Source organism: Mycolicibacterium chubuense (assembly GCF_001044255.1).
Taxonomy (GTDB): domain Bacteria; phylum Actinomycetota; class Actinomycetes; order Mycobacteriales; family Mycobacteriaceae; genus Mycobacterium; species Mycobacterium chubuense.
In genome coordinates this window covers 1-53,534 of sequence record NZ_JYNX01000088.1, presented here as the reverse complement: position 1 = coordinate 53,534, position 53,534 = coordinate 1, and the positions used below count along the sequence as shown (strand labels likewise).

The following is a 53,534-nucleotide window of genomic DNA, read 5'->3' as shown; positions in this document are numbered from 1 at the left end:
CCTCGCCAGGGCATTGCACGCCGGCCGCGGCAGCGGGGTGGCCGAGGTCGTCGACGGCCGATTCCCGGGACCTGCCGGCGACCTGGCGTACCGCCTGTACCGGCCGGAGACCCCCGGCCCCCACCCCGTCGTTCTGTACTTCCACGGTGGCGGTTGGGTGCTCGGGGACTCGACGTCCGACGACGCGCTGTGCCGGGACCTCTGCGGCCGCACCGGTGCGATCGTGGTGTCGGCCGACTACCGGCACGCGCCCGAGAACCGGTTCCCGGCCGCGGTCGACGACGCCGTCGCCGCGCTGGCCTGGGTCGCCGAGAACGCCACCGCCTTGGGTGGGGATCCGAACCGGCTCGTGGTGAGCGGGTGGAGTGCGGGCGCCGGCCTCGCGGCCGTGGTGTGCCTCGCCGCCCGGACCGCTGGCGTCCCCGCCATCGCCGGGCAGGCGCTTCTCGCGCCGGTCACCGACACGGACACCGCGCGTACGTCCTACGCCGAGAACGGGTCGGGATACGACCTGGACGCCTCGCTGATGCAGTGGTTCTTCGACCAGTACTGCGATCCGCCGGACCGGCGTGACCCGCGCATCGCTCCGCTGCGGGCCGACGACCTCCGTGCCCTCCCGCCCGCCGTCGTCGTCACCAACGAGTTCGACGTCCTGCGCGACGACGGCGAGGCCTACGCGTCGGCACTGCGCGCAGCCGGCGTACCCGTCGAACACATCCGGGCCCGCGGCCACACCCACTGCTCGCTGACCATGGTCGGACTCGTCGTGTCCGGCGCCCCGGTGCGCGAGCAGTTCGCCGCGGCAGTGCGCCGGTTTTTCTGCGGCTAGGCCTTGGTGAGCTCGAACAGCGGGATGGCCCGCGTCGTGTTCGCCTGGTATTCGGCGAACACCGGCGCGACTTCCACGATTCTCGGGTAGGTGGCGGCGCGTTCGCCCTCGGACAGTTCCCGGGCCGTCACCTCGTAATCATCGGCGCCCACCTCGATCCGAGCCCGCGGGTTGGCCCTCAGGTTGTGCACCCAGGCGGGGTGTTTGGGCGCACCCGCGTAGGAGCCGACGATGAGCATCTTGTCGTCGACGGTCAGGTACGCCAGCGGGGACAGCCGCGGCTGGCCCGATTTGGCGCCCACGGTGTGCAGCAGCAGCAGCGTGGCGCCCTCGAAGGGACCGCCGACCTTGCCACCGTTGGCGCGGAACTCATCGACGATGGCGCGGTTGAAGTCGTCGAGGGCGGCGGTGTCGGAGTAGAGCTTCTTCTTGTCGATCTCGGTCATGGCCGAACGATATCCGGCTGCGAGTCGACCGCATCGTCAATATCATCAAGACATTCGCTCGTAAAGGGGGGCGCGATGCAGTGACTGTTCCGTTGCTGGATATCGACGGTCTCGTGGTCGGCAGGCATCGCGAGCTTGCTGAATTGCGCGCCGCCGTCGAGGCCGCCGAACGGACCGGCGGTTCCTGCGTGCTGCTCGGCGGTGTCCCCGGGGTCGGTAAGTCGACTCTGATCCAGAAGTTCGGCGCAGAAATCGGCTCCCGCAACTGTGTCTTCGCCTACGGCCGGTGCCGCGAGGGCGCGCCGGCGCCCTACTCCGCGATCGGCGAGGCGCTGCGGACCCTGGTCGCGGCGATGGACACCACCGGACCGGCCGAGCGGGATCGCTGGCGTACCACACTGACCAACGCGTCGTCCTCGTTGCCCGGCGTGCTGGCCGAACTGGTGCCTGAGCTGACGGATCTCCTCGGCTCCACCGCTCCGGTGCCCGATGTGGCCGCCGCCGACGCGCGGCATCGACTGCACCGCGCCGTCATCCAGTTGGTGTCTGCCACCGCGCAGTACCGCACCGTCGTGCTGGCCGTCGACGATCTGCACTGGGCCGACCGGGATTCGCTGCTGTTGCTGTCCGAGATGCTGGCGGTGGCACCGCGCAACGTGCTCGTCGTCGGTACCTACCGAAGCGGCGAATTCGACGCCGCAGCAGCCGGATTCGTGGCGTCAGAAACACTCGAGCTGCTCCCCATGCCGAGAGCAGACATAGAAGCCCTGCTCGCAGGCGTGGCCGGGACGGGCGACGAATTGAACACGGTAGCCGTGGAATTCGAACGCCGCACCGGCGGGAATCCCCTGCAGATCCGCCAGCTCCTACACCGCGCCCAACGTGACGGCGCGCTGATCCCGCTGAACGAAACGCACAGTGCAGGTTGGGACCTGCGGGTGCTCGCGTCCATCGAGGTGTCGGCGACTGAGGCCGAGTTCCTCACCAACCACCTCGGGCTGCTCCGGCCGATCGACAGGACGGTGCTCGGCGCCCTGGCCTGTATCGGAGGTGAGTTCGACCTCGCCGACGCGGCCGCCGCGGCGGGTCAACCCATCGAAGTCGCGACACGGGCGCTGTGGTCGGGCATGGAGCTACACCTGGTCGAGGTACTCGACCAGGACGGCCGACGGATCGCCAACACGATACGTCGGGATGCCCGTTACCGCTTCAGCCACGACCGGGTCGCCGAGACCGCCCGCCTCGGGCTGACTGCGGCAGATCGTGACGCAGCGCATCTGCGCCTCGGTCGCCACCTGGTGGCGCAGGGAGAGCCCCGGTTGTTCGAGGCGGCCCGCCACGTCGGCATCGGCGGTCGATGCCTGGCCGAGGACGACGGCGAGCGGATAGGGTTCGCCGACGTGCTTTGGCAGGCGGCGGCCCGCGCGCGCGCTCAGGCGTCGTTCCCGCTGGCATTGACCTACTGTCGCGACGGGCTGGACCTGCTCGGGGCCGATCGATGGAGAGTCGATCGGGAACGGACCCGTGAGCTGTACCTCGGGGCCGCCGACGCCGCCCTGCTCGTGGGCGACTTCCCGCTGCTGCACAGGCTGCTCGACGAGGCGGCACCGCACGTCGACGAGCCGGCGGACCAGCTCCGGCTGGCCTATCTCGGGGTCAAGGGGCTGTTCGCAGCCGACCGTCCGCAGGAGGCGATGGACGCCGGCTTGCAGGCGCTCGCCGACCACGGCGAGCCGATACCCACCGATGCCGGCAAGCCGCGGATGGCGAACGCCGTACTCCGCATGCGTTGGGCGATGAGCCGTTGGACCACAGCGAAACTCCTCGCCCTGCCCGCCTGCGACGACCCCTTGGTCGTGCAGAAGCAACGCCTGGCCGTCGCGCTGTCCCACGAGTCCTACAACGTGAGACCGAACCTTTTCCCGCTGCTGGTCCGCAAGCAACTGGACTTGATGCTGGCCCACGGCCACACGCGGCCCTCACCCCGGGTGCTGACCAATTACGGCCTGCTGCTGGTGATCCTGGGTGACCTGAGCGGTGCACAGCGATTCGGCGAAGCCGGGATGGAGCTCGCCCAGCGGCCGGGGTACCAGGACACCCGGCCCGAAACCACCTTCTACTTCCACAATTTCATCCGACACTGGCGCCACCCCGTGCGCAGCGGCCTCGCTGAATTACGGGGCGCCGTGGTCACCGCGTTGAACCAGGGCGATCGGGAAAGTGCAGGCTTTCTCGCCGCGACGTTGCTGTCCCAGACGTTCTGGGTGGGTACGCCGCTCGCGGACATCGACATGCTCGCCAGGTCCCTCATCCCCGACGTGCGATCCATGCCCGTTCCCAACCGGCTCTGCCAGGCCATGCAGCAGATGGCCCTCAACCTGATGGGCCGCTGCGACGACGTCTACCTGCTGGCCGGGGAGAGTGGGTACGACGAGCGGGAGGTGCTTCCGGCGGCCAGGCGCGAGGGTGAGGAGGTGATCCTCAGCCAGGCCGCGATCATGAAGCAGGGCCTGCACTTCTGGTCGGGCGATCTTGCCGGTGCGCACGCGGCGACAGACGAGGCCATGAGCCACGACTTCGGCATGGTCGGCACGGCCATCGCCCCGCTGGTGCACATGATCGGCGCGCTGAGCATGATTGCCCAGGCTCCCCGCGATCGGGCGACCGCCCACTTCGTGCGCAAGACCCTCGACATGCACCGCAAGGCCGCCGAGGGTTCACCCGAGAACTACTCGGCCGCGCTCGCTCTGATCGAGGGCGCCTGGGCACGAGTCCGCGGCAAGCACGACACGGCGGAACGCCACCTGCATCGGGCCATCCAGCTTGCCGAGGACAACCACCTGCCGATGATGAGTGCCCGCGCACACGAGGAGGCGGCGGCCGTCTACGCCGAAACGGGCCGAACTGCTTTCCGTGACCACATGCTGCACTCGGCCTACCAGACCTGGCTGAGACTCGGGGTGACGGTGCGCACCGATTGGTTGGCGCGAAATCATCCCTGGCTTCTCGGCCGAGAGCTGGTGCATTCGGGTGCGGGCGGCGTCGACCGGGGTGAGCTGTTCGACGACGTCAGCCTCGGCGGCGTCGGGCAGCGGGTCGCGGTCGGGTGTCGTCATCACGGGTTGCCTCCGAGAGTCGGGGGGGCGGTCCCTTCACGATAGTTCGCCGGGTCATCGCCGTCNACACCCTTCGCGGCCGGGTCGACGCGTTCCTCGCGGACAAGGACATCGACCTGGGCGGCGATCGGCGCGTTCGTGGTCTTCACCCGTCCGGCGACCGCGGCCGAGAGCGTGGTGCGCGGCTCGAACCGAGGACGATCTCAATCGAATCGTTCTGCAGTCGGTCGTCGAAACGACAGGCGCGCGCCGGGCGCTGCTGCTCACCGGCCCCGCCGAGACACTCTCGGTGCGCGCGATTCATCGCGATGGCCGGGTCTTCGGCGTCGACACCGCCGTCAACGACGCCCCGTATGACTCTGTGCTGGTCGCTCGCGCCGCCCGCAGCGGAGACACGCAGGTTGCCGACGCACACGATCGTGCTCTCGCGGTGCCGATCCGGTTGCAGGACAGGCTGATCGGTGTCGTCTATGCCGAGCATCAGGGTTCCGGTCGGCATTTCACGGCGGATCAGCGAGAAGCTCTGGTGTTCCTGTGCGCGCAGGCCGCTGCCCCGCTGTGGAACGTCGCGCTGGAAGCCCAGCTGAAGGCCGCCGACGAATACCGCCAGTCGCTCCTCGACGCCCAGTCCCGATTCGTCCCGAACGAGGTCCTGCGCATCCTCGACATCGACGACCTGCGCCGGGTGCGCGCCGGTCATCGTGTGGAACGAGAGATGACGGTGCTCATCAGCGACATTCGCGGCTACACCACGATGCTCGAGGACATGGACCTCGCCGAGGCGGGCAACTTGGCGATGGGCTTCCTGCGCGCGGTGGAACTGCCCATCGTCAGCTGCAACGGTCTGGTGCAGGACGTCCGCGGGGACGAGATCCTCGCGATCTTCGAGTCGGCGGTCGACGCCGTGCGGGCGGGTGTGGCCATGCTGCGCTCGCTGGGTGAACACAACGAGGAACGGCGGACTCTGGGATCTCAGGAGCTGCGGGTGGGGATCGGTATCAACACCGGCACAGTCGGCGTCGGGCTGGTCGGTGGAGTCAACCGGATGGTGCTGACCGTGATCGGTGACGCGGTGAACCTGGCGGCACGCATCGAGAGCATCAACAAGCGCTACGGATCCACGTTGCTGATCTCGGACGCAACCCGCGCAGCGCTGGGCGACGAAACCCCCTTCGACGTCCGCCGGATGGAGCGGGTGATGGTGGTCAACCGGCGCGGTCCGGTGACGATCCACGAAGTGTACGAGAATGATCCGGACGACACACGAGCCGCCAAGCGCGCGGCGCAACCATGTTTCGACGAGGCCTTCGCACTGTTCGATGCGGGCGAGGTGGACGCGGCCCGCCCAGCGTTCCAGCGCTGCCAGGAGTTGCTGCCCGACGACCCCGTCGCGCCGCTGCATCTCGCACACTGCGACGCGATCGCCCGCGGCGAGATGGTGCCCGGACAGGACGTGGTGCTGCATCAGAAGTGAGTACTACCCAGGGTTGATCTTGAGTGTCATGATGACACCCGAGGGGGTCCGAAATGTATTTGACTGCGCAACATTTGGCCTTGGCCAATCAGGCTGTCCTCGAGACGTTCGAGAACTGCAGCGTCGCGTGGCAGGCCATACCGCACTGGGACACCGGCGATCCCGCGCAGACGCAGGTGCGCGAGGACAACGTCAGTCCGCCCGCTGCGATCATGAACATCAAACCGCTCAAAGAGGACATCGACGTCACGCTCGCTCTCGCTCTGTCCGCGGATCCGGCCCCGCTGATCAATGTCGTGAATGCCGCCACCGTCACACTGACGGCAGCGTTCGACGCGGCCGTGGTCACCGCACTGCACACGAGCAACGCGAGCAAGCAGTCACTCCCCTTCGCCGGCGCGAACCAGGTTCTCCCGAGTCTCATCAAAACGCGAGCGGTGTTGGAGAACAAAGGGTTCCGCTCGCCGACGTGTCTGATAGCGAACGACGATGCGTTTCTCGAGATGAACAAGCTGACCGGCGGAGTCTCCAGCCTTCAGGCGATCCTGACCGGAGCGAACGTCAACTCCCTTCATCGCGTGGATCAGATCGAGGCCCCGCCGGCGGGCAAGGCACGCGTGTTGTTACTCGGCCGCCGTCAATTGATTCCTCACGGCGGCGCCGCGGAAGCCTCAGCAGGTGAAGAGCCTGTCGATCTCGCCGTCAGCGTCGCACCGAGCCTCGAGGTGGTCGGCGAGAACGGGACGAACGAGATCAGGCTTGCGGTCCGGATCGCGTACGCACTGCGCATGAAGGACCCCAACGGCGTGGCCACCGTCACCGCCAGCTGATCCACGATGACGTCGATCCTGCCGGGCTCGCCACCGGATGTTGCGCCCACTCCCCTCGACGACTATCTCGCCCTGTGCAAGGAGGCCTGCGACGGTGAGATCGCCCGGCTCTATGGGGACGGCGATCAGGCAGGCGGCCTGCGGGATCTGATCCTCGACTATCCGCGCCGCGGTGGGAAGGCGCTGCGGCCGGCGCTCGGTATCGCCGTGTGCCTCGGACTGGGCGGCCATCTCGACGCCATCCTCCCCACCGCCGCGACACTGGAGCTGTATCACAACGCCTTCCTGATCCACGACGACATCGAGGACGAATCCTGGTGGCGCCGCGGGAAACCGACGCTGCACATCGATCACGGTGTTCCCATCGCCGTCAACGTCGGCGACGCGATGCTGTCGTTGTCGCTGCAGCCGTTGCTCGACAACGTCGAGCGCATCGGTCTGGGCCCCGCCCTGCGCATCCTGCGCGCGGTGTCGCACATGACCCGCAGGACCGTCGAGGGTCAGGCGATCGAGCTCGACTGGGTCCGGTCGAACACGTGGACGCTGACCGATGCGGACTACCTGACGATGGTCGAACTCAAGACCAGCTGGTACTCCTTCATCACCCCCCTGCAGGTCGGCGCGATCGCCGCCGGTGAGGACCCCGACAGGCTGGCGCCGCTGGAGGCCCTCGGGCGCCACCTCGGTGCGGCGTTCCAGATCACCGACGACCTGCTCAACCTGCGCGCCGACCCCGACGAGTACGGCAAGGAGATCGGCGGCGACCTGTGGGAGGGCAAGCGCACCCTGATGCTGTTGCACGCCATGCGCTGCGCCGCGCCGGCCGACCGGCAACGTGCGACGCACATCCTGGCCAAGCGGCGCCCCACCGCGGATGGTGCGATCAGCCTGGTCGAGCTGCTCGCCACCTTGACTCGGCGCGGCGAATTGTCGGTGAGTGGCCGCGCGTCGATCCACAGTTTCCTGATGGCACAGCACGTCTCGGAACCCAAGACGTTCGACGACATCAGGTGGCTCTACGGGCTCATGCACGACATCGGGTCGCTCGCACACGCCAGGAAGGTGGCATCCCGACACGCCCGCGAAGCCGCGACAGTCCTGGCCGATCTCGACTGGCTGCCCGCCAGCCAGCACCGCGACACTCTCGCCGGGCTGGTCGACTACGTGCACGGACGGACCCGATGAGACCCGAGGAGCTGGTCGCCACTCTCGCCGAACTGGAGCGGATCCGCGCCGCGATCCTCGATCTGGTCGAGCAGCAGGCTCCCCGACTGCTCCCGGAACCTCCCGACGATGCCGGCGCCGACCGGACGACGTACGACGTGCTCCTCGGTCTCCGCCGTGCCGTGCTCGGCAACCCTGCCGCGGCCCGCGGGCTGCACGACGTGCTCGTGGCACAGGGGCGTCGCTACGCCGAAACCCCGGACGGCGCCCGGTTGCGCGACGCACTCGCGTCGTCGCAGGCCGTCGAGAATCTCCGACTGGTGTGGGAGACGGTCAGCCTGAACGTCTTGGACGGCCCCGCCGCACCGGGACGCGCCCCCGATGCCTGGGCAGCACTGTTCGCCGACACCGTGGTCGCGCAGGGCCTCGACGACGCCATACTGTCCCGATTCCGGCCGGAGGGCTTCGCATGACGCTGCTCGATCCTCGGCCCGCACTCGCCGAGCACAGTTCACTCATCGGCTACCTCATGGGTGTCGCGGCGGTTGCGCAGGCGATCGACGAGCTCGCGCTCGACCCGAATCGCAGAACGAGCGGCGCGGCAGATGATTTCGTGCACATGCTGGTGGGGGTGGCGAGTCTGGGCGGGGCGATCGAGGACCTCGCGGGTCCCGTCGCTGTCGCTGCGGCGCATCCCTCACCGAACACACCGCAGCGGTGGTTGCGGTGACCGCCGTACTCGCGCAGAGCGACTTCGTCCGCGCGCCACTGCTCGCCGACACCGATGACTTCAAGGAGTGGCATCACTTCGTCATCCACGGACCCGGCACCCATGTCCTCGTCAACTTCAGTCTCGCCGGCCATCAGTCGGCACGGGTCATCGTCGTCGTGCACGACGGGCGGTGGACCGGAGTCGTCGAGCGGTGCGACCCGAGTCAGGTGGCGGTGTCCCACGATCTCGGTGAGCTGAGCATCGCCGCCAGCACCATGCGGGTGAGGCCGGACGGCTACCGGGTTCGGATCGACCTCCCCCGCCGCGGCATTCGTGGCGAGATGGAGTTCACGTCGGTGAGCCGGCCCTTCGTGGTCAACAATCAGCCCGTCGGCGAGGGACGGATGAGCTGGCTGTTCGTGCCGAGACTGCGCACCACCGGGTGGCTGCGCCTCGACGACCGCGACATGGTGTTCGACGACCATCTCGCCTACCACGACCACAACTGGGGGCGTTTCCGGTGGGGCGGCGACTTCGGGTGGACCTGGGGCACCGTCGTGCCGAAGGAGCGGGCCAACCCGTGGTCGATGGTGTTCCTGCAGATGACCGATCGACGGCGGCTGCGCTTCACCTCGCAGGCCGTCTATGTCTGGCACCGCGATGAACCTGCGGCGATGCTGTTGCGCTCCGCAGTCGATACCCGGCTACACGGCACGCTCGCCGGTGCCGACTGCACGCTTCCGGCTCCGATGGGCCTCATCGTGGACGGCACGGTGCCCGGCGTGCCCCAACGCCTGGAGATCCGCGCCCAGCGGCTCGACGACAGCGTGCGGGCCGAGTTCCGCCCCAGTTCTTATGCGCGGCTAGCTCATCCGAGCGAGGTCGACCTCGACCGGTGCACCGTACTCTGCGAGGCCGCAGGCACCGCCCGCGTCACCGGAACCGTCCGGGGCGAGCAGATGGATTTCGACGGTGCGGCAGTCTTCGAGTTCCTCCATGGCTGAGCACATTTCGTCGCTGCTGCGGCGATCGGTCGATCACCTCGCCGACGAGGTGCCCGACAGCTACCGGCTGACGCTGGAGTCCCTCGGTTCCCTGGTGGTCGGCCTCGACGTGGACGGCGAACAGTTCTCGCTGCGCGGCGAGGATCGGCTGGTGGTCACCGACGGCCAACCGGCGTCCGCAGATGTCCGGATCACGACCAGCCGGGCCGCGATCGTCAACGTACTCGACGCCGTAGTCACGTTGCCGGGGGCGATCGACGCGGGTGCGGTGACCGTTGTGGGATCGATGGACGACGTCGTGTGCGTGCACGACACGTTGCGCGCATACGTCCACGCCGCAGTACGCGCGCCGGCTCAGGACGAATTGCTCGACACCCTGCGGGCGGTAACCGCATGACCGTCACGACGCCCGCTTCCTGCAATCCCCGCCCCACCGTCGCCGTTCTCGGAGCCGGCATCGCGGGCCTGACGGCAGCGCACGAACTCGCCGAGCGAGGCTTCGACGTGACCGTGTACGAATACCGCGAGGACGAGCGCAACGGGCTCGGTGCCGCACCGCCGGGCAACTATCCGCCCGTCAAGCTCGGAGGCCTCGCCGCGTCCCAGTACTCGACGGTCGGCACCCGCGACGGCAGTCCCGCCGAACTGCGGCCGTTCCCGGGTCGGCGTGGGACACCGACGCCGCCGCAGTGCGCGGTGGCCGGTGAGCACGGCTTCCGTTTCTTCCCGGCCTACTACCTCCACATCTGGGACCTCTTCCAACGGATTCCCGTCTACGAGTGCCGAGACGGAGCCGCCGGACACAGGCGTTGGCAGCCCACCTCGCGCACCGTCATGGACAATGTGCGTCGAGTGGTGACCCAGGGCATGACGGTGGCCGGCAAGCCGTCACAGGTCTTCCCGCGCGAACGCCCGCGCAGCCTCGCCGAGTTGCTGAGTGTGGTCCATCAGCTCTCGGAGCTGGGTCTGCCCGCCCACGACATCGCCTACTTCCAGAGCCGCCTGCTGCGCTTCCTGGTCACCAGCCCACTGCGCCGCGCCCGCGAGATCGCCTACGAGTCGTCCTATGACTTCTTCGTCGGGCGAGACCGCGGCGGCAACGCGCAGCACACCTACTCGCCGAGCTTCGACCGCCTCCTGCGCGAAATGCCCAGGGTACTGGTTGCTTTCGATCCGAACTGGGGCGACGCCCGCACCAACATCGTCAGCTATCTGCAACTGTTCCTCAACATGGACCGCCGCGACGACAAGGCCGACGGTGTGCTCAACGGGCCCACCACGGAGGCGTGGCTCGACCACTGGTATCGCCACCTCGTCGCCTTGGGTGTGCGGTTCGTCCACGCGGCCGCCGAGAGCCTCGACCCACCACCGGCGGAGCCGGCCGTGCCGCCGCATCTGCGGTCGCGGGTGCGGATCACGCTCACCGACGGCACCCGGCTGGCTCCGGATTACACCGTCGTCGCCGTCGACGCGCCCGCGGCGGAATGGGTCACCACGGCGTTGCGTGCGGCAGGCACCGGCGGCACCGTCGCGGGGCTCGACGGTTTCACCACCTCGGTGCCGCCGCCGCACGAGCCGCTGCAAGCACAGGCGACGCGCCCGCAGACGCGACGCAACCCGTACGTCGTCGACGAGGTTGGGCGGGTGCCGTGGGATCGGTTCCAGACCATGACGGGAATCCAGTTCTACTTCGACACCGAATTCCAACTCCTGCGCGGACACATGTACTACGCGGGTGCCGAGTGGGGATTGTCATCGATCAATCAGCACGGGCTGTGGGAGAACCGCCCTCAGTTGCCGCGCGACGGCCACGTCGCCGTGCTCTCGGTCGACATCGCCGACTTCAACACACCGTCCAGTCATCTGGTCGACGAACTGGGACGGGGAAAGACGGCCCGGGACTGCACGCCGGACGAGATCGCCGCGGAGGTGTGGCGCCAGATCGTCACCGCCCTGACCAACGATGCCGACAACGTCGCCGAAGCCATGCTGCCGTGGCCCGTGTGGTACGCGCTGGATCGCGGTCTGGGTATGGCGCACGGGCCCGGACAGGGCTCCGGACGAATCGTTCGCAACGAAACGCCCTATCTGATACCGATCGTCGGAGATTGGGACAACCGGCCCGGCGGTGATCCCTGGAATCCGCACGACAGTTCGTGGACGTTCACCCCATCCGACGAGGACTGGCTCGTCGATCTGGAGGAGCGGGGCGTGTGGCAGGCCCGCCATGGCGGGTATCAGGTACACCACAACTCGGTGGTGTTCGCCGGCACCTGGAACCGCACGTTCACGCGGCTGACCTCGATGGAGGCAGCGTGTGAGTCAGCGCGGCACGCCGTCAACGCGATTCTCGACCACTACGTCTGGGTCGGCACGAACGGCGTCGACCGCCGCGAGTACACCACGCTGCCCTGGCGATTCCCGTACGGCTTTCTCGACCAGGGCTTCTCGAGCCCGGTCCGGATGCCGACACCGGCCGGCGACTACTGCTACGTCTTCGACGTCGAGAACCGCGAACCCGCCGACACCCGAGCACTGCGCATCCTCGATTCGCAGTACTGCCTGCAGTCGCTGCCTCATCCGCTCGACACACTCACCGCACCCGCTGGAGGTTCACCATGACGACGCCGGCCGATTACAACCAGCAGTTGCAGGCCTACCTACAGGCCTGGCGGCAGCTGCTGGAGTCTGCGGCCGCCCTGGCCGCCGCGATCCCGCTGCCGGGGATGGTGCCCGGCCTGCCGACCATGCCGCCGACGACGGCGACGGCCCCCGCGTTCCCGGCGCCGGCCGACCACACCCAGCAGCTCTTCGGCTATTTGCAGGCGTGGCGGCAGTACCTCGAGCAGACGGTGGGGGCGGCCAACGCGTCGTCGGGCGGCCCGAGGGACGAGACCACGACCGCGCACGCGGATCGCCCGCCCCGGCCCACCGAACCCGTCCCGCCGAAGGATCCCGGCGTCAGCAGGGCCGGGTCGGGCGAATCGTCCGGATCCACCGGACCGAAGCTCCCACCGCGACGCCAGGATCGGGCCCCCCGCAACCCCTTTGGTGGTCAAGTGCCCACCGAGGGCGCCCTGCGCGCGCCGATCGACCGACGGCCTGTCGCTCCCGGCAACGAGGATCACAGCGTCGAAGTGCCGTCGATCCACGACCGGCAGGCTGCGGCCATGGCTCGCGGACAACAGATTCCTCGGCCGCCGGCTCTGGAATTCGGTCAACAGATCACGCCGCTGCGTGGCCGTGTGGATCCGGGCTCGACCCCGTTGCCCGCGAAAACATTCGGCGGATTGTTCAAAGGGTTGACCGAACGCACACCCGGTATCGAGTGAGCGCTACTTCGGCTCCGGCTTGGCGTCGATGCCCGACTCCTTGCGCTGCTGCGCGGTGATCGGCGCCGGCGCGTCGGTCAGCGGGTCGACGCCGCCGCCGGACTTCGGGAACGCGATCACCTCGCGGATCGAGTCCACACCGGCCAGCAGCGCGGTGATGCGGTCCCAGCCGAAGGCGATGCCGCCGTGCGGGGGCGCCCCGAAGGTGAACGCGTCCAACAGGAATCCGAACTTGTCGGTCGCTTCGTCGTGGTCGATACCCATCATCGCGAACACCCGCTCCTGGACGTCGCGACGGTGGATACGGATGGAGCCGCCACCGATCTCGTTGCCGTTGCAGACGATGTCGTAGGCGTCGGCCAGCGCGGTCCCCGGATCGGTGTCGAACGTTGCCTCGGACTCCGGCTTGGGCGCGGTGAACGCATGGTGCACCGCGGTCCACGCTCCGGACCCGACAGCGACATCGCCGGATGCGGTGGCCTCGTCGGCCGGTTCGAACAGCGGCCAGTCCACCACCCAGGTGAACGCCCACGCGGTCGGGTCGATCATGTCGAGCCGCTTGGCGATCTCGATGCGGGTGGCTCCCAGCAGCGCGCGGGCGCCCTTCGGGGTGCCGGCGGCGAAGAACACGCAGTCACCCGGATTGGCTCCGACATGGGCGGCCAGTCCGGCACGTTCGGCGTCGGAGAGGTTCTTGGCCACCGGGCCCGACAATTCGCCGTCGTCCCCGACGAGCACGTACGCCAGGCCCCTGTGGCCGCGCTGCTTGGCGAACTCCTGCCACCCGTCGAGCGTGCGCCGCGGCTGCGACGCCCCGCCCGGCATCACGACGGCGCCTACGTACGGCGCCTGGAACACCCGGAACGGGGTGTCGGCGAAGTAGTCGGTGCACTCCACCAGCTCAACCCCGAACCGCAGGTCTGGTTTGTCGGTGCCGAAGCGCCGCATCGCCTCGGAGTAACTGATGCGTGGCAGCGGGGTCGGCAGGTCGTAGCCGATGAGCGCCCACAGCGCCCGCAGCACCTCCTCGGACACCGCGATGACGTCGTCGGCGTCGACGAAGCTCATCTCCATGTCCAGCTGGGTGAACTCGGGCTGGCGGTCGGCGCGGAAGTCCTCGTCTCGGTAGCACCGCGCGATCTGGTAGTAGCGCTCCATGCCCGCGACCATCAGCAGCTGCTTGAACAGCTGGGGGCTCTGCGGCAGCGCGTAGAACGTGCCGGGCTGAAGCCGTGCGGGGACCAGGAAGTCGCGTGCGCCCTCGGGGGTGGAGCGGGTCAGGGTGGGGGTCTCGACCTCGACGAAGTCGTGGGCGGCCAGGACGCTGCGCGCCGCGGCATTCACCTTGGAGCGCAACCGGATCGCGTTGCCGGGACCTTCGCGGCGCAGATCGAGGTAGCGGTACTTCAGCCGCGCTTCCTCGCCGGCGGTCTCGTCGAGCTGGAACGGCAGGGGCGCACTCTCCCCCAGCACCGACAGCGTGGTGGCGTTGACCTCGACCTCGCCGGTGGCGATCTCGGCGTTGGCGTTGCCCTCGGGCCGGACCTCGACCACACCGGTGACGGCGACGCAGAACTCCGAGCGCAGCCGGTGCGCCTGCGCGAGCACCTGTTCGTCGCGGAACACCACCTGACTCACACCCGAGGCGTCACGCAGGTCGATGAAGATGACGCCGCCGTGGTCGCGACGGCGCGCCACCCAGCCGGCCAGCGTCACCGTCTGGCCGGCGTCGGCGGCTCGCAACGATCCGGCGGTGCGGGTGCGCAGCACGAAGTACTCCTCTGGACGGGGATGATCAGCAGATCAGTCTAGAGGTGCGGCAACCCCGGGCTACGCGCCCGGCACCCGCAGGTGCCTGCGCGCGAGCAGTTCGTCGTCGTCGACGAGCACCAGCATCGGCTCACCGGGGACGCAGAGCATGGTGACGGTGAAGCGACAGCGCAGGTCGTCCCGATTGTTGGCGTCCGAGTAGTGGATCACGTCTCCCCCGGGCTCCCAGAACGCCTCACCCTCCCGGACCACCCGGGGCGGCTGACCTTCGAGTTCGAACAGCATCTCGCCCTCCAGCACCAACCCGAACGCCGGACCGCTCGGGTGCCAGTGCGGTGGGGCGCCGGCGCTGCCCGGCGGGTAGTCGATGACGACGGTCATCGCGTGCGCGCCGGCGGGGATGAACGGCGGCGTCACCTCCTGCACGACCGTCATCGCGTCCTCCCATGAGGAGTCGTAGGCCGTCACGCGATGACCGAGGCAGCGACGGGCGTCACGGCGCCATGGTTGCGGTGCGCCAGCGCCAGACGCAGCCGGCGGCGGGCGCGGGACACCCGGGACATCACGGTGCCGATCGGGATGTCGAGGATCTCCGCGGTCTCGGCGTAGGTGTGGCCCTCGACGTCGGCGTAGAAGAGCACCTCGGCGAAGCCTTCGGGCAGCGCTGCCATCGCGGCTTTGATGTCTCCGTCGGCCAGGGTGTCGAGGAGTACCTCCTCCGCCGAACGTACCCCGCCGGGCAGCCGGGAGGCGCCCGCCGCCAGGTCGCGCTCGGTGATGTCCTCGGCGGGTACCTCGGCCACCCGGGACTGCTTGGTCCGGTGGCCGCTGACCCACCGGTTGTAGAGGATGCGGAACATCCAGGCCTTGAGGTTGGTGCCCTCGGAGAACGTGTGGAAGCCGATGTAGGCCCGCATCAAGGTGTCCTGCAGCAGATCCTCGGCATCGGCGTCGCTGCGGGTCAGCCGCCGCGCGCCGCGGGCGAGCACGTCGAGCAGCGGTTCCACCTCCGTGGCGAACCTCGCATGGCGGTCGCGGTCCGGCAGGACCGCGCCGGGGAGGTAGGTGACGGTCATGGTCGCTCTCCTGGCTGTGCTGATGCGTCCCGTCGTGGGCTGACTGCTCTCAACACTCGCGGCTCGGCGCGTGAAGCGAACCCTTGCCGACCCGTAGTCCCGAACCCGTAGTGCCCGGGGCCCTAGGGGGCGAAGGCCGTGGTGCGTAGCTGGCGGCGCGAGGAGATGCCCAGCTTGGCGAAGACCTTGCGCAAGTGCCATTCCACGGTGTGCGCGCTGATGAACAGCGAAGCGCCGATCTCGGAGTTGGTCATGCCCTCGGCGGCCAGCCCGGCGATCTGGGCCTCCTGGGCGGTCAGCTCACCGCCGGTCCGGGCCGCCGGGGCACGCACCTTCTCACCGGTGGCCACCAGTTCACGGCGGGTGCGCTCGGCGAAACCGCGCGCACCCATCGCGGTGAACAGATCGTGCGCGGCGGTCAGCTCGCGCCGCGCGGCGGTACGCCGATTCGCCCGGCGCAGCCACTCGCCGTACTGCAGCCGCGCCCGCGCCTGGTGCACGACGATGTCTGTTCTGCCCAGGCGTTCGACGGCCTCACCGAACAACGCATCAGCGGCCGCGCCGTCGGAGGTCATCGCCCGGGCGGCCGCGAGAACGCCCAGGCCCCAATCGCTTTCGCCAGCTGTTGCGCTGACCTCCAGCCGCGCGACCGCGTCGCGCGCGACATCACCCGCACCCGTGCGCGTCGCGGCCTCGACCAACTCGAACGCGCACCACCCGTGGAATCCCAGATCCGGGTAGGCGCAGCACTCGTGCGCCGCGGTGAACGCGTCCTCGTAGCGGCCCTGCCCGTTGTAGAGCACCGCCGCGGCGTACCCGAGCAGGCCTTGCAGGCGCCCCTCTCCGCGTGGCACCGCTTCGGCGGTGAGGCTGTCGATGAGCTTCGCGGCCTCGGCGACGTCGCCGCGCCAGGCGGCCAACATCACCTCGTGGTAGCGCACGGGCGACCTGGCCGCCGTGGCCGCGGCGATGGAGGACGCCTCGCCGAGAAGCTGCTCGGCCGCGGCGAACTCGCCGGCCATCAGGTGTACCCCGGCGCGGTAGGCCAGGGCGCGGGGCAGCCCGGCCAGCGCCCCGCTGCCGCGGGCGTGCCGCACCGCAGCGGTCGCGAGATGCCGTACCGCCTGCGGGTCCCACAATTCGTGGGCCGCGGACTCCTGCAGGATCGGAAAGGCCGGCACCCGCAGCCACCGGCCGACCGCCACGTCGTCGTCGGCTTGTGCCCGCATCGCCGCTACCGCGCGGCCCAGGGTGTCGGTGCCCGCGCCCGGACCCCCGGTGATCCGCTCGGCGGTCCCCTGCAGGAGCAGGTCGACCGGCCGGAGCCGGTCCGTCACCTGAGCCATCGCCGCCAGCGCGGCGTCGGCAGCCCTGGTGAGCGCCGCGGGATCCGCCGCGCGCCCGGCATACATCAGCGCCGCGATCGTCTCCAGGTAGCTCTCCCGCGACGAGTGGTCGTCGAGGCGCTGCAGCGTGCGGGCCGCCTCGAGCAGCGGCGGCGCGGTGTCGGCGACCGCCGGGGCCCCGCTGTCCCCGGACCTGCTGCGGACGAACTGCATCTGCGCGCGCAGGCGCGCGACCAGCGCCTGCTGAAGCGGCGGCAGGTCGCCGAGTTCGGCGATCGCCAGCAGTTCGTGGGCGGCTGCGGCGTCGGCGGCATCGCTCTTGGCCTGCGCGGCGGCCAACGCGCGGGCGGCCCGCAGCGTCGGATCCGCGGTCAGCGTGGTGGCCCGCTCGAGGAACGTCGCCGCGGCCGCGACGCCGCCGCGGCTCTGCGCCCGCGCCGCGGAGCGTTCCAGCTCGGCGGCGATCTCGTCATCGGGTCCGGCCGCTGCCAGGGCCGCATGCCAGGCCCGACGGTCGGGGTCGGTCTGTGGGTCCGTCGCGTCGGCCAGCACCCGGTGCACGTCGCGGCGGTGGAGCAGATCACCGGCCCGGTAGGCCGCCGAGCGGATCAACGGGTGGTGGAAGCGCATCCGCGGGCCGAACTCGATCAGCCCGTCGGCCTCGGCGGGCGCCAGCTCCGAGATCGGGATGCCCATCAGACCCGCCGCGCGCAGGAACAACGCCGCATCGCCGACCGGCTCGGCCGCGGCGAGCAGGAGCAGTCGCTGCGTCGTATCGGGCAGTGAACGGATACGGCGCACGTAGGTCTGCTCGACCGCGGCCGGCGAGGAGCGCTTGCCGGCGATCCAGAATCCGCCGGAGAGTTCCGCGGCCGACACGCTGCGCGGCACCTCGAGGATCGCCAGCGGCAGCCCGCGGGTCTCGGCGATGACGCGGTCGCGCACCCGCGGATCGAGGCGGGCGAGCATCACCGAATCCAGCAGCGCCCGAGCGTCGTCGTCGGACAAACCGTTGACCGTCAAGTCCGGAAGTCCGGCGAGCAGTTCCGGATGGTCGCGCACGGCGAAGAGCAACGCCACCGGTTCGGCGAGCAGCCGGCGCGCCACGAAGGCCAGTGTCTGCAGCGACACCTGATCGAGCCACTGCGCGTCATCGACGACGGCCACCAGTGGTCGGATCTCGGCGGCGGCCGCGAGCAGGCTCAGGACGGCCAGCCCGACCAGGAACCGGTCCGGGGTGTCCCCTGCGCCGCGGCCGAAGGCTACGTCGAGCGCTTCGCACTGCGGCGCCGGCAGCGCGTCGACGTGCTCCAGCAGCGGCGCGCACAGCTGCTGCAGCCCGGCGTAGGCGAGTTCCATATCCGACTCGACACCGGAAACCCCGATCCTGCGGAACTTCTCGGTGCGGGCGACCACGTAGTCGAGCAGCGCGGTCTTACCGACCCCCGCCTCGCCTCGCAACACCAGCACCTGGCACGCACCGGGTTTGAGACCGGCGATCAGCTCGTCGAGTCGCGCGCATTCGGCCGTCCGTCCACGCAGGGACGGCTCCGGACTCGACATGGGGCACCACCGGGTGTGTTTTCGATGCTGGCATTGCGGAGTCTATCGAGCGGCCACCTCGTCACCGACTGGCGGCCGAGCGGAGCAGCCAGTCCTCGAACCCCGTGGTGGACAGTCTCGCTGCGGGACCCGGAACCAGGGTCCGCTCACCGACGTCGACCCCCCAGTACAACGCGTGCGGGTCAGCGATCACCGGACGCTGGTCGCCGCGCGCGGTCAGCGCGGTGCGAATCAGGTCGGGCAGCAGCACCGCGTGCGGGCCGCCGATCTCGACGATCCCATTGATCGGCGCGTCGAGCGCGACGCGCGCGACGCCCTCGGAGACGTCGGCGGCTGCCATCGGCTGGAAGTACGCGGGCGGCATCCGCACGCTGCCGTCCACGGTCGCCGAGTCGGCGAGGGTGTCGACGAACTCGAAGAACTGCGTGGCATGCACGATCGTGTAGGGCACCGGCCCCGCGGTGATGAGCTTCTCCTGAGCCAGCTTCGCCGCGAAATACCCGCTCTGCGAGGCCAATTCCGCCGTGCCGACGACCGACAGCGCGACGTGGTGACCGACCCCCGCATCGGCTTCGGCGCGCAGCAGGTTCGTCGTCGCGGCGCGGAAGAACTCCAGTGCGGCATCGTCGAGGGTCGGCGAATTGGACACGTCGACCACCACGTCGGCGCCCGAGACGGCCCGCGCGACGCCTTCCCCGGTGTAGGTGTTGACACCGGTCGACGGCGCCGCGGCGACGGTGTCATGTCCGCGTTCGGTCAGAACGCGGACCACGGTGGTGCCGATCAAACCGGTGCCGCCGATCACGACGATCTTCATGGTGAGCCTCTCGAGGTTTCCTGGGGACTGCGTGGATGCCCACCAGAACGGACGGCCGCGCCGGCATTCATCCCCTCCGCCGCAGACCAACCACCATGACCTAATGTGTATGGTCATGCACGAATGTGAGCGCGTCGGTCTGGACTTCGTCGACTCCGCTCCGTACCGCTTCGTCAGCACCGTGGACCTTGCGATCACCCCCGAGCAGTTGTTCGAGGTGCTGGCCGACGAGACCTCATGGCCGCACTGGGCCAGCGTCATCACCAAGGTCACGTGGACCAGCCCGTTGCCGCGCGGCGTCGGCACCACCCGCACCGTCGACATGCGCGGCGGCATCACCGGCGCGGAGGAGTTCCTCGCGTGGGAACCGTTCGAGCGCATGGCTTTTCGCTTCAACACCACCACCACGGGCAGCATCGCCGCGTTCGCCGAGGACTACCGCGTCGTGCCCACCCCGACCGGTTGCCACCTGACGTGGATCATGGCGATGAAGCCCGCCGGCCTCGCCGGCCGGCTCGGACTGCTCGCGGGGCGGCCGGTGATGGGCCGGCTGTTCCAGCGGTTCCTGCACAACCTGCGCCGCTACACCGACGAGAGGTTCGCGGCGCGATAGCCCCCGCGGTCGGCACGGCGGGTCTATCGTGACCCGCGGGGAACGCAGATGAGTCGACAACGTACCGGCTGTCCAGCCTGTGGCACCGAACCCCGGGAGGGTGCTCGGTTCTGCGACGGCTGCGGTGGCGCTCTGGCCTCCCCGTCGAGCTTCGTCGAGTACAAGCAACTCACGGTGTTGTTCGCCGATGTGGTGCACTCGATGGACATCGCGGCCGCTGTGGGTCCTGAACGGTTGCGCGAGATCATGTCCGACTTCTTCGGTCGGTGCACGGCGGTGGTACAACGCTACGGCGGCACGATGCACCAGTTCCTCGGCGACGGCGCGATGGCGTTGTTCGGCGCGCCGCGGGCTCTCGAGGATCATGCACTGCGCGCCTGCCTGGCCGCGCTCGACGTCCAAGCCGGAGCCCGTGCGCTCGCCGAGGAGGTGCGGATCCGCGACGGCATCGATTTCAGAGTGCGGGTCGGCCTCAACAGTGGCGAAGTGCTCGCCGGCGAGATCGGCGCTGCCGCATCGGGGTACACCGTGATCGGTGAGCAGGTCGGGTTCGCGCAGCGGATGGAGTCAGCCGCCCCACCCGGCGGGGTGATGCTCAGCATGACCACCGCTCGCTTGGTGGAGCACAGCGCGCAACTCGGCGGCCGGGAGTGGGTGCACATCAAGGGCGCGACCGAGCCGGTCGCGGCGTGTCGACTGCTCGCCGTGACCGACCGACGCCACCTGCGGCCGGCCGACACCGCCTTCGTCGGACGGGATTCTGAACTCGCCGAGATCGAACGAGCCCTCCACACGGCCCGCGGCGGGAGGGGAATCGTGGTGACCGTCGCCGGGCCACCGGGCATCGGGAAGAGCCGAATGGCCCGGGAGGTCGCCGCCATCACCGAGGCCTGGGGCATCGACGTGTTCTGGACCTACTGCCAGAGCCACACCGCCGAGGTGCCGTTCGGCGCCGCCACCGCAATGTTGCGGTCCTTCTTCGGCATTTCGGAGCGCTCGCCGCGGAAAGCCCGCGCGATGACGCGCTCGGCACTACCGCACGCCGACGCCGAGGATCTGCTGCTGCTCGACGACCTGTTGGGTATCGCCGAGGGACGTCGGCCCGTGGGCGACATCGCCCCCGACGCCAGGAAGCGGCGGTTGACGGCGCTCTTGGACGGAGCGCTGTTGTCGCGTCGTGCACCGGCGTTGTACGTCATCGAGGACGCCCACTGGATCGACGAGGCGAGCGAAGCCATGCTGGCGACGTTCTTGAGTGCGCTGGCCGAGACTCCGGCGCTGGTTATCGTCACGCACCGGCCCGAATACAGCGGCGCCCTGGTCGAGACGGCCGCCTCGACCATCCAGCTGACGCCGCTGGACGACCAGGACACCTCGGCGCTCGTGGCTGCGCTGATCGGCGTCGATCCCTCGGTTCGCGAACTGGCGCCGCGAATCGTCGAACGGTCAGCAGGCAACCCGTTCTTCGCCGAGGAGATCGTCCGCGATCTGGCCGAACGGCGCGTTCTCCGCGGAGCACGCGGCGCCTACACGTGCACCGACAGCGCGGACGTCGTGGTACCTGCGACCGTTCAGGCCACGATCGCGGCCCGCATCGACCGTCTCGGGCCGGACGCCAAACGCACGCTGAACGTGGCGGCGGTGATCGGGTCGCCGTTCGCGGAGAATCTGCTGGCGACGTTGCTCGACGAGGTGGCGATCGGCGAGCTCGTCGACGCCGAACTCATCGCCCGGGTGAATGCGCGGCCGGTCAGCTACGCGTTCCGCCACCCGCTGATGCGGGCGGTAGCCTACGAATCGCAGCTCAGATCACAGCGGGCGGCACTGCATCGACGCATCGCTGCGGCGCTGGAACACGCCGATGAGTCCGGGTCGGCTGCCGACGCGGCGCTGATCGCCACCCATCTGGAGGCCGCAGGCGATCTGTCCGACGCGTTTCGCTGGCACATGGAGGCGGGCAGCAGGTCCATGCACCGCGACATCGCCGCTGCACGCATGAGTTGGCGCCGAGCTGCCGCGGTGGCCGACCGAACGCCGGAGACGGAACCGGACCGCGCGGCGATGCGGATCGCGCCGAGAACGTATCTGTGCGCGACGATCTGGCGAGTCGGGGGTGAAATCGAGGACGTCGGCTTCGACGAGTTGCGCGATCTGACCACGGCCGCGGACGACAAGCGGTCGCTGGCAATCGCGATGGGCGGTCTGGTGCAGATGCTGAACTTCCACGGCCGTTACACGGAGGCATCACGGTTGGCGTCGGAACAGACGGCCCTGCTCGACTCGATCGGTGACCCCGAACTGTCCGTCGCCATGCTGCCGATGGTCGCGTCGGTCGCGAAGTGGGACGCCGGCGAGATGGCTGAGTCACTGCGCCTGGCTCAGCGGGCCATCGACCTCTCGAGGGGGAATCCCACGATGGGCAACATCATCGTCGGTTCGCCGCTGGCGATGGCGCTGGCGATGCGCGCATCGACGCGCTGCTGCCTCGGCATCGCAGGGTGGCGCGACGATTTCGACGATGCGCTGACCATCGCGCGGAGCGTGGACAAATTCAGCTTCTCCACGGTGGTGATGTTCAAGTACATCGCGATCATGAACTGGGCGCTGCTGCCCGACGACATCGCGCTGAGGGACACCGCTGAAGCGCTCGAGATCGCCCAGCAGTTCGGCGACGACTTCCTGCTCACCAACGCCGAATTCACCTACGGCCTCGTGCTCATCCGCCGCGAAGACCAGGATCGTGCACTGGGTTTCGAGCTCCTGGCGAAGGCCCGCGCCGTGGCCCTGGACCATCGGTACACCGTGATCGCCGCCTGGTGCGTCGATCTGGATCTGGCAGCAGAGGCCATCCGTACCGGCGATCACGACACCGCTGTGGACCTCGCGCTCGGCGTGCTGGACAAGGAGCGATGTGCAGGTGAGGGCATCAACCGCGGGTGGTCGACATCTGTTCTGGTGGAGGCTCTTCTTGCGCGGCGCGCGCCGGGTGATCTCGACCGCGCCCGCGAGGCGGTCGACGCGCTCGCGGCGTTCCCGACGGAACCGGTGTTTCTCTATCACGAGCTGCCGCTACTGCGCCTGCGCGCCCTGCTGGCCGAGGCGGACGGCGATCTCAGGAACTACGTGCGGTTACGGGATCGCTATCGGCGCCGCGCCGCGGAAACGGGCTTCGACGGCCACCGAGCGCTCGCCGATGCCATGGCCTAGCTCACCGCGGCCCAGGCCGATCGCCGCACCCGGTCGGGATCCTCCTGCACCACGTCGCGGCTGGACGCGATCAGCCGGGTGCGCCGGTGCTCGACGTCGTAGAGCGGCCAGTTGGCCTCGTCGTGCACCCGATCGCTGCACGCGAAGTCCAGCCACGCCCGCTGCATCCGCGCGCCCACCGCGGGCTGGAAGCGCCGGCCCAGCGGATGCAGCTTGCGCCCGATGAACGACGCGTAACTGTGCTGCACGTGCACGATCTCGCTGCCGTGGGTGGCGCCGAGACCGAGCAGGCGCAGGCTCATCCCGGCGTGGTCGAACCGGTACACCCGGGTCGGCGCGCGACCGCTGTAGGCGTCGGCGAACGCCCAGGTGGGTGCACCGAACATGACGTCGGATCCGATGGTGATCAACGCGCTGCGCCGCGGATACGCCGGATAGGCCGCCAGCACCGCGTCTTTGGCGTCCGGAGCGACCCGGTCGAAGTACGCGTCCACGGTCGCGCGGGTGGTGGGCAGCATGGGCGGCCGGGTCCACGCGAACATCGACGCCTCGTGGCTGTTCGTGCCGATGATCAACGGCAGACGCGCCAGCTCGCCGGCCCGGGCCGCGTCGACCGGATGGCGCGGCAACAGCTCGGTGCCGTGGGTCAGCCCGTAGGCCAGCGTGGGTGTCTCGGCCGCGCTCGCCAGCTGCACCTGGCCGGCGGCGCGCCGTAACTGCCGCTGCGGCAGTTCCTTCACCTCGGCGGCGCCGACGCCCAGCTTGTCGAGGAACTCGCGTGCCCGCGCGGCGCGCAGTTCGCGTCCGGCGATCAGCGGCAGCGCGGGACTCTGCGCGATCGCGCGGTGGAACAGCCCACCCGCCTCCGGGCACGCCAACATGGCCAGCACCGACGTCGCTCCCGCCGACTCGCCGAAGATCGTGACGCGGTCGGGGTCCCCGCCGAACGACGCGATGTGGTTGCGCACCCACCTCAGCGCGGCGAGCTGATCGCGTAGCGCCAGATTGTCGTCGAATCCTTCGCCGAGGTCGCCGAGCTCGAACCCGCCGAACACCCCGATCCGGTAGGTGACGTTGACGACGACCACATTGCCGTTGGCCGCCAGCCGCGAGCCGTTGTAGAGCTGAAACTGCCCGGCCCCGTAGACGAAGGCGCCGCCGGGGATCCACACCATCACCGGCAGCGACGCCGTCGTGTCGGGTGACCACACCGTCAACGTCAGGCACGCCTCGTCGCGGACCTTCGGGTCGTCACGGCCCCCGCCCACGAAGGACTTCGTCTGCGGCGGCAGCGGCCCGTGCTCGCGGGCCTCGCGGACGCCGGTCCAGGGTGTCAGGGCGGCCGGGGCCAGGAACCGGCGCGGCCCCACCGGCTGTTCGGCGTACGGCACCCCGCGCCAGACCCCGACGCCGTCCTCGGTGTCGCCGCGGAGGTCCCCCAACGCGGTGCGGACGAGGGTGGATTGTCCGGCGACGACTGCCACGGAAGAAATCGTAGTGTGCGATTCTTGACGGGCCCGGCAGGCGGGCTCGGCGGCGAAGCGAGGTAGTGCCATGACCTTCAACGAGGGCATGCAGATCGATACCAGCACCACGTCGACGAGCGGAGGTGGCCGCGGCCCCGGACGCGGCATCGCCGTCGGCGGCGGCCTGGGCGGCCTGATCATCGTGGTGGTGGCCCTGTTCCTCGGCGTGGACCCGAGTTCGGTGGTGCCGAATCAGCAGGGAATGGACACCCAGGGCGTGGACGCGCCGGGCTTCGACCTCAGTCAGTGCAAGACCGGCGCCGACGCCAACTCCATCGTGCAGTGCCGCGTGGTCGCCACCGGTAACTCCGTCGACGGGGTGTGGGAGCAGTTGATGCCCGGCTACACCCGGCCCAGCGTGCGGCTGTTCAGCGGCCAGGTCAGCACCGGGTGCGGACCGGCCACCAGTGACGTCGGCCCGTTCTACTGCCCCGTCGACCGGACGGCCTACTTCGACACGGACTTCTTCGACGTGCTGGTGACGCAGTTCGGCTCCAGCGGAGGACCGCTGGCGCAGGAGTACGTGGTGGCCCACGAATTCGGGCATCACGTGCAGAACCTGCAGGGGGTGCTCGGCCGGGCCCAGCAGGATCCCGAGGGCGCCACCGGCGCCGGGGTGCGCACCGAACTGCAGGCCGACTGCTACGCCGGGGTGTGGGCGCACTACGCGGCGATCACCAAGCAGGAGAGCACCGGCGTGCCGTTCCTGGAGCCGTTGAGCGACAAGGACATCGCTGACGCCCTGTCCGCGGCGTCGTCCGTGGGCGATGACCGGATCCAGCAGTCGGCGACCGGTCGGGTCAACCCCGAGTCGTGGACGCACGGGTCCTCCGAGCAGCGCCAGAAGTGGTTCACCACCGGCTACCAGACCGGTGACCCCGCCAAGTGCGACACGTTCGCCGCCCGCGACCTTGGCTAGGGCCGCCACCGCCGTCGACGCCGTCGCCGAGCGCTACCTCGATACGTGGGCGGCTCTGGATCCCTGCGCGGCAACCGAATCCGGCATCACCGGCCACGACGACCAGATCACCGACTACTCCCCCGACGGGTGCGCGGCCCGGGCCGACGCCGCGCGGGCGGCGCTGCGCGAGCTCGACGCGACCGAGCCCGTCGATGACGTCGATGCGGTCACCGTCGCGGCGATGCGCGAACGCCTGTCGGTGCTGCTCGATCTGCACGACGCGCACCTCGACACCGGTGAACTCAACGTCATCGCCTCCCCGCTGCAGACGATGCGCGACGTGTTCGACCTGATGCCGACCGACACGGAGGACGACTGGACGACCATCGGACGCCGGCTGGAGAAGATCCCGGACCGGGTCGCCGGATACGCCGGCGGGTTGCGCGCCGCGGCCGCCGCCGGGCGCGCCCCCGCCGCCCGCCAGGTACGCCGCGGTGTCGCGCAGGCCGGCCAGATCCAGCGTCTGTTCCTGGAGATGGTCGCCGCCGCCGTCCCCGACAACCTCACGCTGCACGCGGAACTGCGCCGGCGCGCCGAGGACGCCGCCAACGCCTACGCGCGTCTGGTCGGGGTGTTCCGCGACGAGATCGGACCGCAGGCCCGGGAGACCGATGCCTGCGGCCGCGACACCTATGCGGTGCTGTCCCGGTCCTTCCTCGGCGCGGCGGTGGACGTCGACGAAGCCTACGCGTGGGGCCTCGATCAGCTGAATCAGATTGTCGCCGAACAGGATGCGATCGCCAACCGGCTCTACCCCGGGGCCACCGCCGCTGAGGCGCTGCGCCGGCTCGACGGCGAGGAACGCTACCTCGTGCACGGCACCGACGCGCTGGCCCACTGGATGCAGGATCTGTCCGACCGCGCCGTCGACGCGCTGGCCGACACACACTTCGACATCGCGCCGCCCCTGCGCCGCCTCGAGTGCCGGATCGCCCCGACGAACACCGGCGGCATCTATTACACCGGCCCTTCGGAGGACCTGTCCCGGCCGGGCCGGATGTGGTGGTCGGTGCCCGCCGGGGTGCACACCTTCCACACCTGGCAGGAGATGACCACGGTGTTCCACGAGGGGGTGCCCGGGCACCACCTGCAGATCGGCCGGGCCGTGGTGCTCGCCGACCGGCTCAACCGGTGGCGCCGCCTCGGTTGCTGGGTGTCGGGGCACGGCGAGGGCTGGGCGCTCTACGCCGAACGGCTGATGGCCGAACTGGGCTGGCTCGACGACGCCGGCAACCGGATGGGCATGCTCGACGCGCAGCGGTTCCGCGCCGCCCGGGTGGTGATCGACATCGGTGTGCACTGCGGTCTGACGGCCCCCGACGGCGGAGTGTGGGACGCCTCGAAGGCGTGGACCTTCCTGCAGTCCCACAGCGCGATGGCCGAGGAGAACCTGCGCTTCGAACTGGACCGCTACCTCGGCTGGCCCGGGCAGGCGCCGTCGTACGCGATCGGTCAGCGGATCTGGCAGCAACTGCGCGACGCGGTGACCGGAACCGGTGTACCCCTCAAGGAGTTCCACAGCCGCGCACTGGATCTCGGCGGACTCCCCCTCGAGGTGCTGCGATCGGCGCTGCTGCCCTAGAGTCGGGACTGCTCCCTGATCGACGTGTCCGTGGTGCGCAACGGCCGGATCAGGCCGTCCTGGGTGAACGACGCGAGCAGGGCCCCCTCCTCGGTGTGCACCGTCCCGCGCACATACGACATCCCGGCACCGACCTGCGTGCTCTCGTGGGTGTAGAGCAGCCAGCCGTCCCACCGCACCGGCTCGTGGAAACTCACCGAGACCGTCATCGGTGCCGTCGAGACCGTCAGGTGCGCCTGGCTGGTGCCGATGCCCTCGTGGGCGCGCATGGTCGTCGAAATGCCCAGGTGGCCGGTGAAATACGCGATCAGGGCCTTGGCGAGGTCGTCGCGCGCGGGGATCGGGTCGTAGTGCAGCCACGCGTGCAGCTCCGGCGGGCCCACCTCGTCGGGGCTGTTGACGTCGACGACGTCGACCAGCCGCACCTCTCGGCCGGCCATCGGCATGGGTGAAGAGTGCGCCTGTGCCGGCGCCGCGACGTCGGGCCGCGGCAGCTCGTGGCGGATCACGTCGGCGGTCGGGACGTCGGCGAGCACCGTCATGGTGATGCAGCGCTTGCCGTTCTGCGTCGCGGTGATCACCGCGCACGCCGTCGAGCGGCCCTCGCTGATCACGTCGACCTCGAGCTGGACGGGTCCCGCGCCCACCATCACCGCGCGGGCGAACACCGCGTACACCGACCGGATCGACTTGCCCGAAAAACGATGCGCGGCAGCGACAATCGATTGCGCCAGCACCTGGGTGCCCTCGACCACCTGCCGATCGTCCTCCCCCGCGGGCCCCGTCTGCGCGGTGAACAGATTGTCTCCGGCCGGCTCGACCTCGAACAGGTCCAGCAGAGACTGCACGGTCCACGGTGTCGGTGCCGACTGCGTCGTCATGGAGGGAACAGTAACCGAGGTTCGCAGAAAGCGGTAACGTCATTACCATGGCCGCGAAGTCCTCCGCGAACGCTGCGACACCGCCGTCGGGTGACGAGACCGACTCGCGGGCGGGCCGTTTCATGCGCTCGGCGCTGGCCATCCTCGGCGAGACCGGCCGGACGGACTTCACCGTGCTCGAGGTGGTGGAGCGGTCCAAGACGTCGCTGCGCGCGTTCTACCAACACTTCGCCACCAAGGACGAGCTCCTGCTGGCGCTCGTGGACCGGATCATGGCCGACGCCACCGAGCGGTGGCGCGCCGAGGTCGAACCGATGCCCGCCGACGAGGCGCTGCGCCGGCTGATCGGGCGGATCAGCGCACCGGCGGAGTCGCACACCCAGGACAGCATCAACCGGGGCCTCACCTACTACAACGACCACCTGCTGGAAACCCGGCCCCGGGAGTTCGCGACGGTGCTGGCGCCTCTGCACACCCTGCTGGTCGACATCCTGCGCCGGGGCGTCACCGAGGGCGTCTTCCGCGCCGACATCGACGTCGAGACCGACGCCGCCATCCTGATGCAGACCGTGCTCGGGGCGCTGCGCCTGCGCGAACTGGGCGCAGAACTCAACGGGGTGCCCATCGAGGGCAGCCACCTGTACGCGTTCTGCGTCCGCAGCCTGCTGCGCTCTGACCAGCTTTGATGCCGGGGCAGCGAACCTAGCGCCGTTACACTGAACAGTGGTAATGTCATTACCACTTCGCGCAAACGTGCCCTGCCAGGAGGCCGCCGCCATGCCGTCCCGCATCCTCGACTATCCGGTGTTCGACGCCGACAACCACTTCTACGAACCCCCGGAAGCGCTGACCCAGTTCCTTCCGGACCACCGCCGGGGTGTCATCGACTACATCGACGTCCGCGGCCGCACCAAGATCGTCGTACGCAACCACATCAGCGACTACATCCCGAATCCGACGTTCGAGGTGGTGGCCCGCCCGGGTGCCCAGGAGGACTACTTCAGGCACGGCAGCGGTGGCAGGAGTTTCCGCGAGGTGATGGGCAAACCCATGAAGGCCATCCCCGCGTTCCGCAACCCGCAGGCCCGCCTCGAGGTGCTCGACGGGCTGGGACTGGACTACACGATCATGTTCCCGACCCTGGCCAGCCTCGTCGAAGAGCGTATGAAGGACGATCCCGACCTGATCCTCGACATCATCCACGCGCTGAACCAATGGATGTACGAGACATGGCGATTCGACTACGAGGGGCGCATCCTGTCGACGCCGGTCATCAACCTGTCCGTGGTCGACCGCGCGCTCGAGGAACTGCAGTGGTGCCTGGAACGCGGCGCCAAGACGGTGCTGGTGCGGCCGGCGCCGGTGCCCGGGTACCGCGGGTCGCGCTCGCTCGGGTTACCGGAGTTCGATCCCTTCTGGGATGCGTGCGTCACCGCCGGTATCCCGGTCTGCATGCACGCCTCCGACAGCGGCTACGCCCGGTACCTGAACGACTGGGAGCCCGCCGACGAGTTTCTTCCGTTCCGCCCCACCGCTTTCCGCATGGTGGCGATGGGCAAGCGACCGATCGAGGACACCATGGCGGCGATGGTCTGCCACGGCGCCCTCTCGCGCAACCCCGATCTGCGCATTCTGTCGATCGAGAACGGCGCCTCCTGGGTGCCCTACCTGTTCTACCAATTCGCCGACGTGTTCAAGAAGATGCCGCAGGAGTTCCCGGAGGATCCCATCGCGGCGTTCCGGCGCGGCGTGTACGTGGCGCCGTTCTGGGAGGACGACTTCGCGAAGATGGCCGAGCTGCTCGGTATCGACCGGGTCATCTTCGGTTCGGACTGGCCGCATCCCGAGGGTCTCGCCGATCCGATCAGCCTCGTGGATCAGTTGGGAGACAACGGTCTGGACTCCGACGGCATCCGCAAGGTCATGGGCGGCAATCTCGTCGACCTGTTCAAGGTGCCGAACATCAAGGTCCACAAGCCGGATGTTCCGGCGCTGGTGATCGCCTGACCCGAGAGGCTGACCTGACTTCATGACCGATGTGGCCAACCCGGAACGGATGCTCTTCGCGTCCACCACCCAGACGTTCCTGGAGAAACAGGCGTCGCTGACCCACGTGCGGGGTCTGCACGCCTCCGGCACGTCTTTCCAACCCGAATGGTGGCAGCGCGCAGCCGAACTGGGCTGGGCCAGTCTGCTGGTGCCCGAGCATCTCGGCGGTGGCAGCGTCTCCGGCGGGGTGTCCGGAGGCGTCGCCGACGTGGCGCTGGTCGCGGAGAAGATCGGACACACCGTCGCTCCGGGCCCGCTGCACCCCGTCAGCGTCGTGCTGGCCGGACTCGTCGAAGCCCCCGACGGCCACGAGGCACTCATCGAGGCGATGGTGTCCGGCCAGACCGTGGCCGGCTGGGCGGTGTACGAACCCGGACAGCCGTTCACCGTGCAGCACGCCGGGACCACGGCGACGAGGACCGCAACAGGATTTCACCTCGACGGGACCAAGGACCGCGTGGAGGCCGGCGCGCAGAGCGACGCGCTGTTGGTGACCGCCACGTGCGACGGCGCGCTGCGGCAGTTCGTGGTGCCGGCGGACGCGGCCGGTGTCACCGTCGAGGAGCAGAGCTCCGTCGACATGGTGAAACGTTATGCGCGCGTGCGTTTCGACGGTGTCGACGTGGACGCCGCCGCCGTCGTCGGCGAGGCCGGGCAGACTGCCGCGATCGTCGAACGGCAGCGCCAGGTGGCGCTCGTCCTGCAGTGCGCGGAACTGGTCGGCGTCCTCGACGCCGTCCTGACCATGACCTATCAGTGGATGTTCGACCGGCACAGCTTCGGCCGTCCGCTGGCGTCCTACCAGGCGCTCAAACATCGCGCGGCGGACATGAAGATGTGGTTCGAGGCCGCGCGTGCCACCACCGCGGGCGCCGTCGCCGCCGTGGCGGACCGCGCACCCGATGCGCCGCTGCTGGTCAGCATCGCGAAAGCCTATGTCGCCGAACGCGCCCCGATCATCATCCAGGACTGCGTCCAGCTGCACGGAGGCATCGGGGTGACCTGGGAACACGACCTCCACCTGTATCTGCGCCGCGCCGCGCTCTACCGCGCCCTGTTCGGCTCTCCCGAGGATCACCATCGCGCCGTCTACGCGCTCAGCAGGAAGTCCGAGGCCTCGGCATGACCGCTCCCCTGGTGACGTCCACCGGCCCGACCGTCGAATACTTCAGGCCGCGGCTCAGCCGCTGGCTCGGGGGCAATCGGACTCGGGTCTTGGAGCTCATGGCCCACCTTTCTCGGCAGNGGTCGTCGGAGTCGTTGCGCGTATCCGTGTCTGTGCTCGACCCGTACCTCAACGAGACGACCCGGCACGCCGACGTCATCCTGCCGCCCCCGCCGCCGTCCCGCGCCCCGCAGATGGCTGGCCGAGAACATGCCCCCCATCGACCCCGAGCGTCCGCCGTTCTCGGTGCGAGCCGAGCAGGCCTCCTGGGACCGGGCCAAAGAACTCCAGAAGCGGCTCCACGAGGGCGGTTTCGCCGGCATCTGCTTCCCCCGCGAGTACGGTGGGCTGGGCTTGGACCACGCCTACCAGCGAGCGTTCAACGTCGAATGCCGCAGCTACGAGATGCCGTTGATCCTCAACGTGCCGACGTTCACGATCTGCGCCGCCACGATCCTCGACATGGGCAGCGAACAGCAGAAGCGGGACCGGATCTCGGCGGCGATACGCGGTGACGAGATCCTGGTGCAGCTGCTCAGCGAACCCAACGGCGGATCCGACCTCGCCGGTGTCATCACCCGCGCCGACCGGCAGGGTGATCGGTGGATCGTCAACGGCGCCAAGACCTGGAGCACCAGCGCTTTCGCGGGCGACTACGGGCTGCTGCTGGCCCGAACCAACTGGACCGTGCCCAAGCACGAAGGCCTCACGATGTTCCTGGTGCCGCTGAAGTCCCCCGGCATCACGATGCGCCGCATCAAGGAGGTCAACGGCAACGAGGAGTTCTGCGAGGAGTTCTTCGACGGTCTGGAACTCGGCGACGACGCGGTGGTGGGTGAAGTCGACAAGGGCTGGGAGGTCGCGACGCGTCAGCTCCACCACGAACGTCGCGCTGTCGGCGGCGGGTCCGAGTTCGCCAGCGGAACCGCTGCCGAGAACGCCAGCGAGATGCCTCCCGACCATGTCGGGCTGGCCGAGGCCGCCGGGCGCGGTGACGATCCCGTCGCCCAGGAACTCGCCGGACGCGCGCTGGTGCGCCGCCGGGTCCGTGAGCAACTCATCGACCATGTGGCCCGCTCGATCGGCGACGGTTCACTGCCGCCGAATGCCGGCACGCTGATCCGGCTCTTCCACGCCGAGACCACCGAACTGGAAGTGGACACCGCGCTCGCCCTCGCCGGCACCGCCGGTGTGGTCGACGACGGCTCGGGTCTGCTCGAGGTCGGGATCCGCTACCTGTCGCGGCAGACCGGATCCCTCGGTGGCGGCACCTCGGAACGCCTCGGGACGCGGCGTCANCGTCATCCAGATGCCGGTGGCATCCCACACCGCGCTCGCCCTCGCCGGCACCGCCGGTGTGGTCGACGACGGCTCGGGTCTGCTCGAGGTCGGGATCCGCTACCTGTCGCGGCAGACCGGATCCCTCGGTGGCGGCACCTCGGAGATGGCGCGCAACGTGATCGGCGAGCGGATTCTGGGCTTCCCCAGGGAATTCGCCGCCGACCGAGGCGTCCCGTTCAATCAGGTCAAGCGCACGAAGAGCTGACGCGGGATCAGAAGAGGGCGGCCTGCACCGGCACGGGGGCCGGAAGCGGCCGCGGGGTGGAGCTCTCCCGGAAGGACCGGCCCGGCGTCAGACCGTGCCTGGCCACCAGCGGCGCCGCCCGTCGCGCCAGCATCGCCCGGTAGTCGGCGGGCAGGTACGCGCCGCGCCGGTACAGATGCCGGTACTCGGCGACCAATTCCGGATGCGCCCGGGCCAGCCAGTCCATGAACCAGCCGCGGGTGGAGCCGCGCAGGTGCAGACCGAACACGGTGACGCTCGTGGCCCCGGCGGCGGCGATGCGGCCCAGCAGGTCGTCGAGGTGGGCCTCGGAGTCGGTCAGCCGGGGCAGCACGGGCGCCACCATCACATGGCAGCTCAGGCCCGCCTCCCGGATGGCGGCGATCAGCCCGAGCCGCGCCTGCGGTGTCGGCGTCCCGGGTTCGATGCTGTTGTGCAGCAACGGATCCCCCACGGCCAGCGACACCGCGACGCTCACCTCGACGCTGCGCGCCGCATCGGTCAGCAGCGGCAGATCGCGCCGCAGCAGCGTGCCCTTGGTCAGGATCGAGAACGGCGTGCCCGACTCGGTGAGCGCACCGATGATCCCGGGCATCAGGGCGTAGCGGCCTTCAGCCCGCTGGTAGGGATCCGTGTTCGTGCCCAGCGCAACGGTTTCGCGCGTCCACGACCGGCGGTGCAATTCCCGCCTCAGCACCTCGGCCACATTGGTCTTCACCACGACCTGGGTGTCGAAATCGTGCCCGATGTCGAAGTCCAGATACTCGTGCGTGGGCCGGGCGAAGCAGTAGCGGCAGGCGTGCGAACAGCCGCGGTAGCCGTTGACCGTGTACTGGAACGGCAGCATCGATGCGGCCGGGATCTTGTTCAGGGCCGACTTGCACAGCACCTCGTGGAACGTCATGCCCTGGAACTCCGGCGTGCGCACGCTGCGGACCAGACCGATACGTTGCAGACCCGGCAGCGCCCCGTCGTCGACGTCCACCCCTTGATTCGACCACCGCATACCCCATGCGAACATGTGTTCGATCGGCTGTCAAGCACTACCGTGGGTTCTGGCATGTCAACTCATGGGTACGAAGAGGAACTGCAGTCGGAGCGGCGGTACGTCGGCCGACTGTACGAGCGGCTCGACGCGGAACGCACGCGGGTCAAGGACCGGTACGCCGGGGCGCTGCGCGGCACGGGCGGCACGCTCGTGGAGCGCGACGCCGAGGTGCGGGCGCTGGCCCGCCAGATGGCACGGCTGAACGTGGCCGACAGCGGCCTGTGCTTCGGCCGGCTCGACAGCGTCGACGGGGAGACGATCTACGTCGGCCGCATCGGCATCCTCGACGAGACCGACGAATTCGCGTCGCTGCTGGTGGACTGGCGCGCACCCGCGGCCCGGGCGTTCTACGTGGCGACCGGCGCGACGCCGGAGAACATGCGCAGGCGCCGGCAGTTCCACACGATGGGCCGGCGGGTCCTCGACTTCACCGACGAGATCCTCGGCCGTCCCGGCGACGCCGAGCGCGGGGGACGCGGGGACGCGGCGCTGCTCGCGGCGGTCAACGCACCCCGCGGCGACGGGATGCGCGACATCGTCGCCACCATCCAGGCCGAGCAGGACGAGATCATCCGCTCCGACCACCCCGGCGTGCTGGTGATCGAGGGCGGACCCGGCACCGGCAAGACCGTGGTGGCCCTGCACCGGGTGGCCTATCTGCTCTACACCCAGCGCAAGCGGATGGAGAGTCACGGCGTGCTGGTGGTCGGCCCGAACGCGGCCTTCCTCGACCACGTGGGGCGAGTGCTGCCGTCGCTCGGGGAGACCAACGTGGTGTTCCTCACCCCCGGCGACCTGGTCCCGGGGCTGCGGGTCGCCGCCCGGGACACCCCGAAGGTGACGCGGCTCAAGGGATCACTCGCGATGCTGGACGTGCTCGCCGCCGCCGTCGCCGACCGGCAGCGCGTCCCGGACGAACCGGTGCCGATCGACCTGGCCGACGTGTCGGTACGCATCGACGCCGAAACCGCACAGTGGGCCATCGAGGAGGCACGGGCCACCGGCAAGCCGCACAACGACGCCCGCGCGGTGTTCGTCGACGTGGTGACCTGGGTGCTCACCGAGCGGGCGATCGCCAAGATCGGCCGCGGCTGGCTGAGCCGGGAGGACCGCACCGCGTGGGAGCACTTGCGCTCCGAACTGGTCGACGAACTCGACGACCACCGCGGATTCGCGGCCGCGCTGGACCGGTTGTGGCCGACGTTGACACCGGAAACGCTTCTGGCCGAGCTGTATTCGTCACCGGAACGGTTGCGTGCTGCCGGGGCGGACGCGGCGCTGCTGCGCACCGAGGGCGACGCCTGGACGGTCGCCGACGTGCCGCTGCTCGACGAGCTCGTCGACCTCCTGGGTCGCGACAGGGCGGCCGAGGCCGCCGCCGAACAGGAACGGCGCGAGGAAGCCGCCTACGCCGCCGGCGTGCTGGATCTGATGATCGGGCGCGAAGACCTGATGGACGACGAGGACCAGCTGCTGGCCTCGGACGTGATCGCCGCCGAGGACCTGGCCGAACGCTTCGAGGAGCGCGACACCCGCGAGCTCGCCGAACGTGCTGCGACGGACCGGGATTGGACCTACGGGCACGTCGTGGTCGACGAGGCCCAGGAATTGTCGGCGATGGAGTGGCGGGTGCTGATGCGGAGGTGTCCGCGGCGCTCGTTCACCGTCGTCGGGGATCTCGCGCAGCGCCGGTCGGCGGCCGGTGCGACGTCGTGGGGGGCGATGCTCGACACCTATGTGCCCGGCCGGTGGCTCTACCGTCCGCTCGCGACGAACTACCGCACCCCGAGCGAGATCATGGCTGTCGCCGCCGCGGTGCTCGCCGAGTTCGCGCCGGACGTCGCTCCACCGGAGTCGGTGCGGTCCTGCGGGGTGCCGCCGTGGTCACGCCGGGTCACCGAGGACGAACTGCCCTCTGCGATCGAGGATTTCGTGCGCGCCGAGGCCGCGTCCGAGGGCACCAGCGTGGTGATCGGACCGTCGGGCACACCCGGTGCCGTCGCTCCGTCTGACACCAAGGGGCTGGAGTACGACGCGGTGCTCGTCGTCTCCCCCGAACGGATCCTGGCCGACGACCCGCGCGGGGCGGCCGACCTCTACGTGGCGCTCACCCGCGCCACCCAGCGGCTGGGTGTGCTGCACACCGGGCCGCTGCCGGCGGCACTGCAGGGACTGACCGTGCAGCGGTCGGGCTAGCCGATCACCACTGGGTGCCCTGGCACAGCGGGCTGTAGGGATGATCTCCCTGGATGACGATCTGCCCGTCGATCGCGACCTCGCAGTGCGCGTTCGGTGCCGCCTGCCCACCCTTGGTGGTGCTGCTCGCCCACACGTAGGCCCACTGGGGGTCGGTCAGCGTGGTCTCGAAGGTCCAGGGCTGGCCGGGGGCGATGGTGACGGACTCGCGCTTGAGGTACGCGTAGGCGTCGGCGTTGTAGGCCGCCTTGTCCGCCGGCTGGTTGACCAGATACGTCACGTCGAACTGATACGGCCCTGCGGTGCTCACCGTATAGCGGACCTGATGGCCGGCCGGCTGGGCGCTCGCCGCGCCCGGGCTGAGCGCAAACGCTGCGGCCGCGACCATCAGAGACGCCCCTACCTTGGCTGTAGCTTTTCGCATGTCGGTCACATCGTCCGACGGTACCCAACCGTTACGCACGCGCGCAGAGCTCGCGGACCGAAGAGGTTAACGGCAAACCAACGCCCGCGCGCGGCAACAGGTTAACCGTGTTGTCACACACAGACATTTGACAGAAACACAGGCGCTCTAACGTCCCGATGCGACACCGGTGAGTGTCGACAATCTCGCCCTTCCCACTTTCGTTCAGCACTTCGACACGACGTTCGCCGCAGGTGAACGGTGTCGACACGCAGAAAGGCCGTACATGGAGCACCCTCGGCGTCACCCGTCCCGACGCACCGCACTCGCCGCGGGAAGCATTGTCGCGGCGGTCAGCCTGCTGTTGGCGGGCTGTGGGAGCAAGGCAACCGAGACAGATTCAGCAAACGCCGAGTCGTGCGTGGACACCTCAGGCTCGACCATCAAGGTCGGATCGCTGAACTCCCTGTCGGGCACCATGGCGATCTCCGAGGTCACCGTCCGCGACTCGATCAAGCTCGCGGTCGACGAGATCAACGCCGCCGGCGGGGTGATGGGCAAGCAGCTGCAGCTGATCGGTGAAGACGGCGCGTCCGAGCCCACCGTGTTCGCCGAGAAGGCCGAGAAGCTGATCAGCAGCGACTGCGTCGCCGCGGTGTTCGGCGGCTGGACCTCGTCGAGCCGCAAGGCCATGCTGCCCGTGTTCGAGAGCAACAACTCGCTGCTGTACTACCCGGTGCAGTACGAGGGTCTGGAGTCCTCGCCCAACATCTTTTACACCGGCGCGACCACCAACCAGCAGATCGTGCCCGCGCTGGACTATCTGAAGGAGAAGGGCGTCAAGTCGCTGTACCTGGTGGGCAGCGACTACGTTTTCCCGCAGACGGCCAACCGCATCATCAAGGCCTACGCCGGCGCCAACGGCATCGAGATCAAGGGCGAGGACTACACGCCGCTGGGCTCGACCGACTTCTCCACGATCGTCAACAAGGTGCGCACCGCCAACGCCGACGCCGTGTTCAACACCCTCAACGGCGACTCGAACGTCGCCTTCTTCCGCGAGTACAAAAACGTGGGCCTGACGCCGCAGGACATGCCCGTGGTGTCGGTGTCGATCGCCGAGGAGGAGGTCGGCGGCATCGGCGTGCAGAACATCACCGGGCAGTTGACCGCGTGGAACTACTACCAGACCATCGACACCCCGGTGAACCAGAAGTTCGTCGCCGCCTACAAGAAGGCCTATGGCGCCAACAAACCGACCTCGGACCCGATGGAGGCCGCCTACGTGTCGGTGTACCTGTGGAAGAACACCGTCGAGAAGGCGAAGTCGTTCGACGTCAAGGCTATTCAGGACAACGCCGGCGGTGTCACGTTCGACGCCCCCGAGGGGTTGGTGACCATCGACGGCGAGAACCATCACATCACCAAGACCGCCCGCATCGGCGAGATCCGGCCCGACGGCCTGATCTACACGATCTGGGAGTCCCCCGGCCCCATCGAGCCGGATCCGTTCCTGAAGTCCTACCCGTGGGCCGCCGGACTGTCCGGCTGAGTCGCGCATGGATGTCCTGATCGGGCAGCTGGCAACAGGATTGAGCCTCGGCTCGATCCTGTTGCTGGCCGCGCTGGGCCTGTCGCTGACGTTCGGCCAGATGGGCGTCATCAACATGGCGCACGGCGAGTTCATCATGGCCGGGTGCTACACCGCCTATGTGGTGCAGCAGGTCGTCTCCAGTGCCGGTGTCTCGCTGATCATCTCGCTGGCCGTCGGATTCCTCGTCGGCGGGGCGATGGGCGCTCTGCTCGAGGTCGGCTTGATCCAGCGGATGTACGACCGGCCGCTGGACACGCTGCTGGTGACCTTCGGCGTCGGCCTGATCCTGCAGCAGGTGGCGCGCGACGTCTTCGGCGCCCCGGCGGTCAACGTGGTGGCGCCGGCGTGGTTGTCCGGCGGCATGGAGGTCTTCGGCGCCGTGGTGCCCAAGACCCGCATCTTCATCCTGGTGCTGGCCGTGGTCTGCGTCGCGGTGTTGGCCACCGTGTTGAAGGTCAGCCCGATGGGCCGTCGCATCCGCGCGGTCGTGCAGAACCGCGACCTGGCCGAGACCAGCGGCATCTCGTCGCGCAGGACCGACATCACCACGTTCTTCATCGGATCCGGCCTCGCGGCGGTGGCCGGCGTGGCGCTGACGCTGATCGGTTCCACCAGCCCGACCATCGGCCAGAGCTATCTGATCGACGCGTTCCTGGTGGTCGTGGTCGGCGGCCTGGGCCAGATCAAGGGAACCGTGATCGCAGCGTTCGCGCTCGGGTTCCTCAACTCGTTCATCGAGTACAACACCACGGCGTCCCTGGCCAAGGTGATCGTCTTCGTGATCATCGTGATCTTCCTGCAGGTACGCCCGCAGGGTCTGTTCACCGTGCGGACAAGGAGTCTCGTGTGAGATCGCTTCTCGGCCGCTGGCAGACCTGGGCCGGGTTCGGCGTCGCGGCAGTGGTGCTGTTCGTGGTCGCCCCCGCGATGCTGTCGGACTTCCGGCTCAGCCTGCTGGGCAAGTTCCTGTGTTTCGCCATCGTCGCGGTCGGCATCGGCCTGGCGTGGGGCCGCGGCGGCATGCTGGTGCTCGGCCAGGGCGTGTTCTTCGGCCTGGGCGGATACATGATGGCGATGCACCTCAAGATCGCCGACGCGCAGCTGCGCGGCGACGAGGTACCCGACTTCATGCAGATCCAGGGCATCCGCGAATTGCCCTCGTACTGGCAACCGTTCGCCTCCCCAGCGGTGACCCTCGCGGCCATCGTGGTGATCCCGACCGGCATCGCCGCGGCGCTCGGCTTCGGCGTGTTCAAACGCAGGGTCAAGGGCGCCTACTTCGCGATCCTGTCGCAGGCGCTGGCCGCCGCGCTGGCGATCCTGCTGGTCGGGCAGACCGGACTCGGAGGGTCCAACGGGCTCAACAGATTCCGCACGTTCTTCGGGTTCACACTCAACGACCCGGTGAACCGTCGGATGCTGTACTTCATCGCCGCGGCGGTGCTGCTGATCGTCGTCGCCGTGGTGCGCCAACTGATGCAGAGCCGCTACGGCGAACTGCTGGTGGCGGTCCGCGACGGCGAGGAGCGGGTGCGCTTCCTGGGCTACGACCCGGCCAACATCAAGGTGGTGGCCTACACCGTCGCAGCGCTGTTCGCCAGTATCGCCGGGGCGTTGTTCGCGCCCATCGTGGGGTTCATCGCGCCGTCGCAGGTCGGCATCCTGCCGTCGATCGCGTTCCTCATCGGCGTCGCGATCGGCGGGCGCACCACTCTCCTGGGTCCGGTACTGGGTGCCATCGGGGTGGCCTGGGCGCAAACCCTGTTCTCCGAACGCTTCCCGTCGGAGTGGACATATGCCCAGGGCCTGCTGTTCATCGTCGTCGTCGGCTTCTTCCCCGCCGGGCTCGCGGGGCTGGGCGTGGTGCTGCGGCGCCGACGCAGAAAGCCCCCGGCGCCGGCTGAGCAGGAGGCGCCGGACACGGAGACGGTAGGGGTGAGCTCGTGACCGAGGTCGACGCCGGCACCGCGGGCAAGGAACCCGTCGAGGGTGGCAACGCCGGGATGGGCACGCAATACCTCGAAGTGCGCGGCCTGACCGTCGATTTCGACGGTTTCAAGGCGGTCAGCGACGTCGACCTGACGCTGTTCCAGGGCGACCTGCGGTTCTTGATCGGGCCCAACGGCGCCGGCAAGACCACGGTGATCGACGCCATCACCGGCCTGGTGCCCGCCACCGGGTCGGTGAACAAATCCGGCGTGGAACTGCTCGGCAGAAAGGTGCATCAGATCGCCCGCCGCGGAGTGGGACGCACGTTCCAGACCGCGAGTGTGTTCGAGCAGCTGACGGTGCTGCAGAACCTCGACATCGCCGCCGGTGCCGGACGATCGGTGTGGACGCTGCTGCGCCGGCGCCGCGGCGTGCTGCCGGCCATCGAGCAGGCACTGCACACGATCGGTCTGACCCACCTCGCCGACCGCCCCGCGGGCGTGCTGGCACACGGACAGAAACAATGGCTGGAGATCGGCATGCTGCTGGTGCAGAACGCCGACGTGCTGTTGCTCGACGAACCGGTCGCGGGGATGAGTACCGAAGAGCGCGAGGAGACCGGTAATCTGTTGCGGCGCATCGGAGCTGAGCGCACCGTGGTGGTCGTCGAACACGACATGGACTTCATGCGGGCATTCGCGACGTCGGTGACGGTGCTCGCGCGCGGCCAGGTGATCGCCGAGGGATCGGTGGCCGAGGTGCAGGCCAACCCCAAGGTGCAGGAGGTCTACCTCGGGACCGCGGCCGCAGGCGCGGAAGGGATCGCATGACACTGCAACTCGTCGACGTCCATACCGGCTACGGCCGCAGCGAGGTCATCCACGGCGTCAGCCTCGAGGTCCCGGCCGACGGCGTCGCCGCGGTGATGGGCCACAACGGTGCCGGCAAGACCACGCTGCTGCGCGCCGCGGTCGGACTGCTCAAATGCGTCAGTGGCCGAGTGCTTTTCGACGGTGAGGACATCAGCAAACTACGACCCAGCGCCCGGGTGGCCCGCGGCCTGGCCTACGTGCCGCAGGGCCAGCAGTCGTTCGGCCAGTTGACCACCGCGGAGAATCTGCAGGTGGTCGCCGACGGTCGCAAGAACGGCAAGGCGCTGATCGACGAACAGCTCGACCTGTTCCCCGCTCTCAAGGAACTGCTCACCCGCCGCGCCGGTCTGCTCTCCGGCGGCCAGCGCCAGCAACTGGCGATCGCCCGCGCCCTGATCACCTCGCCGAAATGCCTGATCCTCGACGAGCCGTCCGAGGGCATCCAGCCGTCGGTGGTCGCAGAGATCGAGGCGGCCATCACCGCGCTGACCGATCGCGGTGATCTCGGCGTGCTGCTCGTGGAACAGCACATCGGTTTCGCGCTGGAGTCCTCGCAGCGGTATTACATCCTCGAGGCCGGCCGGGTCACCTCCAGCGGCACGGGCGGTTCGGCGTCGGAAGCCGACGTCCGCGCCGCGATGGCCATCTGACCTCCCTCCTGCGCGAGCTGGGCGTGCGTCCCTGCGCGAGCGTGCGTGTCTGCGGTCGACACGCCGACTTTTTGGCCGACAATCCGCACGCTCGCCGCGAACAATCGGCACGCTGAGGCCATGGCCGCAGCCGTCGAACCCGTTGTGCTCGCCGAACAGGGCGGGTTGGTGGTCGTCGAGCAAGGGGCCGACATCGTCGTGATCGACCGCGGCAAGGGCCCAGCGGAGGTCACGGCGTTCGTCCTGGGCGTGCTCACGCTGGTCTTCCTCGGCTTCGGTGCGGTAGCCGTGCTGTCGGCGGTGTTCGGTGGGGAGGCGCCGCAGTTCGGGATGATCGGCGGGGCCGTTCTGGTAGCAGGCGTCGGGTTCGCAGCGGCGACGGTGTCCACCCTCGCGGCGATACGCCGCAGGCGCCGGCGTCCGCTGCAGTCGTTCACGCCGGTGGCCGTGTTCGATCGCGCCCACCGCGTGTACCGGGACGGCACCGGCGCGGTCATCGCGCCGCTGGACGAGGTGCGGTTCGAGCGCCGGATGCAGATGACGTCCAGCTCGCCGAAGCTCGTCGCCGTGACACCAGCGGGCGAGCGGATCCTCAAGCGCGGCAACCCGTTCGGCGGCGACGTCGGCACTCTAGACGCAGTGCTGACTGCTGCCGTGTTCGGGCGTTGACCGCGTGCGGCGACCGGCGAGCGTGCGCGATCTCCCGCAATTGCGCGGCGCGTCGCCCGCAGACACGCACGCTCGCGAAGGGGGAGGTACCGGTACCCCCCGGCTCGCGCGAAGGGGGGGAGATTCAGGCCAGCTGGGCGAGGACGTGGGCGACCACATCGCCGACCGCGACGTCGACCTGCTCGCCGGTACCCAGTGTCTTCACCCCGACGGTGCCGCCCTCCAGGTCGCGGTCCCCCGCCACCAGCGCGATCGCGGCACCCGAGCGGTCGGCGCCCTTCATCGCGCCCTTCAGGCTGCGGTCGCCGTAAGCCATGTCCACCCGCACGCCCGCCGCGCGCAGTTGCGCGGCCAGCACCGCCAGCCGGATCTTGGCGTCCGCGCCCAGCGGCACCGCGTACACATCGACGCGGGCCGTCTCACCCGCGGTCTTGCCCTCGGCCCGCAATGCCAGCAGCGTGCGGTCGACACCGAGCCCGAACCCGATGCCCGACAGGTCGCGCCCGCCGAGCTGACTCATCAGCCCGTCGTAGCGGCCGCCGCCGCCGATCCCGGACTGCGCGCCGAGCCCGTCGTGCACGAACTCGAACGTCGTCTTCGTGTAGTAGTCCAGCCCGCGCACCATCCGCGGATTGATCACGTACGGCACCGCCAGGGCATCGAGGTGCGCGAGCACCGTCTCGAAGTGTTCCTTGGCGAGGTCGGAGAGATGGTCGAGCATCAACGGTGCCTCCGCCGTCATCTCCTTGATGTGCGGCCGCTTGTCGTCGAGTACCCGCAGCGGGTTGATCTCGGCACGCCGCCGCGTTTCTTCGTCGAGGTCCAGACGGAACAGGAACTGCTGCAACAGTTCCCGGTACTGCGGCCGGCAGGTGTCGTCGCCCAGCGAGGTGATCTCCAGCCGGAAACCGTCGAGGCCGAGCGCACGGAAGCCGGCGTCGGCCACCGCGATCACCTCGGCGTCGAGCGCCGGGTCGTCGACACCGATCGCCTCGACCCCGACCTGCTGCAGCTGCCGGTAGCGACCCGCCTGCGGCCGCTCGTACCGGAAGAACGGTCCCGAGTAGCACAGCTTGACCGGCAGCTGCCCGCGGTCGAGGCCGTGCTCGATGACCGCGCGCATGACGCCGGCAGTGCCCTCCGGGCGCAACGTCACCGACCGGTCGCCGCGGTCGGCGAACGTGTACATCTCCTTGGAGACGACGTCGGTGGACTCCCCCACCCCGCGCGCGAACAGCGCGGTGTCCTCGAAGATCGGCAGCTCGATGTCGCCGTATCCCGCGCGGCGCGCGGCGCCGAGCAGGCCGGCGCGCACTGCGACGAACTCGGCGGAGTCGGGCGGCAGGTAATCGGGGACGCCTTTGGGCGCCTTGAATTCGGTCACGGGGTCAAACCTTCGAGGAACGGGTTGGTGCGGCGTTCGAGGCCGATGGTGGAGCGCTCGCCGTGTCCCGGTAATACCAGGGTGTCGTCGTCGAGCACCAACAGTTTTGTCAGGATCGAGGTCAGCAGGTCCCGTCCGCTACCCCCGGGCAGGTCGGTGCGGCCCACCGACTGACGGAACAGGGTGTCGCCGGTGAGGGCCACCTCTTCAGGTCCGCCCGCGACCCGGAAAACCACCGAGCCCTGCGTGTGACCGGGGGTGTGGTCCACGGCCACGGTGATGCCGCCCAGGTCGAGCTTGTCGCCGTCGCGGTCGAGTTCCACGACCTGCTTGGGTTCGCGGAACAGCGCCCCGAACGCCTTCTGCGCGACGCGGGGACCGAAGCCCTTGATCGGATCCCTGAGCATGTGGCGGTCGGCCGGGTGGATGTAGGTGGGGCAGCCGTAGGTGTCGGCGACCTTCTGCGCGGACCACATGTGGTCGATGTGGCCATGGGTGAGCAGGACCGCGGCCGGGGTGAGCCGGTTCTCGTCGAGGATCCGGCGCAACGGACCCATCGCGCGTTGGCCGGGGTCGACGACGATGGCGTCGGCGCCCTGCCGGTGCGCGAGCACGTAGCAGTTGCACGCCAGCACGCCGGCCGGAAATCCGGTGATCAACACGCCGTCAAGCTTCCCACGCGCAGGGCTGCACGCTGTTCAGGAGGGTCGCAGCCGCTTTTCTCAGCCCGTGCTGGCACACTCGGTGCCGACCTGATCGACTTCGAGGAGGACCCGGCCCGTGCCGACGAACGAACAACGGCGAGCCACCGCCAAGCGCAAGCTCGAACGGCAGCTCGAGCGACGTGCCGAGAAGGACCGCAAGCGCCGCCTGTACACGATCATCGGATCGGTGGCTGCAGCGGTCGTCGTGATCGCCGCGGTGGTGGCGACCGTCGTCCTCACCAACCGTGGCTCCAGCACGCCGAGCGCGTCGTCGTCGACCGCCACCCCCACCTCGGCGGCGAACTCGCCGCTCGACGCCCCCGAACCCGGGAAGCCGCCCGCGCTGCCGGCGTTCGCCGCGCCCGAGGGTCTGGGCAGCAACTGCGAGTACCCGAAGTCGACCGAGGCGGCCAGCAAGCCCGTCGAGCCGCCCCGGGCGGGCAAGGTGCCGACGGAGCCCGCCAAGGTCAGCGCGAGCATGGAGACCAACCAGGGCAACCTGGGTCTGGAGCTCGACAACGCCAAGTCGCCGTGCACGGTAAACAGCTTCGCCAGCCTGGCCAACAAGGGCTTTTTCAACAACACCCCCTGCCATCGGCTGACCACCAGCGAGGGGCTCGCCGTCCTGCAGTGCGGTGACCCCACCGGGCAGGGCACCGGCGGACCGGGTTACCAGTTCGCCAACGAATACCCGACCGACCAGTACCAGCCCGACGACCCCAAGCTGCAGCAGCCCGTCGTCTACCCGCGCGGCACCTTGGCCATGGCCAACGCCGGTCCGGGCACCAACGGGAGCCAGTTCTTCCTCGTCTACAAGGATTCGCAGTTGCCGCCGAACTACACGGTGTTCGGCACCATCGACCAGACCGGCCTGGCCACGTTGGACAAGATCGCCGCGGCGGGCACCAAGGAGGGCGGCGACGACGGCGCGCCGAAGCTCGACGTCACCATCAAGTCGCTGCAGCTGGACTGACGCGCCGGCTCAGCCCAGCGCCTCGGCGACCGTCGCGGCGTCGGGCTGGCTGATGACGAGGCGGTCATACCGCTGACCGACCAGGTCGACCCTGATCGCGGGCACGCCTCGCCGGGCGACCGCGAACGTCTTCCGACCCGCGTGCCGCCACGTGCCGATCTTCGTCCGCCCGGGCAGATGCAGTCCCGGAGCGCGCACCCCGGCCACGGCGGAAAGCGGTTGGTCGGCCACCGCGACCGCGGCGACAGCCGACGCCGGCACCCTGATGTTGCCGCGCAGCCCCGCGATCTTCTCGGTCACCGTCAGTCGCACCTCGAGCTGGTCGCCATCGCGACGTAGTTCAGCCATCTCGTCTCCTTTCTCAATATTGAGAATGGTATCAGGGTTGATAATGGCGGGTATGCGGACCGTCGACGTTCTCCTGCACCCCGTGCGCATGCGCATCGTCCAAGCACTGCTCGACGGCGCCACGATGACCGCGGGCCAACTGCGCGACGAACTTCCCGAGATACCGTCCGCGTCGCTGTATCGCCACATCGCCACCCTGGCCGACGCCGGCGTCCTCGAGGTGGCGCACGAAAAGCGGGTCCGGGGCGCCGTGGAACGGGGCTTCCGCCTGCACCTGCCCAACGCCGGCGTGACAGCCGAGGATGCCCGCCGACTCAGTCGCGACGATCACCGCCGCGCCTTCACGGCGTTCTGCACCATGCTCATGGCCGACTTCGACCGCTACCTCGCCACCCCCGGCGCCGACGTCGTCGATGACGGCGTGGGGTTCACCCAAGCCGCCCTGTGGCTCACCGACGACGAACTCGCCGACCTGCGCAGCGACCTCGCGGCCGCGGTCACATCCCGAACAGCCAACGCCCGCAAGGGAACCCGCAAGAAGTATCTGATCGACACCATCCTGATGCCGGCGCGATGACGCCGGGCGAAACTAGGCCGCGGACGTGACCCGGTAGACGTCGTACACGCCCTCCACGTTGCGGACCACGTTCAGCACGTGGCCGAGATGCTTGGGGTCACCCATCTCGAAGGTGAACCTGCTGATCGCGACGCGGTCGTTGGACGTCGTCACCGACGCCGACAGGATGTTGACCTTCTCGTCGGCGAGCACCCGGGTGACGTCGGAGAGCAACCGGTGCCGGTCGAGGGCTTCGACCTGGATCGCGACCAGGAACACCGACGACGGCGACGGCGCCCACTGCACGTCGATGATGCGCTCCGACTGCTGCTCCAGGGAGGCGGCGTTGGTGCAGTCGGTGCGGTGCACGCTCACCCCACCGCCGCGGGTGACGAAGCCCATGATGTTGTCGCCGGGCACCGGCGTGCAGCACTTGGCGAGCTTGGTCAGCACGCCCGGCGCCCCCGGCACCGCGACCCCGACGTCGTCGCTGGTGCGCTGCCGCACCGGCATGGTCGCCGGCGTCGAACGCTCCGCCAGCTCGTCGGCCGCCTCGTCGTCGCCGCCGATCTGGGCGACCAGCCGCTGCACCACATGCCGGGCCGACACGTGCCCCTCGCCGACCGCGGTGTAGAGCGCCGACACGTCGAGGTAGCGCAACTCCCGCGCGAGCGCGGCCATGGTCTCGGCATTCATCAAGCGCTGCAACGGAAGTCCGCCGCGGCGCACTTCACGCGCGATCGCGTCCTTGCCGGACTCGAGCGCCTCCTCGCGCCGCTCCTTCGCGAACCACTGCCGGATCTTGGCCTTCGCCCGCGGCGACACGACGAACGTCTGCCAGTCCCGCGACGGGCCGGCGTTCTGGGCCTTCGACGTGAAGACCTCGACCACTTCGCCGTTCTCGAGCTTGCGTTCCAGCGCGACCAGCCGGCCGTTGACCCGGGCGCCGATGCAGCGGTGACCCACCTCGGTGTGCACCGCGTAGGCGAAGTCCACCGGCGTCGACCCCGTGGGTAGCGTGATCACGTCGCCCTTGGGGGTGAACACGAAGATCTCCTGCACCGCGAGGTCGTAGCGCAGCGACTCCAGGAACTCCCCCGGGTCGGCGGCCTCCCGCTGCCAGTCGAGAAGCTGACGCATCCAGGCCATGTCGTCGATCTCGGTGGCCGCGTGGCCGCCGGGCTGCGCATTGCGGCCCTTGGCCTCCTTGTAGCGCCAGTGCGCGGCGATGCCGTACTCGGCGGTCTTGTGCATGTCGGTGGTGCGGATCTGCACCTCCAGCGGCTTGCCCTCCGGTCCGACGACCGTGGTGTGCAGCGACTGGTACACCCCGAACCTCGGCTGGGCGATGTAGTCCTTGAACCGGCCGGCGATCGGCTGCCAGAGCGAGTGCACCACGCCGACCGCGGCGTAGCAGTCACGCAGCTCGTCGCACAGGATCCGCACACCCACCAGGTCGTGGATGTCGTCGAAGTCGCGGCCCTTGACGATCATCTTCTGGTAGATCGACCAGTAGTGCTTCGGCCTGCCCTCGACGACGGCGTTGATCTTCGAGGCGGCCAGCGTCGCGTTGATCTCGGCGCGCACCTTGGCCAGATACGTGTCGCGCGACGGGGCCCGGTCGGCGACCAGCCGCACGATCTCCTCGTACTTCTTCGGATGCAGGATCGCGAACGACAGATCCTCCAGCTCCCACTTGACAGTCGCCATGCCCAGCCGATGGGCAAGCGGTGCAATGACTTCCAGCGTCTCGCGAGCTTTGCGCGCCTGCTTCTCCGGCGGCAGGAAGCGCATCGTGCGCATGTTGTGCAACCGGTCGGCGACCTTGATCACCAGCACCCGCGGGTCGCGTGCCATCGCGATGATCATCTTGCGGATCGTCTCGCCCTCGGCGGCGGTGCCCAACGCGACCTTGTCCAGCTTGGTCACGCCGTCGACGAGATGGCCGACCTCGGTGCCGAACTCCTGGGTCAGCGCCTCCAGCGTGTAGCCGGTGTCCTCGACGGTGTCGTGCAGCAGCGCGGCGATCAGCGTGGTGGTGTCCATGCCGAGCTCGGCGAGAATGTTCGCCACGGCCAGCGGGTGGGTGATGTAGGGGTCGCCGGACTTGCGCAGCTGATCGGCGTGGCGCTCCTCGGCGACCTCATAGGCCTTCTGCAGCAGGGTGAGATCGGCTTTCGGGTAGATCTCCCGGTGCACCGCGACCAGCGGTTCGAGCACCGGGTTGACGGTGCTGCGCTGGGAGGTCATCCGGCGGGCCAGCCGGGCGCGGACCCGGCGGGACGCGCTGGTCGCGGCCTTGGAGGGGTCCGGACGGGGCAGCTCCATCGGCTGGGTCTCCGGGCCCGCCGTGACGGCGGGGGCAGTCTGGCCCGCACGGGGATCTGCCTGGATATCGCCGGCCATGCTCACCTCCGCTGACTGCTCGCTGTTGGCAGGATATCCGCTCACACGGTGTACAAGGCGGTGACGGGCAACGGATCCAGAACCGCCCGCCCGCCCAGAGCTGCGAGCTCCAGCATCACCACCGCACCGGTCACCGTCGCGCCCGCCGCCTTGAGCAACTGATGGGTGGCCGCCAGTGTTCCCCCGGTGGCCAGCACGTCGTCGATCACGACGATCGACCGACCGGCCAGTTCGACGCCATCGGCGGGTACCTCCAGCGTCGCCGAGCCGTATTCGAGCGTGTAGGTCTCGCTGAGCACCGGCGGCGGCAGCTTGCCGCCCTTGCGGACCGCGAGCACCCCGATGCCGAGCGAGACCGCGACGGCACCGCCCAGCAGGAATCCGCGGGCGTCCACCCCGGCGACCAGGTCGGCGCCGCGGGCGATGTCGGCGATCGCCTCGCTCACCGCGGCCAGTCCGGTCGCGTCGGCCAGCACCGGCGTCAGATCCTTGAACAGGACGCCGGGTTCGGGGAAGTCGGGCACCTCGCGCAGCAGTGACGCGATCACCTCGCCGACCTCACGCGTGCCGCTCACTGGCTCAACTTCCATCGGTCCATGTTCCACCCCGCGCCCCAGCGCGTCGGATTGCCGCTCACCGCATACATCTTCGTCGACGCCAGCAGCGTGCGCTGCTGACGGTACAGCGGCAGCGTGGGCATGTCGCCCCACAGGATGGGGCCCGCCTCGGCGAGCAACCGGGCCAGCTCCTTGGGGTCGGAAGTCACCGCCAGCGTCGAGATGATGCCGTCGATGCGCTCGTTGGCGTAGCGGGGCAGGTTGTTGCCGTTGCCGCTGTGCAGGGTGTAGGCGTCCATCGCCGAGGATCCGGTGGACCCGCTTCCCGCCGCACCGCCGGTGCTCGCGATCAGCACGTCGATCTCGTTGTTGCGCAACGACAGTGGGCCGGTGTTCTCTCCCGCCACGTCCTGCACGGTGATCCCGGCGGGTGCGCAGGACTTCGCGATCGCGCCCACGGTGGCGGCCAGCCGCGCATTGGGCGTCTGGTAGCCGATGCGCACCGTCAGCGGCTGATTGCCCAGCGCGGCCCGGGACGCATCGGGATTCGCGACGGCGAACTCGTTGACCTGCGGGGTGGCCTCCGCGCCGGAGTAGGCGTCCTCGGCCGCGGAGTTCAACCGCGAATTCGCCGGCGGCACCGAGGCATTGCGGGCGATGACGTCACGCGGGGTGCACAGCGCGAGCGCCCGGCGCGCAGGCACCGCGGCCAGCGGGCCCTGCGGGGCGAAGATGAGTTGTTCCACGCCGGCCGACGGCGAATCGGTCCGCGTGTAGTCGTCGGGCAGATTCAGCGTGCCCGACGACCCGGCAGCGATGTCGACGACGTCGAAGGCGCCCTCGTTGACCCGGTCCTGCAGGTCGGCGCTGCGCGGCCACACGGTCACCTTGGCGGTGACCGGCTTGGTGCCCCACCACTTGTCGTTGGCCACCAGCACCACCGCGCCGTCACCGGTGACGCTGTCGATGCGGTAGGGCCCTGAGGACGGGAACCGCTTGAGGTCCAGGTCCGGGGTCAGGTTCCAGGTGTTGTTCCACACCTGCGCGATCCGCTCGACCGCGGGGCCGTCGTTGTTCAGCAGCGCGGTCGTCACGCCGCCGTCGCCCAATCCGAGCTCATCGGCGATGACGTGCGACGGCATCATCGACGTCGCAGCGAACAGCTGCCCGTAGTCGGTGAACGCGCGGTCCTGGGCGAACGAGACGCGGGCCTTCTTCTGCCCCGGCGTGCAGTCGACGGTCGCGATATCGGTGTAGCCGGCCCGACTGGCCGCATCGAACGACGGGAACCGGCCGGACTGTGACGCCCACGCGAGCACCATGTCGTCACACGTGATGGGCTTGCCGTCGGAGTAGACGGCCTCGGGCTTGATCTCGTAGTCGAGCACCAGCACCGAGGCGATCAGCAGCACCTGGATCCANCAGGATCACCGCGTCCGGCGAATGCTCGAGCAACTGCGGCGTGAGGCTCTGCGCATCGCCACATTCGCCGCGGCCAGATCCAGGCGGCTCTGCCCGGGCTTCTGCTTCGCCCCCGCGGTCACGATCACGACCGCCGAGCCGGCGGTCACCGCGATGTCGTCGGAACCCGAGATCCGGCAGTGCGGGACGAAGTCGTGGTCGCCGACGATCTGGCCGTCCGGACCGTGATAGTTGAACCCGGTCAGGACCCGCGCGAACGCCTGCGGTCCCCCCGACGCCGCGCCGGCGACGGTGTTGGTGTTGTACGTGATCAGCGTGCCGTCCACGGCGTAGTCGACCGACTCGGCCGCGCCCTGCGAGCACGAGGTCAGGCCGAGGACGCCGACGACGGCGAGCACGGCCGCGAGGACAGTGACGTGCCGCGCACGGGTGCGGTGGGCCATCGGACCTACCGCTCCCTAACGCTTTCCGGTGCTGCGCTTACCCGACGGGCGTCCCGTCCGGCTCGAGGTCGGCCGCACCGGCCGGGCACCCGGGGCGGGCTTGGCCGCCGGCGGACCGGCGGGCGCGGTGACCGCAGCCGGCTCGACATCGCGTGGCTGCTCGGCCTCGTCGGTGTACGTCGCCTCCGTGCCGGCCGCCTTGGCCGCCGTGGTCTTGCGCCGGTTGAGCACCCGTCGCGTGTGCTTGCTCACCAGGTCGGTGCGCTCCCGGAGGCTGACCAGCAGCGGGGTCGCGAAGAAGATCGACGAGTAGGTGCCGACGATAACGCCGACGAGCTGGACGAGCGCCAGGTCCATCAGCGTGCCCACCCCGAGCAGCCAGACCGCGATCACCATCAGGGCGATGATCGGCAGCACCGAGATCAAGCTGGTGTTGATCGACCGCATGAACGTCTGGTTCACCGCGAGGTTGGCCTGTTCGGCGAACGTCCGCCGGGTGGTGTGCTCGAAGCCCTCGGTGTTCTCCTCCACCTTGTCGAACACGATGACCGTGTCGTAGAGGGAGAAGCCGAGGATGGTGAGCAGGCCGATCACCGTCGCCGGGGTCACCTCGAACCCGACCAGGGCGTACACGCCCGCGGTCACCACGAGGTCGAAAACCAGGGTCAAGAGTGCGGCGATCGCCATGTACCGCTCGTAGCGCACCGTGATGTAGATCGCGGCCAGCACGAGGAACACCACCAGCGCGATCAGCGCCTTCTGTGTGATCTGGCCACCCCAGGTCTCCGACACCGCGGAGTCGCTGATCACCTGCTTGCTCGGCTGCCCATCGGCGCCCTTCGGCTGGAACCTGTCGAACAGCGCGGTCCGCAGCTTCTCGGTCTCGTCGTTGCTCAACGTCTCCGAGCGGATCTGGAAGGTCGCGGAGCCGCCGCTACCGACGACGACCACGGACTCCGGCGGCTTGCCGATGGTGTCGTTGAACACCGTCTCGACCTGCGAGGTGGTGGCCCCACCGTCACCACGCGGGAACGACACCTTGGTGCCGCCCTCGAAATCGATGCCGAAGGTGAAGCCGCGCAACACGATCGCGCCGAGGGCGATCGCGACGATGATCCCGCTGACGCCGTACCAGAGCTTGCGCCGCCCGATCACCTCGAAGGCGCCGGTGCCGGTGTAGAGGCGGACGAAGAAGCCGTGCTTGGGCGCGTCGGCCGCGCCGGCCTCCAGGTCGGGCGCCTCCAGCGCCGTCGACTCGTCGGTGTCGTTGCGTGAACTGCTGCGTGCCATGAGCTATCCCCGTCCCGCCGCGTGCGCGGCCGCTCGGCGTTCGCGTGCGATCTGCTGGACGGCGCCGAGACCGTTGAGCGACGGCTTGGCCATGGTCGGCGACTTCGAGGCGAAGTACAGCAGCGGCCAGGTCACCAGGAACACCACCACCACATCGAGGATCGTGGTCAGCCCCAAGGTGAACGCGAAGCCCTTCACCTGGCCGACGGCGAGGAAGTACAGCACCGCTGCGGCCAGGAACGTCACCGCGTTGCCCGACATGATCGTCTTGCGGGCACGCGCCCAGCCTCGCGGTACCGCGGACCGGAACGAACGACCCTCGCGGATCTCGTCCTTGATGCGTTCGAAGAACACCACGAACGAGTCCGCCGTCGTGCCGATACCGATGATCAGACCCGCGATCCCCGCCAGGTCCAGCGTGTAGTTGATGTAGCGCCCCAGCAGCACCAGGATCGCGAACACCATCGCGCCCGACGCCACCAGCGACAGCGCGACCAGCAGGCCGAGCACGCGGTAGTACAGCAGGGAGTAGATCAGCACCGCGACCAGACCGACCGCGCCGGCGATCAGGCCGGCCCGCAGCGACGACAGGCCCAGCGTCGCCGAGACGGTCTCGGCTTCGGAGGACTCGAACGACAGCGGCAGCGAGCCGTACTTGAGCACGTTGGCGAGTTCACGGGCGGTGTCGGCGGTGAACTGCCCGGTGATCTGGGTGCGGCCGCCCGGGATCGCCTCCTGGATCTGCGGCGCGCTGACCACCTTCGAGTCGAGCACGAACGCGGTCTGGGTGCCGACGTTGGCCGCGGTGAAGTCCGCCCACGTCTTCGAGGCGTCGCTCTTGAACTCCACGTCGACGACGTACTCGCCGCGCTGCTGGTCCAGCCCGGAGGTGGCGTTGGCGATGCCCTCACCGCTGATGATCGACTTGTCCAGCAGGTACACCTCTTTGCCGTCCTGCGAACACGTCACCAGCGGCAGGTTCGGATCGTCGTTGCCGGCCAGCACGTCGTCCTCGCCGCAGCGGGTCGCGGGGAAGCAGGATCGGGTCGAGATCCAGAGCTTC

Annotated in this window: 42 protein-coding genes and 7 pseudogenes; 28 read left to right on the top strand and 21 right to left on the bottom strand. The window is 69.2% G+C overall.

The genetic code is table 11. The features are described 5' to 3' along the window. Window positions 1-829: alpha/beta hydrolase (locus tag MCHUDSM44219_RS26920; RefSeq protein WP_131722356.1), on the top strand; the 829-nt coding region annotated here is incomplete at its 5' end. Here the strand turns inward: MCHUDSM44219_RS26920 and MCHUDSM44219_RS26915 are convergent. Beyond that, entirely contained in the window at window positions 826-1,275 is a 450-nt protein-coding gene (locus tag MCHUDSM44219_RS26915) for a nitroreductase family deazaflavin-dependent oxidoreductase (protein WP_048421335.1), read from the bottom strand. The genes MCHUDSM44219_RS26920 and MCHUDSM44219_RS26915 overlap by 4 nt on opposite strands. Window positions 1,276-1,367: 92 nt before the next feature. On the opposite strand from MCHUDSM44219_RS26915, the pseudogene MCHUDSM44219_RS26910 reads away from it, so the two are divergent. From MCHUDSM44219_RS26910 to MCHUDSM44219_RS26870, 9 genes and pseudogenes are all read left to right on the top strand, one after another. After that, window positions 1,368-4,322, top strand: a pseudogene (locus tag MCHUDSM44219_RS26910) (ATP-binding protein); the annotation flags it as partial. 135 nt (window positions 4,323-4,457) lie between these two features. Continuing rightward, window positions 4,458-5,865 (top strand): adenylate/guanylate cyclase domain-containing protein (locus MCHUDSM44219_RS26905; RefSeq protein ID WP_131722359.1); only part of this gene is annotated, 1,408 nt, incomplete at its 5' end. 80 nt (window positions 5,866-5,945) lie between these two features. Beyond that, window positions 5,946-6,695, top strand: coding sequence for a hypothetical protein (locus MCHUDSM44219_RS26900; RefSeq protein WP_236695597.1), 750 nt, complete (start codon window positions 5,946-5,948; stop codon window positions 6,693-6,695). Window positions 6,696-6,701: 6 nt separating this feature from the next. Continuing rightward, window positions 6,702-7,880 carry a polyprenyl synthetase family protein gene (locus tag MCHUDSM44219_RS26895; RefSeq protein WP_048421332.1) on the top strand — a complete coding sequence of 393 codons (1,179 nt, stop codon included), beginning with the start codon at window positions 6,702-6,704 and terminating at the stop codon, window positions 7,878-7,880. After that, window positions 7,877-8,332: a hypothetical protein gene (locus MCHUDSM44219_RS26890; protein WP_048421331.1), complete on the top strand. Its 456-nt coding sequence runs from the start codon at window positions 7,877-7,879 to the stop codon at window positions 8,330-8,332. The genes MCHUDSM44219_RS26895 and MCHUDSM44219_RS26890 overlap by 4 nt, the downstream gene beginning before the upstream one ends. Next, window positions 8,329-8,589 carry a hypothetical protein gene (locus tag MCHUDSM44219_RS26885; RefSeq protein WP_048421330.1) on the top strand — a complete coding sequence of 87 codons (261 nt, stop codon included), beginning with the start codon at window positions 8,329-8,331 and terminating at the stop codon, window positions 8,587-8,589. Before MCHUDSM44219_RS26890 ends, MCHUDSM44219_RS26885 begins: the two co-directional genes overlap by 4 nt. Further along, window positions 8,586-9,575, top strand: coding sequence for a hypothetical protein (locus tag MCHUDSM44219_RS26880; RefSeq protein ID WP_048421342.1), 990 nt, complete (start codon window positions 8,586-8,588; stop codon window positions 9,573-9,575). The genes MCHUDSM44219_RS26885 and MCHUDSM44219_RS26880 overlap by 4 nt, the downstream gene beginning before the upstream one ends. After that, entirely contained in the window at window positions 9,568-9,972 is a 405-nt protein-coding gene (locus MCHUDSM44219_RS26875) for an SCP-2 sterol transfer family protein (protein WP_048421329.1), read from the top strand. The genes MCHUDSM44219_RS26880 and MCHUDSM44219_RS26875 overlap by 8 nt, the downstream gene beginning before the upstream one ends. Beyond that, a pseudogene (locus tag MCHUDSM44219_RS26870) lies at window positions 9,969-12,907 on the top strand (FAD-dependent oxidoreductase). The gene MCHUDSM44219_RS26875 and the pseudogene MCHUDSM44219_RS26870 overlap by 4 nt, the downstream one beginning before the upstream one ends. Before the next feature lie 3 nt (window positions 12,908-12,910). On the opposite strand, the gene aspS reads toward MCHUDSM44219_RS26870, so the two are convergent. From aspS to MCHUDSM44219_RS26845, 5 genes are all read right to left on the bottom strand, one after another. Beyond that, window positions 12,911-14,677, bottom strand: a complete 1,767-nt coding sequence (gene aspS, locus MCHUDSM44219_RS26865) for an aspartate--tRNA ligase (protein ID WP_048421328.1) — start codon at window positions 14,675-14,677, stop codon at window positions 12,911-12,913. 60 nt (window positions 14,678-14,737) lie between these two features. Then, window positions 14,738-15,112, bottom strand: coding sequence for a cupin domain-containing protein (locus MCHUDSM44219_RS26860; protein WP_048421341.1), 375 nt, complete (start codon window positions 15,110-15,112; stop codon window positions 14,738-14,740). Between the two features lie 29 nt (window positions 15,113-15,141). After that, entirely contained in the window at window positions 15,142-15,753 is a 612-nt protein-coding gene (locus MCHUDSM44219_RS26855) for a sigma-70 family RNA polymerase sigma factor (RefSeq protein WP_048421327.1), read from the bottom strand. Window positions 15,754-15,875: 122 nt separating this feature from the next. Continuing rightward, the gene (locus tag MCHUDSM44219_RS26850) at window positions 15,876-18,662 is read right to left on the bottom strand and encodes a helix-turn-helix transcriptional regulator (protein ID WP_048421326.1); all 2,787 of its coding nucleotides are present in this window, start codon (window positions 18,660-18,662) and stop codon (window positions 15,876-15,878) included. Window positions 18,663-18,723: 61 nt separating this feature from the next. Next, window positions 18,724-19,479, bottom strand: coding sequence for an SDR family oxidoreductase (locus MCHUDSM44219_RS26845; RefSeq protein WP_048421325.1), 756 nt, complete (start codon window positions 19,477-19,479; stop codon window positions 18,724-18,726). A 109-nt stretch (window positions 19,480-19,588) separates the two neighbouring features. Between MCHUDSM44219_RS26845 and MCHUDSM44219_RS26840 the strand changes: the two genes are divergently transcribed. Further along, a complete protein-coding gene (locus MCHUDSM44219_RS26840; protein WP_048421324.1) occupies window positions 19,589-20,092 on the top strand; it encodes an SRPBCC family protein in 504 nt (167 codons plus the stop codon). 48 nt (window positions 20,093-20,140) lie between these two features. Continuing rightward, window positions 20,141-23,299: an ATP-binding protein gene (locus tag MCHUDSM44219_RS26835; protein WP_048421323.1), complete on the top strand. Its 3,159-nt coding sequence runs from the start codon at window positions 20,141-20,143 to the stop codon at window positions 23,297-23,299. Here the strand turns inward: MCHUDSM44219_RS26835 and MCHUDSM44219_RS26830 are convergent. After that, the gene (locus tag MCHUDSM44219_RS26830; RefSeq protein WP_172506254.1) at window positions 23,296-24,873 is read right to left on the bottom strand and encodes a carboxylesterase/lipase family protein; all 1,578 of its coding nucleotides are present in this window, start codon (window positions 24,871-24,873) and stop codon (window positions 23,296-23,298) included. The genes MCHUDSM44219_RS26835 and MCHUDSM44219_RS26830 overlap by 4 nt on opposite strands. Here MCHUDSM44219_RS26830 and ypfJ point away from each other — a divergent pair. Next, window positions 24,854-25,744 carry a KPN_02809 family neutral zinc metallopeptidase gene (gene ypfJ, locus MCHUDSM44219_RS26825; protein WP_048421321.1) on the top strand — a complete coding sequence of 297 codons (891 nt, stop codon included), beginning with the start codon at window positions 24,854-24,856 and terminating at the stop codon, window positions 25,742-25,744. The genes MCHUDSM44219_RS26830 and ypfJ overlap by 20 nt on opposite strands. Further along, window positions 25,737-27,368: a DUF885 domain-containing protein gene (locus MCHUDSM44219_RS26820; RefSeq protein WP_048421320.1), complete on the top strand. Its 1,632-nt coding sequence runs from the start codon at window positions 25,737-25,739 to the stop codon at window positions 27,366-27,368. The genes ypfJ and MCHUDSM44219_RS26820 overlap by 8 nt, the downstream gene beginning before the upstream one ends. Here the strand turns inward: MCHUDSM44219_RS26820 and MCHUDSM44219_RS26815 are convergent. Then, window positions 27,365-28,249, bottom strand: a complete 885-nt coding sequence (locus MCHUDSM44219_RS26815) for an acyl-CoA thioesterase (RefSeq protein WP_048421319.1) — start codon at window positions 28,247-28,249, stop codon at window positions 27,365-27,367. The genes MCHUDSM44219_RS26820 and MCHUDSM44219_RS26815 overlap by 4 nt on opposite strands. Before the next feature lie 47 nt (window positions 28,250-28,296). Between MCHUDSM44219_RS26815 and MCHUDSM44219_RS26810 the strand changes: the two genes are divergently transcribed. The 3 genes from MCHUDSM44219_RS26810 (at window position 28,297) to MCHUDSM44219_RS26800 (ending at window position 31,424) form a co-directional block, all read left to right on the top strand. Next, window positions 28,297-28,935 carry a TetR/AcrR family transcriptional regulator gene (locus tag MCHUDSM44219_RS26810; protein WP_048421318.1) on the top strand — a complete coding sequence of 213 codons (639 nt, stop codon included), beginning with the start codon at window positions 28,297-28,299 and terminating at the stop codon, window positions 28,933-28,935. A gap of 91 nt (window positions 28,936-29,026) precedes the next feature. Next, window positions 29,027-30,256, top strand: coding sequence for an amidohydrolase family protein (locus MCHUDSM44219_RS26805; protein ID WP_048421340.1), 1,230 nt, complete (start codon window positions 29,027-29,029; stop codon window positions 30,254-30,256). Between the two features lie 22 nt (window positions 30,257-30,278). Further along, window positions 30,279-31,424 carry an acyl-CoA dehydrogenase family protein gene (locus MCHUDSM44219_RS26800; protein ID WP_048421317.1) on the top strand — a complete coding sequence of 382 codons (1,146 nt, stop codon included), beginning with the start codon at window positions 30,279-30,281 and terminating at the stop codon, window positions 31,422-31,424. Here MCHUDSM44219_RS26800 and cwsA read toward each other — a convergent pair. Continuing rightward, window positions 31,423-31,524: pseudogene (cwsA, locus tag MCHUDSM44219_RS29270) on the bottom strand (cell wall synthesis protein CwsA); the annotation flags it as partial. The gene MCHUDSM44219_RS26800 and the pseudogene cwsA sit on opposite strands and share 2 nt — an antisense overlap. Window positions 31,525-31,673: 149 nt before the next feature. Between cwsA and MCHUDSM44219_RS26795 the strand changes: the two are divergent. Continuing rightward, window positions 31,674-32,761: pseudogene (locus MCHUDSM44219_RS26795) on the top strand (acyl-CoA dehydrogenase family protein); the annotation flags it as partial. A 1-nt stretch (window position 32,762) separates the two neighbouring features. Beyond that, window positions 32,763-33,009 (top strand): annotated as a pseudogene (locus tag MCHUDSM44219_RS31460) (acyl-CoA dehydrogenase family protein); the annotation flags it as partial. Between the two features lie 7 nt (window positions 33,010-33,016). Here MCHUDSM44219_RS31460 and MCHUDSM44219_RS26790 read toward each other — a convergent pair. After that, window positions 33,017-34,033 (bottom strand): Rv2578c family radical SAM protein, encoded by a 1,017-nt coding sequence (locus MCHUDSM44219_RS26790; protein ID WP_048421316.1) that lies wholly within the window; start codon window positions 34,031-34,033, stop codon window positions 33,017-33,019. A gap of 54 nt (window positions 34,034-34,087) precedes the next feature. Here MCHUDSM44219_RS26790 and helR point away from each other — a divergent pair, with 54 nt between their 5' ends. Further along, window positions 34,088-36,271, top strand: a complete 2,184-nt coding sequence (helR, locus tag MCHUDSM44219_RS26785; protein ID WP_048421315.1) for an RNA polymerase recycling motor ATPase HelR — start codon at window positions 34,088-34,090, stop codon at window positions 36,269-36,271. A 4-nt stretch (window positions 36,272-36,275) separates the two neighbouring features. Here helR and MCHUDSM44219_RS26780 read toward each other — a convergent pair whose 3' ends face one another. Beyond that, window positions 36,276-36,695 carry an Rv2576c family protein gene (locus tag MCHUDSM44219_RS26780; RefSeq protein ID WP_109777997.1) on the bottom strand — a complete coding sequence of 140 codons (420 nt, stop codon included), beginning with the start codon at window positions 36,693-36,695 and terminating at the stop codon, window positions 36,276-36,278. Between the two features lie 265 nt (window positions 36,696-36,960). Between MCHUDSM44219_RS26780 and urtA the strand changes: the two genes are divergently transcribed. The 6 genes from urtA (at window position 36,961) to MCHUDSM44219_RS31455 (ending at window position 42,388) form a co-directional block, all read left to right on the top strand. After that, window positions 36,961-38,226 carry an urea ABC transporter substrate-binding protein gene (gene urtA / locus MCHUDSM44219_RS26775; RefSeq protein WP_048421313.1) on the top strand — a complete coding sequence of 422 codons (1,266 nt, stop codon included), beginning with the start codon at window positions 36,961-36,963 and terminating at the stop codon, window positions 38,224-38,226. 7 nt (window positions 38,227-38,233) lie between these two features. Next, complete coding sequence (gene urtB / locus MCHUDSM44219_RS26770; protein WP_048421312.1) at window positions 38,234-39,118, top strand: urea ABC transporter permease subunit UrtB; 885 nt, start codon at window positions 38,234-38,236, stop codon at window positions 39,116-39,118. Next, entirely contained in the window at window positions 39,115-40,215 is a 1,101-nt protein-coding gene (urtC, locus tag MCHUDSM44219_RS26765) for an urea ABC transporter permease subunit UrtC (protein ID WP_048421311.1), read from the top strand. Before urtB ends, urtC begins: the two co-directional genes overlap by 4 nt. Window positions 40,216-40,271: 56 nt before the next feature. Continuing rightward, window positions 40,272-41,027, top strand: a complete 756-nt coding sequence (gene urtD, locus MCHUDSM44219_RS26760) for an urea ABC transporter ATP-binding protein UrtD (protein ID WP_413783657.1) — start codon at window positions 40,272-40,274, stop codon at window positions 41,025-41,027. Beyond that, window positions 41,024-41,719: an urea ABC transporter ATP-binding subunit UrtE gene (urtE, locus tag MCHUDSM44219_RS26755; protein WP_048421309.1), complete on the top strand. Its 696-nt coding sequence runs from the start codon at window positions 41,024-41,026 to the stop codon at window positions 41,717-41,719. Before urtD ends, urtE begins: the two co-directional genes overlap by 4 nt. 120 nt (window positions 41,720-41,839) lie before the next feature. Further along, entirely contained in the window at window positions 41,840-42,388 is a 549-nt protein-coding gene (locus tag MCHUDSM44219_RS31455; RefSeq protein ID WP_236695594.1) for a hypothetical protein, read from the top strand. A 124-nt stretch (window positions 42,389-42,512) separates the two neighbouring features. Here the strand turns inward: MCHUDSM44219_RS31455 and hisS are convergent, their stop codons facing one another. Further along, complete coding sequence (gene hisS / locus MCHUDSM44219_RS26745; protein WP_048421308.1) at window positions 42,513-43,772, bottom strand: histidine--tRNA ligase; 1,260 nt, start codon at window positions 43,770-43,772, stop codon at window positions 42,513-42,515. Next, a complete protein-coding gene (locus MCHUDSM44219_RS26740; RefSeq protein ID WP_048421307.1) occupies window positions 43,769-44,434 on the bottom strand; it encodes an MBL fold metallo-hydrolase in 666 nt (221 codons plus the stop codon). The genes hisS and MCHUDSM44219_RS26740 overlap by 4 nt, the downstream gene beginning before the upstream one ends. A gap of 118 nt (window positions 44,435-44,552) precedes the next feature. On the opposite strand from MCHUDSM44219_RS26740, the gene MCHUDSM44219_RS26735 reads away from it, so the two are divergent. After that, window positions 44,553-45,449: a peptidylprolyl isomerase gene (locus tag MCHUDSM44219_RS26735; RefSeq protein ID WP_048421306.1), complete on the top strand. Its 897-nt coding sequence runs from the start codon at window positions 44,553-44,555 to the stop codon at window positions 45,447-45,449. A gap of 9 nt (window positions 45,450-45,458) precedes the next feature. On the opposite strand, the gene MCHUDSM44219_RS26730 is transcribed toward MCHUDSM44219_RS26735, so the two are convergent. Beyond that, window positions 45,459-45,797 (bottom strand): hypothetical protein, encoded by a 339-nt coding sequence (locus MCHUDSM44219_RS26730; RefSeq protein WP_048421305.1) that lies wholly within the window; start codon window positions 45,795-45,797, stop codon window positions 45,459-45,461. A 52-nt stretch (window positions 45,798-45,849) separates the two neighbouring features. Here MCHUDSM44219_RS26730 and MCHUDSM44219_RS26725 point away from each other — a divergent pair, with 52 nt between their 5' ends. Next, window positions 45,850-46,374: a helix-turn-helix domain-containing protein gene (locus MCHUDSM44219_RS26725; RefSeq protein WP_048421304.1), complete on the top strand. Its 525-nt coding sequence runs from the start codon at window positions 45,850-45,852 to the stop codon at window positions 46,372-46,374. A gap of 12 nt (window positions 46,375-46,386) precedes the next feature. On the opposite strand, the gene MCHUDSM44219_RS26720 is transcribed toward MCHUDSM44219_RS26725, so the two are convergent. The 7 genes and pseudogenes from MCHUDSM44219_RS26720 to secD all read right to left on the bottom strand — a co-directional run. Then, a complete protein-coding gene (locus MCHUDSM44219_RS26720) occupies window positions 46,387-48,681 on the bottom strand; it encodes a RelA/SpoT family protein (RefSeq protein ID WP_236695598.1) in 2,295 nt (764 codons plus the stop codon). Between the two features lie 119 nt (window positions 48,682-48,800). Further along, window positions 48,801-49,349 (bottom strand): adenine phosphoribosyltransferase, encoded by a 549-nt coding sequence (locus MCHUDSM44219_RS26715; RefSeq protein ID WP_048421303.1) that lies wholly within the window; start codon window positions 49,347-49,349, stop codon window positions 48,801-48,803. Next, window positions 49,331-50,737, bottom strand: a pseudogene (locus tag MCHUDSM44219_RS26710) (ABC transporter substrate-binding protein); the annotation flags it as partial. The pseudogene MCHUDSM44219_RS26710 and the gene MCHUDSM44219_RS26715, both read right to left, overlap by 19 nt. A 6-nt stretch (window positions 50,738-50,743) precedes the next feature. Continuing rightward, window positions 50,744-50,860, bottom strand: coding sequence for a hypothetical protein (locus MCHUDSM44219_RS31805; protein ID WP_413783656.1), 117 nt, complete (start codon window positions 50,858-50,860; stop codon window positions 50,744-50,746). Beyond that, a pseudogene (locus tag MCHUDSM44219_RS31445) lies at window positions 50,852-51,181 on the bottom strand (hypothetical protein); the annotation flags it as partial. The gene MCHUDSM44219_RS31805 and the pseudogene MCHUDSM44219_RS31445, both read right to left, overlap by 9 nt. A gap of 15 nt (window positions 51,182-51,196) precedes the next feature. Next, the gene (secF, locus tag MCHUDSM44219_RS26700; protein WP_048421301.1) at window positions 51,197-52,471 is read right to left on the bottom strand and encodes a protein translocase subunit SecF; all 1,275 of its coding nucleotides are present in this window, start codon (window positions 52,469-52,471) and stop codon (window positions 51,197-51,199) included. A gap of 3 nt (window positions 52,472-52,474) precedes the next feature. After that, a partial coding sequence (secD, locus tag MCHUDSM44219_RS26695; RefSeq protein ID WP_048421300.1) for a protein translocase subunit SecD occupies window positions 52,475-53,534 on the bottom strand: 1,060 nt, incomplete at its 5' end.

What these genes read in the sequence shown, in the direction of transcription:
- MCHUDSM44219_RS26915 (WP_048421335.1), bottom strand. Translation starts at nt 1,275, where the DNA reads ATGACCGAGATCGACAAGAAGAAGCTCTACTCCGACACCGCCGCCCTC.
- MCHUDSM44219_RS26895 (WP_048421332.1), top strand. Translation starts at nt 6,702, where the DNA reads ATGACGTCGATCCTGCCGGGCTCGCCACCGGATGTTGCGCCCACTCCC.
- MCHUDSM44219_RS26890 (WP_048421331.1), top strand. Translation starts at nt 7,877, where the DNA reads ATGAGACCCGAGGAGCTGGTCGCCACTCTCGCCGAACTGGAGCGGATC.
- MCHUDSM44219_RS26885 (WP_048421330.1), top strand. Translation starts at nt 8,329, where the DNA reads ATGACGCTGCTCGATCCTCGGCCCGCACTCGCCGAGCACAGTTCACTC.
- MCHUDSM44219_RS26875 (WP_048421329.1), top strand. Translation starts at nt 9,568, where the DNA reads ATGGCTGAGCACATTTCGTCGCTGCTGCGGCGATCGGTCGATCACCTC.
- MCHUDSM44219_RS26860 (WP_048421341.1), bottom strand. Translation starts at nt 15,112, where the DNA reads ATGACGGTCGTGCAGGAGGTGACGCCGCCGTTCATCCCCGCCGGCGCG.
- MCHUDSM44219_RS26855 (WP_048421327.1), bottom strand. Translation starts at nt 15,753, where the DNA reads ATGACCGTCACCTACCTCCCCGGCGCGGTCCTGCCGGACCGCGACCGC.
- MCHUDSM44219_RS26850 (WP_048421326.1), bottom strand. Translation starts at nt 18,662, where the DNA reads ATGTCGAGTCCGGAGCCGTCCCTGCGTGGACGGACGGCCGAATGCGCG.
- MCHUDSM44219_RS26845 (WP_048421325.1), bottom strand. Translation starts at nt 19,479, where the DNA reads ATGAAGATCGTCGTGATCGGCGGCACCGGTTTGATCGGCACCACCGTG.
- MCHUDSM44219_RS26840 (WP_048421324.1), top strand. Translation starts at nt 19,589, where the DNA reads ATGGTCATGCACGAATGTGAGCGCGTCGGTCTGGACTTCGTCGACTCC.
- MCHUDSM44219_RS26835 (WP_048421323.1), top strand. Translation starts at nt 20,141, where the DNA reads ATGAGTCGACAACGTACCGGCTGTCCAGCCTGTGGCACCGAACCCCGG.
- ypfJ (WP_048421321.1), top strand. Translation starts at nt 24,854, where the DNA reads ATGACCTTCAACGAGGGCATGCAGATCGATACCAGCACCACGTCGACG.
- MCHUDSM44219_RS26830 (WP_172506254.1), bottom strand. Translation starts at nt 24,873, where the DNA reads ATGCCCTCGTTGAAGGTCATGGCACTACCTCGCTTCGCCGCCGAGCCC.
- MCHUDSM44219_RS26815 (WP_048421319.1), bottom strand. Translation starts at nt 28,249, where the DNA reads ATGACGACGCAGTCGGCACCGACACCGTGGACCGTGCAGTCTCTGCTG.
- MCHUDSM44219_RS26810 (WP_048421318.1), top strand. Translation starts at nt 28,297, where the DNA reads ATGGCCGCGAAGTCCTCCGCGAACGCTGCGACACCGCCGTCGGGTGAC.
- MCHUDSM44219_RS26805 (WP_048421340.1), top strand. Translation starts at nt 29,027, where the DNA reads ATGCCGTCCCGCATCCTCGACTATCCGGTGTTCGACGCCGACAACCAC.
- MCHUDSM44219_RS26800 (WP_048421317.1), top strand. Translation starts at nt 30,279, where the DNA reads ATGACCGATGTGGCCAACCCGGAACGGATGCTCTTCGCGTCCACCACC.
- MCHUDSM44219_RS26790 (WP_048421316.1), bottom strand. Translation starts at nt 34,033, where the DNA reads ATGCGGTGGTCGAATCAAGGGGTGGACGTCGACGACGGGGCGCTGCCG.
- helR (WP_048421315.1), top strand. Translation starts at nt 34,088, where the DNA reads ATGTCAACTCATGGGTACGAAGAGGAACTGCAGTCGGAGCGGCGGTAC.
- MCHUDSM44219_RS26780 (WP_109777997.1), bottom strand. Translation starts at nt 36,695, where the DNA reads ATGCGAAAAGCTACAGCCAAGGTAGGGGCGTCTCTGATGGTCGCGGCC.
- urtA (WP_048421313.1), top strand. Translation starts at nt 36,961, where the DNA reads ATGGAGCACCCTCGGCGTCACCCGTCCCGACGCACCGCACTCGCCGCG.
- urtB (WP_048421312.1), top strand. Translation starts at nt 38,234, where the DNA reads ATGGATGTCCTGATCGGGCAGCTGGCAACAGGATTGAGCCTCGGCTCG.
- urtD (WP_413783657.1), top strand. Translation starts at nt 40,272, where the DNA reads ATGGGCACGCAATACCTCGAAGTGCGCGGCCTGACCGTCGATTTCGAC.
- urtE (WP_048421309.1), top strand. Translation starts at nt 41,024, where the DNA reads ATGACACTGCAACTCGTCGACGTCCATACCGGCTACGGCCGCAGCGAG.
- MCHUDSM44219_RS31455 (WP_236695594.1), top strand. Translation starts at nt 41,840, where the DNA reads ATGGCCGCAGCCGTCGAACCCGTTGTGCTCGCCGAACAGGGCGGGTTG.
- MCHUDSM44219_RS26730 (WP_048421305.1), bottom strand. Translation starts at nt 45,797, where the DNA reads ATGGCTGAACTACGTCGCGATGGCGACCAGCTCGAGGTGCGACTGACG.
- MCHUDSM44219_RS26725 (WP_048421304.1), top strand. Translation starts at nt 45,850, where the DNA reads ATGCGGACCGTCGACGTTCTCCTGCACCCCGTGCGCATGCGCATCGTC.
- MCHUDSM44219_RS26720 (WP_236695598.1), bottom strand. Translation starts at nt 48,681, where the DNA reads ATGGAGCTGCCCCGTCCGGACCCCTCCAAGGCCGCGACCAGCGCGTCC.
- MCHUDSM44219_RS26715 (WP_048421303.1), bottom strand. Translation starts at nt 49,349, where the DNA reads ATGGAAGTTGAGCCAGTGAGCGGCACGCGTGAGGTCGGCGAGGTGATC.
- secF (WP_048421301.1), bottom strand. Translation starts at nt 52,471, where the DNA reads ATGGCACGCAGCAGTTCACGCAACGACACCGACGAGTCGACGGCGCTG.